This window comes from Chromobacterium haemolyticum DSM 19808 (assembly GCF_000711885.1).
GTDB classification, from domain to species: Bacteria; Pseudomonadota; Gammaproteobacteria; order Burkholderiales; family Chromobacteriaceae; genus Chromobacterium; species Chromobacterium haemolyticum.
Genome location: NZ_JONK01000001.1, coordinates 113,167 through 170,837, shown reverse-complemented (window position 1 = coordinate 170,837; position 57,671 = coordinate 113,167). Strand labels below are relative to the sequence as shown.

At 60.8% G+C, this 57,671-nt stretch carries 48 protein-coding genes, 1 other RNA gene and 1 pseudogene (2 of these 50 only partly in view); 23 read left to right on the top strand and 27 right to left on the bottom strand.

Annotated elements, in window-relative coordinates; translation table 11 throughout:
• On the top strand, nt 1-1,519 hold the 3' portion of the coding sequence (locus BR71_RS00775) for an MHYT domain-containing protein (RefSeq protein WP_052370228.1). The gene continues 1,202 nt to the left of window position 1, outside the view; the window shows 1,519 of its 2,721 coding nt (coding positions 1,203-2,721); the start codon falls outside the window, past its left edge; its stop codon occupies nt 1,517-1,519.
• Nucleotides 1,520-1,567: 48 nt separating this feature from the next.
• Here BR71_RS00775 and BR71_RS00770 read toward each other — a convergent pair whose 3' ends face one another.
• Nucleotides 1,568-2,476 (bottom strand): LysR family transcriptional regulator, encoded by a 909-nt coding sequence (locus BR71_RS00770; RefSeq protein ID WP_043631279.1) that lies wholly within the window; start codon nt 2,474-2,476, stop codon nt 1,568-1,570.
• Nucleotides 2,477-2,590: 114 nt separating this feature from the next.
• On the opposite strand from BR71_RS00770, the gene BR71_RS00765 reads away from it, so the two are divergent.
• The 3 genes from BR71_RS00765 (at nt 2,591) to BR71_RS00755 (ending at nt 5,672) form a co-directional block, all read left to right on the top strand.
• Nucleotides 2,591-3,532 (top strand): DMT family transporter, encoded by a 942-nt coding sequence (locus tag BR71_RS00765; RefSeq protein WP_043631276.1) that lies wholly within the window; start codon nt 2,591-2,593, stop codon nt 3,530-3,532.
• Nucleotides 3,533-3,692: 160 nt separating this feature from the next.
• Nucleotides 3,693-4,169, top strand: a complete 477-nt coding sequence (locus tag BR71_RS22635; protein ID WP_052370227.1) for a hypothetical protein — start codon at nt 3,693-3,695, stop codon at nt 4,167-4,169.
• Between the two features lie 81 nt (nt 4,170-4,250).
• Nucleotides 4,251-5,672, top strand: coding sequence for a Dyp-type peroxidase (locus tag BR71_RS00755; protein WP_043631273.1), 1,422 nt, complete (start codon nt 4,251-4,253; stop codon nt 5,670-5,672).
• Here BR71_RS00755 and BR71_RS00750 read toward each other — a convergent pair.
• The 4 genes from BR71_RS00750 to BR71_RS00730 form a co-directional block, all read right to left on the bottom strand.
• Complete coding sequence (locus tag BR71_RS00750; RefSeq protein ID WP_081862498.1) at nt 5,645-6,778, bottom strand: SGNH/GDSL hydrolase family protein; 1,134 nt, start codon at nt 6,776-6,778, stop codon at nt 5,645-5,647. The genes BR71_RS00755 and BR71_RS00750 overlap by 28 nt on opposite strands.
• Before the next feature lie 112 nt (nt 6,779-6,890).
• Complete coding sequence (locus BR71_RS00745; RefSeq protein WP_156038756.1) at nt 6,891-7,382, bottom strand: surface-adhesin E family protein; 492 nt, start codon at nt 7,380-7,382, stop codon at nt 6,891-6,893.
• A gap of 623 nt (nt 7,383-8,005) precedes the next feature.
• Nucleotides 8,006-8,524: a hypothetical protein gene (locus BR71_RS00735; RefSeq protein ID WP_043631264.1), complete on the bottom strand. Its 519-nt coding sequence runs from the start codon at nt 8,522-8,524 to the stop codon at nt 8,006-8,008.
• 149 nt (nt 8,525-8,673) lie between these two features.
• Nucleotides 8,674-9,018, bottom strand: coding sequence for a hypothetical protein (locus BR71_RS00730; RefSeq protein WP_043631256.1), 345 nt, complete (start codon nt 9,016-9,018; stop codon nt 8,674-8,676).
• Nucleotides 9,019-9,179: 161 nt separating this feature from the next.
• Here BR71_RS00730 and BR71_RS00725 point away from each other — a divergent pair, with 161 nt between their 5' ends.
• Entirely contained in the window at nt 9,180-9,509 is a 330-nt protein-coding gene (locus BR71_RS00725) for a hypothetical protein (RefSeq protein ID WP_043631254.1), read from the top strand.
• A gap of 338 nt (nt 9,510-9,847) precedes the next feature.
• Here the strand turns inward: BR71_RS00725 and BR71_RS00720 are convergent, their stop codons facing one another.
• Nucleotides 9,848-11,437 (bottom strand): mechanosensitive ion channel family protein, encoded by a 1,590-nt coding sequence (locus tag BR71_RS00720; protein WP_043631251.1) that lies wholly within the window; start codon nt 11,435-11,437, stop codon nt 9,848-9,850.
• A 431-nt stretch (nt 11,438-11,868) separates the two neighbouring features.
• Here BR71_RS00720 and BR71_RS00715 point away from each other — a divergent pair, with 431 nt between their 5' ends.
• From BR71_RS00715 to BR71_RS00705, 3 genes are all read left to right on the top strand, one after another.
• On the top strand, nt 11,869-13,272 hold the full coding sequence (locus tag BR71_RS00715; RefSeq protein ID WP_052370225.1) for a metal-dependent hydrolase family protein: 1,404 nt from the start codon (nt 11,869-11,871) through the stop codon (nt 13,270-13,272).
• A gap of 213 nt (nt 13,273-13,485) precedes the next feature.
• Complete coding sequence (locus tag BR71_RS00710; RefSeq protein ID WP_043631245.1) at nt 13,486-14,370, top strand: AraC family transcriptional regulator; 885 nt, start codon at nt 13,486-13,488, stop codon at nt 14,368-14,370.
• Nucleotides 14,371-14,478: 108 nt separating this feature from the next.
• Nucleotides 14,479-16,239, top strand: coding sequence for an amidohydrolase (locus tag BR71_RS00705; protein ID WP_043631243.1), 1,761 nt, complete (start codon nt 14,479-14,481; stop codon nt 16,237-16,239).
• A gap of 314 nt (nt 16,240-16,553) precedes the next feature.
• On the opposite strand, the gene BR71_RS22630 is transcribed toward BR71_RS00705, so the two are convergent.
• Complete coding sequence (locus BR71_RS22630) at nt 16,554-16,910, bottom strand: DUF4180 domain-containing protein (RefSeq protein WP_156038754.1); 357 nt, start codon at nt 16,908-16,910, stop codon at nt 16,554-16,556.
• Between the two features lie 228 nt (nt 16,911-17,138).
• On the opposite strand from BR71_RS22630, the gene BR71_RS00695 reads away from it, so the two are divergent.
• From BR71_RS00695 to BR71_RS00680, 4 genes are read left to right on the top strand one after another with little or no spacing between them, the layout of a single operon-like run.
• On the top strand, nt 17,139-17,954 hold the full coding sequence (locus BR71_RS00695; RefSeq protein WP_043631240.1) for a hypothetical protein: 816 nt from the start codon (nt 17,139-17,141) through the stop codon (nt 17,952-17,954).
• Nucleotides 17,951-19,135 (top strand): hypothetical protein, encoded by a 1,185-nt coding sequence (locus BR71_RS00690; protein ID WP_043631236.1) that lies wholly within the window; start codon nt 17,951-17,953, stop codon nt 19,133-19,135. The genes BR71_RS00695 and BR71_RS00690 overlap by 4 nt, the downstream gene beginning before the upstream one ends.
• 22 nt (nt 19,136-19,157) lie before the next feature.
• Nucleotides 19,158-20,084 (top strand): glycosyltransferase family 2 protein, encoded by a 927-nt coding sequence (locus BR71_RS22625; protein WP_052370223.1) that lies wholly within the window; start codon nt 19,158-19,160, stop codon nt 20,082-20,084.
• On the top strand, nt 20,081-21,271 hold the full coding sequence (locus BR71_RS00680) for an AMP-binding protein (protein ID WP_043631227.1): 1,191 nt from the start codon (nt 20,081-20,083) through the stop codon (nt 21,269-21,271). The genes BR71_RS22625 and BR71_RS00680 overlap by 4 nt, the downstream gene beginning before the upstream one ends.
• Nucleotides 21,272-21,355: 84 nt before the next feature.
• On the opposite strand, the gene BR71_RS00675 is transcribed toward BR71_RS00680, so the two are convergent.
• Nucleotides 21,356-22,057, bottom strand: coding sequence for a hypothetical protein (locus BR71_RS00675; protein ID WP_043631225.1), 702 nt, complete (start codon nt 22,055-22,057; stop codon nt 21,356-21,358).
• Between the two features lie 496 nt (nt 22,058-22,553).
• Between BR71_RS00675 and ampH the strand changes: the two genes are divergently transcribed.
• Both ampH and blaCHC read left to right on the top strand, forming a co-directional pair.
• Entirely contained in the window at nt 22,554-23,666 is a 1,113-nt protein-coding gene (gene ampH, locus BR71_RS00670) for a D-alanyl-D-alanine-carboxypeptidase/endopeptidase AmpH (RefSeq protein ID WP_043631220.1), read from the top strand.
• A 190-nt stretch (nt 23,667-23,856) separates the two neighbouring features.
• Nucleotides 23,857-25,023, top strand: a complete 1,167-nt coding sequence (blaCHC, locus tag BR71_RS00665; RefSeq protein ID WP_052370222.1) for a CHC family extended-spectrum class C beta-lactamase — start codon at nt 23,857-23,859, stop codon at nt 25,021-25,023.
• 55 nt (nt 25,024-25,078) lie between these two features.
• On the opposite strand, the pseudogene BR71_RS25085 reads toward blaCHC, so the two are convergent.
• Nucleotides 25,079-25,198 (bottom strand): annotated as a pseudogene (locus tag BR71_RS25085) (SMR family transporter); the annotation flags it as partial.
• A 667-nt stretch (nt 25,199-25,865) separates the two neighbouring features.
• Between BR71_RS25085 and BR71_RS00660 the strand changes: the two are divergent.
• Together BR71_RS00660 and BR71_RS00655 are read left to right on the top strand one after the other, a co-directional pair.
• Complete coding sequence (locus tag BR71_RS00660; RefSeq protein ID WP_052370221.1) at nt 25,866-28,964, top strand: response regulator; 3,099 nt, start codon at nt 25,866-25,868, stop codon at nt 28,962-28,964.
• The gene (locus BR71_RS00655) at nt 28,961-30,061 is read left to right on the top strand and encodes an HD-GYP domain-containing protein (protein WP_043631218.1); all 1,101 of its coding nucleotides are present in this window, start codon (nt 28,961-28,963) and stop codon (nt 30,059-30,061) included. Before BR71_RS00660 ends, BR71_RS00655 begins: the two co-directional genes overlap by 4 nt.
• A gap of 146 nt (nt 30,062-30,207) precedes the next feature.
• Here BR71_RS00655 and BR71_RS00650 read toward each other — a convergent pair whose 3' ends face one another.
• Entirely contained in the window at nt 30,208-30,651 is a 444-nt protein-coding gene (locus tag BR71_RS00650) for a hypothetical protein (protein WP_146176120.1), read from the bottom strand.
• Between the two features lie 468 nt (nt 30,652-31,119).
• On the opposite strand from BR71_RS00650, the gene ssrA reads away from it, so the two are divergent.
• Nucleotides 31,120-31,484, top strand: a transfer-messenger RNA (tmRNA) gene (ssrA, locus tag BR71_RS23230).
• A 405-nt stretch (nt 31,485-31,889) separates the two neighbouring features.
• On the opposite strand, the gene BR71_RS00645 is transcribed toward ssrA, so the two are convergent.
• Nucleotides 31,890-32,201 (bottom strand): hypothetical protein, encoded by a 312-nt coding sequence (locus BR71_RS00645; protein ID WP_156038750.1) that lies wholly within the window; start codon nt 32,199-32,201, stop codon nt 31,890-31,892.
• A 415-nt stretch (nt 32,202-32,616) separates the two neighbouring features.
• Between BR71_RS00645 and BR71_RS00640 the strand changes: the two genes are divergently transcribed.
• The 3 genes from BR71_RS00640 (at nt 32,617) to BR71_RS00630 (ending at nt 33,914) form a co-directional block, all read left to right on the top strand.
• Entirely contained in the window at nt 32,617-33,177 is a 561-nt protein-coding gene (locus BR71_RS00640) for a recombinase family protein (RefSeq protein WP_043631212.1), read from the top strand.
• A 77-nt stretch (nt 33,178-33,254) separates the two neighbouring features.
• The gene (locus tag BR71_RS24435; RefSeq protein ID WP_162179178.1) at nt 33,255-33,629 is read left to right on the top strand and encodes a hypothetical protein; all 375 of its coding nucleotides are present in this window, start codon (nt 33,255-33,257) and stop codon (nt 33,627-33,629) included.
• 78 nt (nt 33,630-33,707) lie between these two features.
• Nucleotides 33,708-33,914 carry a hypothetical protein gene (locus BR71_RS00630; RefSeq protein WP_043631206.1) on the top strand — a complete coding sequence of 69 codons (207 nt, stop codon included), beginning with the start codon at nt 33,708-33,710 and terminating at the stop codon, nt 33,912-33,914.
• Between the two features lie 81 nt (nt 33,915-33,995).
• On the opposite strand, the gene argS is transcribed toward BR71_RS00630, so the two are convergent.
• The 13 genes from argS to BR71_RS00565 form a co-directional block, all read right to left on the bottom strand.
• Nucleotides 33,996-35,714, bottom strand: coding sequence for an arginine--tRNA ligase (argS, locus tag BR71_RS00625; protein WP_043631202.1), 1,719 nt, complete (start codon nt 35,712-35,714; stop codon nt 33,996-33,998).
• Nucleotides 35,715-35,881: 167 nt separating this feature from the next.
• On the bottom strand, nt 35,882-36,916 hold the full coding sequence (locus BR71_RS00620) for an MBL fold metallo-hydrolase (RefSeq protein WP_081862495.1): 1,035 nt from the start codon (nt 36,914-36,916) through the stop codon (nt 35,882-35,884).
• 94 nt (nt 36,917-37,010) lie between these two features.
• Nucleotides 37,011-38,507 (bottom strand): DUF3138 family protein, encoded by a 1,497-nt coding sequence (locus BR71_RS00615; protein ID WP_043631198.1) that lies wholly within the window; start codon nt 38,505-38,507, stop codon nt 37,011-37,013.
• A gap of 126 nt (nt 38,508-38,633) precedes the next feature.
• Nucleotides 38,634-39,473 carry an ABC transporter permease subunit gene (locus tag BR71_RS00610; RefSeq protein ID WP_043631195.1) on the bottom strand — a complete coding sequence of 280 codons (840 nt, stop codon included), beginning with the start codon at nt 39,471-39,473 and terminating at the stop codon, nt 38,634-38,636.
• Nucleotides 39,470-40,378, bottom strand: coding sequence for an ABC transporter permease subunit (locus tag BR71_RS00605; RefSeq protein WP_043631192.1), 909 nt, complete (start codon nt 40,376-40,378; stop codon nt 39,470-39,472). The genes BR71_RS00610 and BR71_RS00605 overlap by 4 nt, the downstream gene beginning before the upstream one ends.
• 436 nt (nt 40,379-40,814) lie before the next feature.
• Nucleotides 40,815-41,915: a polyamine ABC transporter substrate-binding protein gene (locus tag BR71_RS00600; RefSeq protein ID WP_043631189.1), complete on the bottom strand. Its 1,101-nt coding sequence runs from the start codon at nt 41,913-41,915 to the stop codon at nt 40,815-40,817.
• 736 nt (nt 41,916-42,651) lie between these two features.
• Nucleotides 42,652-43,995 (bottom strand): prephenate-dependent tRNA uridine(34) hydroxylase TrhP, encoded by a 1,344-nt coding sequence (gene trhP / locus BR71_RS00595; protein WP_019101452.1) that lies wholly within the window; start codon nt 43,993-43,995, stop codon nt 42,652-42,654.
• A gap of 33 nt (nt 43,996-44,028) precedes the next feature.
• Nucleotides 44,029-44,448 carry a hypothetical protein gene (locus BR71_RS00590; RefSeq protein ID WP_043631185.1) on the bottom strand — a complete coding sequence of 140 codons (420 nt, stop codon included), beginning with the start codon at nt 44,446-44,448 and terminating at the stop codon, nt 44,029-44,031.
• Nucleotides 44,449-44,614: 166 nt separating this feature from the next.
• The gene (locus BR71_RS00585) at nt 44,615-44,830 is read right to left on the bottom strand and encodes a hypothetical protein (protein WP_019101450.1); all 216 of its coding nucleotides are present in this window, start codon (nt 44,828-44,830) and stop codon (nt 44,615-44,617) included.
• 32 nt (nt 44,831-44,862) lie between these two features.
• A complete protein-coding gene (locus tag BR71_RS00580) occupies nt 44,863-45,696 on the bottom strand; it encodes a ferritin-like domain-containing protein (protein ID WP_043631182.1) in 834 nt (277 codons plus the stop codon).
• Nucleotides 45,697-45,930: 234 nt separating this feature from the next.
• Nucleotides 45,931-49,785 (bottom strand): ATP-binding protein, encoded by a 3,855-nt coding sequence (locus BR71_RS00575; RefSeq protein WP_052370220.1) that lies wholly within the window; start codon nt 49,783-49,785, stop codon nt 45,931-45,933.
• A gap of 9 nt (nt 49,786-49,794) precedes the next feature.
• Complete coding sequence (locus BR71_RS00570; protein WP_052370219.1) at nt 49,795-50,526, bottom strand: response regulator; 732 nt, start codon at nt 50,524-50,526, stop codon at nt 49,795-49,797.
• A complete protein-coding gene (locus BR71_RS00565) occupies nt 50,523-51,737 on the bottom strand; it encodes an EAL domain-containing response regulator (RefSeq protein ID WP_043631179.1) in 1,215 nt (404 codons plus the stop codon). The genes BR71_RS00570 and BR71_RS00565 overlap by 4 nt, the downstream gene beginning before the upstream one ends.
• 207 nt (nt 51,738-51,944) lie before the next feature.
• On the opposite strand from BR71_RS00565, the gene fliW reads away from it, so the two are divergent.
• Entirely contained in the window at nt 51,945-52,379 is a 435-nt protein-coding gene (gene fliW / locus BR71_RS00560) for a flagellar assembly protein FliW (RefSeq protein WP_043631175.1), read from the top strand.
• Nucleotides 52,379-52,945 carry a DNA-3-methyladenine glycosylase I gene (locus tag BR71_RS00555; RefSeq protein ID WP_043631171.1) on the top strand — a complete coding sequence of 189 codons (567 nt, stop codon included), beginning with the start codon at nt 52,379-52,381 and terminating at the stop codon, nt 52,943-52,945. Before fliW ends, BR71_RS00555 begins: the two co-directional genes overlap by 1 nt.
• 58 nt (nt 52,946-53,003) lie before the next feature.
• Here BR71_RS00555 and clpB read toward each other — a convergent pair whose 3' ends face one another.
• From clpB to selD, 3 genes are all read right to left on the bottom strand, one after another.
• Nucleotides 53,004-55,583, bottom strand: a complete 2,580-nt coding sequence (clpB, locus tag BR71_RS00550) for an ATP-dependent chaperone ClpB (protein WP_043631168.1) — start codon at nt 55,581-55,583, stop codon at nt 53,004-53,006.
• Between the two features lie 301 nt (nt 55,584-55,884).
• Entirely contained in the window at nt 55,885-56,382 is a 498-nt protein-coding gene (locus BR71_RS00545) for a LexA family protein (RefSeq protein WP_081554943.1), read from the bottom strand.
• Nucleotides 56,383-56,392: 10 nt separating this feature from the next.
• Nucleotides 56,393-57,433 carry a selenide, water dikinase SelD gene (selD, locus tag BR71_RS00540; protein ID WP_052370218.1) on the bottom strand — a complete coding sequence of 347 codons (1,041 nt, stop codon included), beginning with the start codon at nt 57,431-57,433 and terminating at the stop codon, nt 56,393-56,395.
• A 20-nt stretch (nt 57,434-57,453) separates the two neighbouring features.
• Between selD and mnmH the strand changes: the two genes are divergently transcribed.
• Nucleotides 57,454-57,671, top strand: the start of a protein-coding gene (gene mnmH / locus BR71_RS00535) for a tRNA 2-selenouridine(34) synthase MnmH (protein ID WP_043631162.1). Its footprint extends 820 nt past the window's final position; 218 of the gene's 1,038 nt are visible here — the first part of the coding sequence; it begins with the start codon at nt 57,454-57,456; its stop codon lies beyond the right edge, outside the window.

The following is a 57,671-nucleotide window of genomic DNA, read 5'->3' as shown; positions in this document are numbered from 1 at the left end:
CGACAACATCCCCGGCGTCGCCTTTCGCAGCCACTTCCAGGAGCCGTGGAAAACCATATTCATCAACGAGAACATAGAAAAACTATGCGGCTGGCCAGCAAAATCCTTCTTGGACGGCCGCATTCAGTTACTGGACATCGTTCACCCGGATGACAAGGAAAGGGTGCGTGAAACCATTCGCTACGCTTTGGAGCAGCATCAGCTTTATGTCGTCGAATACCGCCTGCTCGGCCTGAATCAAGAAGAATGCTGGGTATTGGAAAGCGCCCGCGGCGTATACGACGACGACGGCGCGCTGCTGTTGATTGACGGGGTGATACTGGATATTTCGGAGAAAAAAGCGGCGGAGTTCGCTTTGATTGAAGCCAAAAACCGCGCGCTTTCGGCCGTTAAATCCAAAAGCGCCTTCCTGGCCAATATGAGCCATGAAATCAGGACGCCGATGAACGCCATCATCGGTTACACCGATTTATTGCAAGACACGGAGTTGGACGACAAGCAGAAAGGCATGCTCAAAACCGTCAACCACTCCGCCAAAAGCTTGCTGGGCCTGCTCAACGATGTTCTCGACACGGCAAAGCTGGAGCAAAACGCGCTGGAGTTGGAAGAAGCGCCCTTCTCTTTGCGCGAAGTGGCGGAACAGGTGATCGATATTCTGCAACTAAGCGCCAGCAAAAAGGGTATCTCCCTGCAGCTGAAATACCCGGACATTATCCAGCAGACCTTTATCGGCGACGCTTTCCGGGTGCGGCAGATCTTGATGAACCTGGTGGGCAACGCCATCAAGTTCACCGTTCAGGGCGGGGTCTGGCTGACGGTGTTGTCCACGGAAGAGAACGTGGTGGTCATTATCCGGGACAGCGGGATTGGCATGAGCCAGGACACCCTTGCCAAGTTGTTCGAACCCTTTTCCCAAGCGGACGCCTCAACCACCCGCCGCTTTGGCGGCACCGGCCTGGGCACCACCATCATCGCCTTGCAGTTGACCCAGAAAATGGGCGGCCGGATAGAGGTGCAAAGCGCCCTCAACAAAGGCTCGGTCTTTCAGGTTTACCTTCCCCTGCGCCCGGCGCCGCTTGACGCCTTGCCCTGCCTGGAGCCGCAGGATGCGAAGCTCATGCCTGTCCCTCCGTCTCCCTTGAACATCCTGGTGGCCGATGACGATTTAATCAATTTGGACATCGTCACCCTCCTGCTCAAAAAACACGGGCACCGGATTTACACCGCATCCAATGGGAAAGAAGTGATCAACGCGTGGCAGCACCATGATATAGACCTCATTCTGATGGACGTTCAAATGCCGGTGATGGACGGCATCACCGCCTGCAAGTTCATCCGTCAGGTGCACGCGGACAGCGACAAGCGCGCCACACCCATCATCGCGTTGACGGCCGGGGCGTTTCAGGAGGACCGCGAAGCGGCCATGGCCGCCGGCATGGACGGGTTCATGACCAAGCCTATAGACGTTGTCCGGCTGCAGGATGAAATCGAACGCGTGATGAAGCGCATGGCGGGCTAGCCGCCGGCATTCCGCCGCCACTGCGCGGTCTTCCCGCCTGGCACCAGCTCACAAACCGCCCAGCGAGCCGTCGCGCAGGCTCTTGGCCATGGTTTTGGAAGTATGCAGAAAAGCCGCCACCGCCGGGCTGACGTGCTTACGGCTGGGCACCGCCAGACCCACCGCGCGCTTGACCTTCGGCGCCAGCGGCTTTTTCACCACTCCGGGACACAACGCCAGCAAGGGCGCTGGCACCGCGAGATCGGCGACGATGGACACACCCGCCCCGTTTTCCACCATTTTGACGATGGTGATGATCTGGGCGTAGCGATGCTTGACCATGGGCCGCAAGCCGGCGTTTTCAAACAGTCTCTCAATCAGCGTGGTATTGCCCGCCAAGGTCATGATGAAAGGCATGTCGCACAAATCCGCCAGCTCCACCGCCGGCTGGCCGGCCAGCGGATGGTCTGCCGGAATCAGGGCCACGAACTGGTCCTCCACCAGCGGCAAGGTGTCAAAGCGCTCGTCCGGCAGCACCACGAAGCCCACGTCCACCCGGCGCTCGCTAACCCACTGCGCCACTTCGTCGTCCTCGCCCTCTTCCACGAACACGTCGATTTCCGGATAGGCGGCGCGGAACTGTTCGAGAATGCGCGGCAACAACAACAGCGACGATGTCGTGCCGAAGGAGCCGATGCGCAGCACGCCGCGGTTCAAGCCACGCGCCGCCGACGCTTCCTGGCGGATCGCCTCGGCCACGCCCAGCAGCTCGCGCACGCGCAACAACAGGCTGTTTCCGGCCTCGGTGGCTTCTATGCCGGCCTGGCCGCGCGTCAGCAGCGTCAACCCCCATTCCTTCTCCAACTGCTTGATCGCGTGCGATACCGCCGATTGGCTAATGCCCAATTTGTCCGCCGCCGCGGTAAAGCCGCCCAGCTCCGCCACCAGCGCAAAAATTTCCAACTGCGTAAAGGTCATGACCGTCTCGCCCACCCATGAGCAAAAGCTCATTTTTCCATGAATTGAAACAATCAATAGTATATACGCACCCAAATAGCATCAGGAGGCCGGACGTCTTGCCCGGCGCCCACCATGACCCACCCAAGCTCCATCGCCATCGCCGCGCAGCCGGCGCGCGGGCACGCCGCTCTCAGACCGGCCCTGACTTTCAAACTGGCGCTGACCGCGCTGTTCTGGGGCGGCACCTTCATCGCCGGCAGAGTGCTGGCGCAGTCCATGCCCTTGATGACCGCCGCCTTCGGCCGCTTCCTGGTGGCCGCTCTGCTGCTGGTACTGGTGGCTTACAGGCTGGAGGGCGGGCTGCCGCGGCTCAATCGCTCTCAGATCGCCGTCACCGCGTTTCTGGGCTTCACCGGCATTTTTCTCTACAACGCCTGTTTCTTCGGCGCGCTGGCGCGCATACCCGCCGGCCGCACCGCCTTGTTCGTCAGCCTCAATCCCATCATGACCGCGCTGGCCGCCAGCCTGATTTTCCGGGAGCGTCTGGGTCTGCGCCGCTGGGCCGGCATCGGCGTGGCCTTGCTCGGCGCCATGGTGGTCATCACCCGCGGCGATCTTGCCGGCACAGTCCACGATTTCAGCCAGTCCTTCGGCGCCGGGGAGGCCCTGATGAGCCTGGCGGTGCTGAGCTGGGCGGCCTACACGCTGGGTTCGCGCAAAGCGATGGAAACCCTGAGCCCGATAGCGGCCACCACCTACGCCACCCTGTGGGGGCTGGCCTTCCTGTCCCTGGGCGCGGCCGGCGAAATCGGCTCCGTTCCGTGGGCTTCCTTTGGATGGCGGATCTGGCTGTCCATGCTCTACTTGGGCGCCATAGGCACCGTGGTGGGTTTCATCTGGTATTACCAGGGCATCCGGGAAATCGGCCCGTCGCGCGCCGCCGTGTTCACTAATCTGGTACCCGCCTTCGGCGTGATCTTGTCCGCGGGGCTGCTGGGGGAACCCATCTTGGCGTCCATGCTGGCGGGCGGCGCGCTGGCGGCGGCGGGCGTGTCCTTGACCAATCGAAAATGAGCGCCCGGCCGCCTCCGTTCGCGTCGGGCGCGGCCACCGGGCAAATCCTTAGTACGAATACCTAAGCCAAGGCATTTGACTTGCAAAACGAATAAAATCACATTGACAGTCAAAGTCGCGCTGCTAGGCTTCAATTCCCAAACCCCTTAGGGAGAAGCCCATGGCCAGCCCGCTCACTCTGTTGATGCCGGTCGTCCCCGGCACCAGCTTGCAAGCCATCGCCGCCACCTTGGCGGAATACCAGCCTAAATTGCATGAGGCGCTGACCTCCATCGGCACAGTCCATTACGCGCGCACCCTGCTGCTGGACCGCTCCGCCGCCAATTTGCAGCCCACCGGCCAAGCCGGCGACAACTACGTCATCGCGGTGATCACCGAATACGACGGCAACTTCGACGCCTACATCAACGACTTCGTCGCTCAGGTGGGCACCGTCTTCGACGCCTTGCTGCAATTCGTGGTGGGCGGCAAAGCGCTGACTCCGGTGGCCAATAATGTGGCGGCCTTCCAGGCCTTCGTCACCAAGAACGACGCCTCCCAGCAACCGCCCAACAACGGCGACGGCACGCAGAACGACAACGGTTTGTACCAGGCCTACCCGTACACCGTGCAGACCATACTCGCCGCGCTCGGATAACCCACCTTCGCCAGGCGCAGGCGGCCCCCGCTTGCGCCGCGCGCGGCCCGGTCCACGCCCGCCCTTGCTGAAAGGCCCGCCATGAACAGCCCCGTTCTCCAATACGACGATATCCAAGGCACGATTTTGCGCGGCTACCGCGTGGACCTGGCACGGCACTTCGTCCTGAGCATTCGCGATCCGGCCGCCGCCGGCCGCTTCATCCGCAAACTCGTGACCGGACAGGACGGCCTGCCGCGCGTCACCACCGCGGAATGCTGGCTGAAAAAACCCGGCTGCTTTCTGAACATCGGCTTCACCTGTCCCGGGCTGGCCGCGCTGGGCGTCGACGCGGAACAGTTGGCCAGCTTCGATCCGGCCTTCCAGTTGGGCGCCACCAGCGCGGCCTCCGCCAGCGCCGTCGGCGATGTGGGCGACAGCGCGCCGGCACAGTGGATAGGAGGCCTGGCCGATGGCGGCCGGGTGCATGTTTTGCTAAGCCTGTGGGTGGCCAAGGACCCGGCGCTGCTGGAAAGCCTCAGCGCGCGCCTGCGCCAGAGCTTCGCCGACGGTTTCAGCGAGCTGTCCGCTCACGACGCGCAAGCGCTGCCGGACAACCAGGTGCACTTCGGCTATCGCGACAGCATTGCCCAGCCCACCATCGCCGGCGCGCCGGCGCGCAAACGCCAAGCGCCGGATGATCAGGAGGTCGTCGCCACCGGGGAGTTTCTGCTGGGCTACCTCAACCAAAGCGGCGGCGTGTACTCGGTCAAGCCCGAACAGCTCAGCCGCAACGGCAGCTACGCCGCCTTCCGCATCCTGGAACAGGACGTGGCCGGCTTCGACGCGTTTCTGAACGAGTACGCGGCCAAGGCAGGCATAGACCCCGAGCTGCTGGCGGCCAAGGTCTGTGGACGCTGGCGCAACGGCAACCCGCTGACGCTGCGGCCGGACGAGGCCGGCGCCACCTTGCCCGCCGACCAATTAAACGACTTCAACTACGTCAACAGCCAACCGTCCCAGGACGACACCCTGGGCCTTAAATGCCCGATAGGCTCGCATATCCGCCGCAACAACCCTCGCAACGGCGCGGTGGTGGGCACAGACAGCGCGCATCACCGCATCGTGCGTAGGGCCATGCCTTACGGCCCGGCTTACGACCCGCTCCGCCCCACCCAGGCGGCGCGCGGGCTGATCGGCTACTTAATCAACGCCAGCCTGAGGAATCAGTTCGAATTTCTCAGCAGCCAGTGGAATCTGCTCAGCGACTTCGTCAAGTCCGCAACCGAACCGGGCAACCCTGACGCCGGCAACGCGGTGTTCAATATCAGCGGGGAAGATGTGTTCCTAGGCGTCAACAACACTGCGGACAGCAGCTTCACGCTGGCCGCGCCCGGCCGCATGGGCAAGAACAACACCGTGCTGAAGGGCTTCTCGCGGATGGTCACCACTCGCGGCGGCGCATATTGCTTCTTCCCCGGCATCGGCGGCCTGCGCTATTTAGCGGACCTGGCCGCGTCCTGAAGCTTGGCCGGCCTGCCGTATTGCTCGCGGATAAAGTCCGTCATTTGCGCGGCCAGGATCTGGTGCACCTCCTGACTGGGGTGCACCTCGTCGTGGAACAGGTGGCGGTGCGAGCTGTCCAGCGGCCGTGTGTCCCCGGCGAAACCGAACACGCGCGGCAGGTCGATATAGCCCTCGTGCTTATTATGCATTGTGTCGTACTCCACCTGTTCCGCCAGCTCCATCAGGTCATTCAGTTTGGCGCTGATGTCGAAGAAACGGATGGTCACCCCGTCACTTTTGCTGCTTGCCTGTAGCGTGTCCACCGCCTTGCCCAGCAGCCGGTTGTGCTCCTGCGACAATAACTTCAACTTGGCGGCCTCCTCTGACGGCTGCTTGCGTGCGTTCACGGTTTTCGACAAGTCCGGCGCGCCCACCACCAGAATGTCCTTCACCCCCTTGGCCAGCAGCTTGTCCACTTGCTGCTTATACGTCCGGATCACCTTGCCCACATCGGTCTTGCCGAAGGTCATATAGTCGTTGGAGCCCAACGCCAGCACCGCCATATCGCCCTGCTGGAAGTCATGCTTGTTGATCTGGCGCTCCATATGGGAAATGAACATGAAAACCGGGTTCCACTTGGAGTATTTGCCGGCTACCGCGCCGCCTTCGGCGTAGTTCACCAGCGGTTTGCCCAGGTAGGCCTTGGAGGCCAGGAAGTCCGGCCAGGCGAAGCCATTGGTGAAACGCCCTTCGTAATACTGACGCGATGAGGGCATCACCCCCAGGCTCTTGCTGAGCATGCGGCCTTCGGAATCAGACAGGCTGTCGCCTATCACCACCAGCCGCTGGATATGATCCAGGTGCTTGCCTTCTCCGGCTGCGCTCACCGGCGTCTTGCCCGACACCGCCTTGTTCTGTTCCAGCTGACTCTTCAGCGCCAACGCGAACAAGGCCTTCTTGTCGACACCGCCCGAATCCACCGAATCCACCCGTGACAGCGGGGCGGCATCATGCCGCCATTGCCGCAGCTGCTTGATCAAGTTGGAGGCCTCGGCAAGCCTTAGCTCTTCACGCTGGGCGCAGTTTCTGGGCACTAGCAATTTACCGGGGGGAGCGACTCTCATGGCGTGTGATTTCCTGTGCGTGATTCAGTGACGCACAGAGTGCCAAACATCAATGGCATGATCTTGCGCAAAACGATCATGCCAAAGGCTTTAGCGCCATGAAACACGCCGTTCAACGGCCCTTGCCATGCTGAAACGCCAGTAGCTCGCGGACATAGCGCCGCTGTTCCAGCAGAAAAATCTGTATTCCCTGCCGCATCGCCACCGCCATCTCCGGGCGCTGCTGCGGCTTGCAGATATAGGTCCACAGGAAATCTTCCTGCGTATCGGGCTGGATATCCTCCATCTGCGCCTCCTCGAACACCTGCTCGCTTGAGGCGCCGTCCACGTCGAACCGCACCGTCAGCGGCATCGCCAGCAAGCGCTGCTTGCAATGCACCTCGTACAGCGACTGCCGATAAGCGTAAGCCTCCACCGGCTTGCCGCGCTCGAAACGAGGCGCGCACAAAGCCCAGAACTTGACCGTGCCTTCGGGCGTTTCGGCAATGCTGTCGCTGTCGATGAACAAAGCGCCCTGATCGGGATTGAAATAAGTGAAATCCCAGCTTGAGGCATGGGCAGAGGAAACGAACAAGGCCAAAACAAACGCAATAACTCTCAACATTTTGATTCCCAATATTTTTCCAGCCGGCACGACTAAAGCCCCAGCGGCCCGGATCATACCAGTTCCTGTTTTTTCTTGGGAAATGCCGGACGCGGCCGCCCCTGCCGCTGGCGGGGCGGAGGGGAAAGCCTTCACACCTGTTCACGATCTGCTGCGCGTCGGCGATGCCGCGTTGAAAATGGCTTCGAAATGCTCATGTACCACACGGACATTCCGCTGACGCGGACGCTGCGCGTCGCCGACCTATAGCTGCAATCCTTCAATGTCCGTTGGAAAAACCTGGGCAGGCTGGGCGCATATTACAGCTGGGGATTCACCCTGAAGACGGGCCGACAGGCCACAATGGACAAGCTGCTGGTCCTGCTCGAAAGCGCGGCCCACAGCACAACGCCGGCTCCGGCCACGACATCCACAGCGAAAGCCTGGCCCTGGATGGGCAAGGGCGGCCGGCCGCGCCGGTGTTCGGAAGCGTCATCGGCGCCACCCGCACCATGCGGGAACTGCAAATCAAACTGGACCCGGAACTGAAACGCGCCGTCGTCTCCTGCTCGCTGCAAGGCAAGGCCTCGCCGGCCTTGATCAGCGCCTCTCCCTCTCTGCGCGAGCGGATGGAGAACAGGCTCTCAACGCCAATACACCCGCTTGGGCTTTTCCCACGCGCTCTTGGTCCACACCTTGACGCCGAAGCGGCGGGCCAGTTCCAACGCATGTTGCTTGTCCGCCGCAGCCAGCCGGTGGTAGCGCACCGGGATATCCTTGGAGCCGCAGCGCAATAACGTCATCCAGTGCGCTTTCCACAAATGACGCACCACCACCGCGCTGGGCGCCTGCCGGGTCAATACCCACTCGTCGCCCAATAGCATCACCCCGTCCACCTGCTCCACCGGCATCGAATGCCAGGCCTCGGCCACCGCCCGCCAGCCCACCAACAACAAGATGCCGGCGGCCATCACATAACCGGGAGTCTCCCTGCCGTCGCTTTCGCCACTGGCGATGAACAACAGAAAAAAACCCATCAATAACAGCGGGCTGTTCTTCAGCAACAAACCCGGCAGCAAGGTGCTCACATCCACCGCCGGGCGCACCAGCAAACGCGCGCCGGCGGCCTCCCGGCCTTGGTCCCGCTCATTAGCGTCTTGCAAACCATCCCCCCTGTTCTGAAGCGCGCACCAGACCGAGCCCCGATGCGGAAAGCCCGCACTCTACGATCAGCCCGTGCTCAGCAAGGCAAACAGCGACAGCGCCGCCTGGCCTTTGCTCAACATCACCGCGGCTCCGCCTCTGGCGCGGCTTACTGGTCCAACCAATCGTCCAGATGGCAGGACTCGCCAGAACGGATCGCCTCGATTTCCTCCACCCTCAAGGCCGGCTTGCCGTCCCGTTCCTCAAACTCGCCCAAGATCCGGGCCGAGGTTCTGGCCCTGTCGTCCAGCGCCTGCGGCGACACGCCCGGCCATTCCGTCAACGGCCGGCCTTCCCGGCTCAGCAGCAGATAGACAGGCTTGCCGATGCTGCAGCGAGTCAAGCGCATGGCCCCCTCGTTCATGCTCAACATGCCGATATAAATATCCGCCGCCATTGCGGCAAACGGCGTCAGCGCGCCCAAAACCGCCAGCATCACCTTTCGCGAAAACATGCTTGTCTCCTTGCGGCCGCCATTGGAGCGACGGCCAAAAAATCGATCGGCATGTTAACCGTTCCCTCGCGAATAGACCAGTCTCGCCGGGAGCGCGGCTAGCCGTCGCCGGCCGCTCTTGCTATATTGGCGGCCTTCCGTCCTAAGCCCACTCGCCGCCCATGACCCTCCCCGCCCGTTTCCTCTTCGCCAGCTTGGCTCTGGCTCTGACGGCCGGCTGCAAGCCGCAGGCGATGCAGGCCAGCTACCACTGCGCAGATGCCACCCGCTTTCACTTCAGCCGCCAGAGCCAGACGGTGGAGTTGATTCGCGGCGAACAGCGCTTTCAGGGTTATATGGATGAGCGCGGGCTCCTGACCTGGCCGCGCGGCAACACCGGTTTGCCACTGCCGGACAGTTTCTTCATCACCCGCAAGCAGCCGGACCAAATGAAGTTGTACGGCGGTTTCGCCGGCACCGGCCTCGCCTGCGAACTGGATAAAGGCCGCTGACGCCCTGCGCCCTCTCTCAAAGTTCCCTCTCCAGCGGAGCCGAAAGACTCGTGACCTGCTCTCCACGAGGCGGGCCAATTAACATCAGCAGACCATTGAGGCATATCTACACACGGCATGTAGATACGCACATTAACCTTGGTCAGCCATCGTTTGATTGGTCGGCTTCCGTCCTCATGACCTATGCACTCAGGTGCCCTCGACATTTTTCACTGTATAGAAGAAACACGGTCGGTCTATCGATCCCACATACCCGCGAGGCAAGTCGCCCAACCCTTGCCCCCCAAGACCACTCTCCCCGAGGTTGGCCGCTACAACTCGCTTGGTGAGCATGGCGGCTATTGTCCCGCGGGCGGTTCGTTCCAGCGCTCCGCCGGCACCAGCACAGGAACGTCAGGCTGTTCGGCGAAATGCGGCGACATGATTTGCACGCCGAACTCGTTGAACGCATCCAGGATCAGGCCGTGCAGCATGTCGCGCGCGGTTGGCGGCTGGGCATCCGCCATCAACTTTGCCTGTAGCTCATATTCGACATAAAAATCCTGCAACGCCAGCTTGCGCACGCGAGGCTTCCAGGCTGGGTCAATATAGGGGCAGCGCCGCGCAGCCAGCTCCAGCAACGCCTCCACCTGCCGCCAAGGCGTGTAGTAGCCTATGGTGATGCGGGTGGAGAGCAGGGTCCCCGCGGCGTTGGCGTGGCGGCTGTAGTTGTTCACCAGGCCGCCCACCGCCACCGCGTTGGGAATGGTGATCTCGAAACCCTGACCAGTAGTGAGCTTGGTCGACAGTGCCGATAATTCGCTGACCCGTCCTTCCACTTCCCCTATCTTCACGTAATCGCCGGTGCGCAGCGCGCGGGAATAAATCAGCACCAGACCGCTCATCGCGTGATTCATCAACCCGGCCGAGCCCAAGGTAACCATCAAGCCGAAAAACACGCTGACGCCCTTGAAAGCGTCGCTGTTGGCGCCAGGGAGGTAGGGATAGGCAACGATCAACGCGAACAGCCAAAGGGTCACCGAGGCCAGCCGACGGGTGGCTCCAGCGGTTTCGGCATGCAAACCAGGTAATTCCAACTGACCCCGTTCCACTGAGCCGAACAACAATGCGAGGCCGCGGCCAAGCAGCCGGGTCAGGAGAAAGATCACGGCGACGATGGCCAAGCCAGGCAATGCGGATAGCGTGTCGTCGGTGATGGTTGCCAGGAGCTGATAAAAGGCGCCAGCCAATTTCCGTCCCAGCGGGCGAGTGTAGGAGAACAAGCTCAGCGAGTAGCTTAGCCAGACATAAGCGGCGAACAGCGCGCACAGCAACGCGGTGATATCCACCAGATGGTGTTCCGCGGCCAGCAGGAATCGATACAGGTTGAAATGGCTGGCTGATCGCGATGGAAGTGACTGCCGTGCCAGCCGGTGCCGCGAGGCGGAGCGCCCCTTGATGATTAAGAACAGCACAGCGGCGAACACGAGAGCGGCGAAAATCGTCAGTAGTACGGACTGGGCGATGTGTTGAGGCGAGCGCTGTTCCAGAACCGCCAGCCGCAGTTCGTTCAGACGGTTCTGCACTCGGGTACCAGCCTGCTCCAACGTCAATTGATCGCCTGGATCAAGGTCGCTCTCCAAGATGGTGAAGAGCGGCTTGCCACGCACGCTCAGCGCCAGGCCGCGCAACCGGCCGGCGGTGAAAGGTGTGGTTTCTACTGGTTGGCGCAGGTCCTCTGGCTCCAGCGCATTGATCCGCTCCAGAGTGCGCTGCAGTCGTTGTTCTGGCGTCAGGACGCCCTGTCCGGCTAGAAACAGGAAGATGGGCCGATTGTCCAGAATCAGTGTGCGGGCGTTGTCGGCTGAAGAAGGCGATGGGTGTGGTTCGGCGGCTAGAGTCGGCAGCGACAGCAACAGGAACAGCAGGCAGCAGCGGATCAGGGGCATGACGGCTCCAGGCAGTGTCGTTCGTTTCTAAATCATGGCACAGCTAGCGCTGCTCGCCATGCTTTTAGTCTATTCAAACAGCCCGAAAACAATCATTTGGTATAAAAATTAATAGCATTGGAAACGCCAACGGGGTGTGGCGTACCCGCTGTTGACGGGTCATGCCCCTGCGAAATGCTCATATACCACTCGACCATTCCGCTTTCTGAGCCGTTTTCGCCTTATCTCGCTCTTGCTCGCGAGACTTTTGAACAGGCTCTGACAAGCCTTGACCCAAACCTTGCAGGGGTATGCAACATATTTAATTTTGTTATTAATCATTCTTGCCACTGGCAAGTAAAATGACAATGTCGTGCTAATCTACAGGTCATACGGCTTCTGCGTCTCTTCGCGGTTGTGGTTCATGAGGCCCCACTCCTCTGGAGAACTCCATGCAAAAACTTGCCCTTGTCTTACTCATGCTGACAACTTCCATGGTGCACGCTCACGGACAGGAGGCCGCGGAGCCGCCTTTGCCTGTATCGAAGCCTGTTCCAGAATTGCAGACCCTGATCACCGGCGCACGAATTTTCGATGGCAAGTCAAAGCAACTCAGCGCGCCGGCGAATGTGCTTGTGCGTGGCAACAAGATTGTGAAGATCTCTGCCTTGCCCATCTCAATCGAGCGAAGTGCCAATGTAGTGTTGATTGATGCGGAAGGACGCACTCTAATGCCTGGACTCATTGATGCCCATACCCATATGGCGCAGTCGGTGGTTCCATTGCCGGTGCTGATGACCGCGGACCCAAACTATACCCAGATCGTGCAGGCCAAGGCGGCCGGCGACATGTTGATGCGTGGATTTACCAGCGCAAGAGATCTATCCGGTCCAACCTTTGGCATGAAGCGAGCGATTGATGAGGGTCACATTCCAGGGCCTCGCATCTGGCCGTCCGGCGCGGCAATTTCACAGACCTCAGGTCACGCGGATTTTCGCAGCCATTTTGACCTGCCGCGCAAGGATGGCTCTCCTGCTCATTTCAGCGAGCGGCTGGGGTACGCGGTGATAGCGGATAGTCCGGATGAAGTAAGGCGCGGCGCGCGCGAGCAATTGTTACAAGGCGCCAGCCTTTTGAAAGTGATGGCGGGTGGTGGCGTAGCCTCTAATTACGATCCTTTGGACGTCGCGCAATATAGCGAGGCCGAGATTCATGCCGCGGTCGAGGCCGCGGATAACTGGGGCACTTATGTCGCAGTGCATGCTTACACGCCCAAAGCGATTCAGACAGCGATTCGCGCAGGCGTCAAATGCATTGATCACGGCCAGCTTGCTGACGAAGCCAGCGCTAAATTGATGGCCGAAAAAGGCATCTGGTGGAGCTTGCAGCCTTTTCTTGAGGACGAGGACATGATCCCTTTCCCCGAAGGTTCTGTTAATCGGGCCAAGCAATTACAGATGCTCAAGGGCACCGACAATGCTTATCAATTGGCGAAGAAGTACAAGATTAAGACGGCATTCGGCACAGACACTTTGTTCGACGCCAAGCTGGCTAGCCGCCAAGGCGCGCAGTTGGCCAAGCTCGTGCGTTGGTATACGCCGGCTCAAGTGCTAAAAATGGCCACCGCTGACAATGGAGAATTGCTTGCGCTATCCGGTCTGCGCTCACCCTATCCCGGGAAGATCGGCGTGGTTGAGGAAGGAGCGCTGGCTGACTTATTGTTGGTTGACGGCAACCCTATAGCGGACATCAAATTGATTGAGAACCCCGCGAAAAACTTTACCGTGATCATGAAGGATGGGGTGATCTACAAAAATACGATGCGCAAGGCGCCGCTGCCAAACTCGCAAAACTGAAGAAGAAATTGCAAACAGAAGAACTCTTATTGCAATGGACCATAGGGAAGCCGTCGCTCGCGAGACAAGGCGAAAACAAACGAAAAAGCGGAGTGCACAGATGGTACATTCGCATTTCGAAGAGGGCTCACGCTCTTGTCTCACCATCTCATCAACGCGCGGCAGATCGTAAACAGATTCTAAACGCAGAAGATTCATCTATGACATTCCACCATGCGCCGCGCTAAAGCGCTTGCCCACAACAAGCTCAAAGTGATGAAAGCCTTGAACCTGATCAGCAGCAGCCTGGAACAGGAGCACTCGCTTGCCGTGGTATCTCGCCAGTGCGCCTCTTCACGTTTCCACTTCCACCGCGTGTTCAAGCAGGAAACCGGCGAAACATTAAGCGAAGCGATCAGAAGACTAAGACTGGAGCGTGTCGCCAAATACCTATGCTCGTCCCAAATCTACAATATGAGCCGCTTAGCCGCTTTTTGCGGATTTTCCAGCTCGCAAAACATGGCAAAAAGCTTTCGGCGGCACTTTGGCCTAAGCCCGTCGGACTATCGGCTGCACATGCAAAATAGCAAGCATGGAAACGACATCCCGGCAGCAATTCAATACCTTGACGACCTTGATGCGGACAATGAAGCAACGGCTTTCGCCAGTATCCGGGAGCTTGCCGCCCGGGAGGTGGTGTATGCCCGCCAAACCGGAAATTATGGTCAAGCGTCCTGCGCCCATGCCTTCTTGGCTCTAAGTGAATTGCTAGGCTATACACCGGACTTTCAGACTACGCCGGTGCTGGCGGTGTATTGGGACTACCCGCTGGTCACCCCGCCGAACAAGTGCCGCACCGATATGTGCGCGCAACTGCCGGATTTGGTTGACCAGCGCGTGACGCAACAGGTGCCTGGCGGGCGCTACGCTGTATTTTCTTGCGCGGGAGACGAAGCTCTGCTGGCGCAAGCCTGGCACGCCGCGGCCGCCTGGATGGATAGACACGGCTACGAGTTGGGCGACAGCCCTTGCTACGAGCTGTACTTGCCTGGAACCCAACCGGAGCTTGGCTGGTACGCGGTGGAGATCCATATGCCTATTGGCGAGCCGCCTGGCTGAACTCGGCACACTGTCGTTTCCTGTCCGCATCGTTGTTGTCCATGTCGGCGCTTCGTCGCATGGTTCTTCTACATGCCGCCATTGGCGGTCCGATGCCAGGAAACCACCATGTTATTGAAACACTCCTTGTTCACTCTGGGCGTTCTTTTCTTATCGCTTGCCGCATCGGCGGCGCCGCGCAGCGGCATGATTCTACACGGCGGCAACATCTATAGCGCCGACGCCACGCAACCACACCCTGAAGCCGTTGGCGTAGCAAATGGCAAAATCGTCATCGTTGGCGATTATGCAGTTGTAGCCAAGGCAATGGGGCCAAGCGCCACTCGATTGGATCTACAAGGCAAATTCTTGATGCCCGGCCTGATCGATACGCATGTGCATACCGGATTCGCCGGTTTCCAGAGCATGACCGAAGCCTTTCCCGACACGCTGGGCACCGCCGAGCAAATCCGCGATTTTGTGCGGCAGAAACAGAACAGCCCCAAGCTGCGCCTTGGCAACATCCTCTACTTCTCCAATGTTTCTTTGAGCTACTGGGAAAACCTGGAGCCCATCCGCCAAGTGTTCAACAGCCCCGAGTTCGCCACGGTCCCGGTAGTGCTGGCAGGCGCAGATGCTCACACAGGCTGGGTTAATCAAGCGATGCTGAAGCAGGCCGGCATAGATCAAAAAAGGCTAGCCAAGCTGGGGCCGAGCGTTGCCAGCCACTTTGGCCAGACGCCGCAAGGGGAGTTGAACGGTTTTGTTTCAGAGGCCGGCTGGGACCAAATCCTGCAAGCCATGCCCCCGCTAGACACCAAGACCATGGCGCGCGCCATCGCCTCCGGCGCCCGCGAGCTCAATCGGTACGGTATTACCGCCTGGATGGACCCCATCACCAATATCCGGCCGGCCTCCGCCGTCTTCAGCGCCGAACCCACCGCACGCGATCAAGGCCAGTTGCCCGCTTACGCTTATCTGGCCCAACAAGGGCGTCTCAATGGCCATGTGACCGCGCTGGCGCTGGTGGGCATCCATTCGGGTCCTGAAATCATCCAAGACGTAATGAAGCTGAAACGGCGGTTCTCAGGCGGCCGGCTGAATCTGGGGGGCATCAAGATTCTGCAAGACGGCGTGATCGAGGCGCCGTCTCAATCCGCCAAGCTCAGCCAGCCTTACCTGAACCGGCCGGACTACAGCGGCAGCCAAGATCTGAACCAGCAACGCTTTAACGAGTTGATTGCGGCGGCCGACCGCCAGCACTTGATCGCACACTTTCACACCATTGGCGATCGTGCGGCCGATGAGGCTCTCACGGCACTTGCCTATGCCCGCGCCCGCAATCCTGAAGGCCGGACCCTGCACAGCCTGACGCATTTGGAAGTGGTTGCCGATCGGCACATCCAGCAGTTCAAACCGCTCAATGTCGCCGCATCGATGCAGTTTCTGTGGTCAGGGAAAGACGCGGCCAGTACCAGCTTGTTGGCCGACGTTAACCCTGCACTCCGTCAGAAGCTCTATCCTGCGGGGAGTTTGATTCGCAGTGGCGCCATCGTTGCAGGCGCCAGCGACTGGCCAGTCTCCACGCCCAATCCCTTCCATGCCATGTACACAGGGATCACTCGGCAGGGGGAGCTGGGGGAACTCCCGCCGGCGGAGGAAAAAATCTCGCGTCAGGATGCCTTGCAGGCCTACACCCTCAATGCGGCTAAAGTGATAGGGCTGGATCAGCAAATTGGCAGTATCACGGCGGGGAAAAGCGCAGACTTCGCCCTGATTGACCGTAATCTCGAAAAGGTACCAGTGGCACAGCTCAAAGATGCCAAGGTGTTGTGGACTATGCTAGCCGGCAAAGTGATTTATCAGCAGATTTCGGACCAGCCCAAATAAAACCGAGCTATTGGCTTATAGATCGGGCGGGGGAGTTGGTGCCCCCGCAAGCGCTTTGCGAAACATAGCTGCAATCAGCCTCACACAAAGCACCGCACCCGGCCAGCTTCTGGTTCCGATCACGCCTATCCACATGGTTCTCAAGAACAGTTTCCATGCAACGACAGGTCATGCTGACGGCCCCTCCGCAGCGCAGCGGATCGTTAACAGGTTGAAAGCCGGCAGCCCCGCTCAGGGGCCGCTTCCCTCATCCGCGCCCCTTCCCCAACGCCAGCCTCCCCCCCGGAACCGCCGCTTTTCCTACAGCTTCGCCCTCAATGCTGCGCCGCCAACCAGGCCAGAGCAGCCTCCCTACCGTCAAACACGCGAAACTGCCGGCCCTGGCGCGCTTCGTTCAGGTACTCGCCAAATCTCTCCCCATAAGCGGCGCCGTTTGCGAACACGCCGGCCACGGCGAGGCGGTAGTTGACCAGCTTCTGGATGAACTCCCCGGCAAAACGGCTGCTCAAGTCAAAAAAGACCGGCGGCAAGGCTTCTTCCGCCAGCAGCAAGCACGGCGCGTCGTGCTCCGCGCATAGCGCCACCAGTTCCAGCGCCTGATCCAGGCTTTCCACGCCGGCACGGCATTCAATCCACCTTGCCTGTTTGACGGTCATCACTTGAGCTTGCATTTCCGCTGCCTCGCTTGCCGGAAAAGACAAATAATGCCAAATCAATACACGGTGCGGCAAGCGCCATTAGATCATTCATGCGGATTTTCAATATCGTGGTAGTACCTATATCGGCAGTCTGATCCTTAAACCATATTGATGTCTGTCCGACCGAAAAAGGAACGGGCCAGCGGCCTTCCCGTCCGGCCTGCCGCGGCGCGCACTCAATGCCAGCAAGGGGTCCTGCTCATGAATCATCTCAGCCATATCATCATGCCAGTCCTGCGGGATTTGCCCGCCTCCCACCTCAAACGCGAGCTGCTGGAAGCCTTTGAACGGCACGGCCGCCACTTTGAAGCAATCGAGGCCGGCTTTGCGCGCCTAACCGCTCAGCGGCAAAGTCCTGAGACCTTGCGCCGCTTTTTTCAAAGCTGGAGCCAGACCAACAATAGCGCGATGACGGTGGCCGGCATCAGCAACCGCATGACCTTGCTGATTCACACCGGCCGGCCGGTGGCGGACCGCGAAGCTTTATTGGCCGCCATGGTCTGCTTGAACCGCATCGTGGACGAGGATCTGGCGGTCACGCACAAGATTCTGCACGCCCAGATGTACTACAACATGGCCACGGGCATTGTCGGAGATGACCAGTGGCTGTCCCATGCCTACCTCCACCCCAGCGCCAAGGCCTTCAAGAGCTGGAAGGACCATCAGTCGCTGCGCGAGCCGGACCTGGCCATTGCGCTGCTGACCACGCTGACGCACGAGATCTACACTCACGGCGAAGTGGAGTTCATCCTGCCTTTGTTCCGCCGCTGGCTGACTCAAACCCTGGGCTTCGCCGAGCGCGACGCCACTCGTACGCTGGGCTGGATCAGCGTGCACTGCGGCCCCACCGAGAAAAACCACTTCTTTCACGCCATGAACGCCATCCGCCACTACGCGCGGGCCATGGCGCTGGATTTGGAACGCTATAGTCTGGACGGCATCGTCGGCGCTTACCTGGAGCAAAAGGCGGCGGTGCTGGAAGCGGTGGCGCTGGACGTCGCGGCGGAAGCGCTGTGAGCGGAACCGAACCGCCGCTCTTGCGGCTGGCGGATCAGGCCGCCGCCGCGCCGCCCGCCTGGCCGCCGGGCACGCCGCCGCTGTTCGCCCCGGAGCAGCTGGCGCGCGCCCGCGTGGAAGTGTCCGCCGGCTATCTGAGCAGCCTGCATCGTCTGAGCGCGCTGCTGGACGCCGCGTTCCGGGCCATCGTCGGCCGCTATTTCCTGGACCCTCGCATCCGGGCGCTTTATCAGTTGCCCAAAGCGATGGAGGCGCTGCTGCTGCACGCTCACGGCCGGCCTTACCGCGTGGGATTTTACCGTCCGGACTTCATTTACGACCGCGAGGGCCTGCCGCGCATCTGCGAGGTGGGCGCGCGCTATCCAATGAACGGATGGATGATCAGCCACTGGCTGGGCCAGGCTGAGGGAGACGACGCCTTCTTGAAAACGCTGCGTCAATGGCACCCGCCCGGCTGCGTGGTGGCGCTTGTGCACGCCCGCGAGCCCGGCACCGAGATTTTTCTGCTGGCGGAAACGCTGCGGCGCGACGGCGCTCACTTTCTGTCCGCCCGGCCGGAAGCGCTCAGCGTCCGCAACGGCAAACTGTGGCTGAACGGCCGCGCAGTGGATCGCTGCATTCTGGAAATGGACCGTAGCGAACTGCCGCTACTGCCGGACAAAGCGCTGGATCAGTTGCTGGATAGCGGCGCTTATTTCAACGACATCCGCACGCTGATCCTGGTGCACGACAAGCGTTCTCTGGCGGTCCTGAATCGGGAGGACATCATGCGGGACTGCCTGGACACCGATGATTACGCCGCCCTCCGGCCCTTTCTGATCCCCTCCTTCGCGCCGGCTTCGCAGGAGGAAGCCGAAGCCCTGTTGGCGCTTCCCGGCGATTTCATCGCCAAGCCCAGCAGCGGCGGACGCGGCCTGGGCTCGCTGGTGCGCTCCGCCTGCGGCGAAGCCGCCTGGCGCAAGCTGGTGCGGGAGCAATGGCCGCGGTACATGTTTCAAAACTATATTGAACAAAGCGAATTCGAGGACCCGGAAAGCCGACAGCTCATCCGGCTGGTGGGCATGCAGCTATGCCGCGACGCGGAAAGTTACGGCCCCGGCGTGTTTCGCGGTTCGGACGAGTTGATCATCAATCTGCACCAACGCCGCGGCAAGCTGTACTCCGCCGCCGCCGCGGCCTGAATCGGTTTGCACAGGGGGCTTCATGCGGCATTCCGTCATTATTCCGCTGTACAACAAACGCGCCTACATCGGTGAAACCATCGCCTCGCTGGCGGCGCAGGAGAAAGCGCCGCACGAGATCATCATCGTCGACGACGCCAGCACCGACGACAGCGCCGAGGCGGCGGAACACGCCTTGCGCCACCACGCTCAGGATTTAAGCCATACCCGCAGCGTGCTGCTGCGGCTGCCGCGCAACAGCGGCCCCGGCGCGGCGCGAAACGCAGGGCTGGCGCTGGCGGGCGGCGAACTAGTGAGCTTTCTGGACGCGGACGACTGCTACCGCCCGGACTGCCTGCGCTTGCTGGAGCAAAAAATGAACGAGCACCGGCTGGACCTGGCGGTGCTGGGCTATGACAGCGCGCCGCAGGAGGAGCGCTTCCCGCAACTGGACGCGCTGCGCGCGGAGTGGGAGCCCCTGGAGGACGAAGTTTTCCTGCTTCCGCGCCCGCTGCGCACCGCCGGCCATCCTGATTTTTTCATGGGCCGGGCCAGCAATGTGGCCGCGCGGCGGCAATGGCTGCTGACGCAGCGCTACGTGGCCGGCGCGCGCTTGAACGAGGGCATCGATTTCTGGTATCGGGTGCTGAAGGAGATTGTCGCGCACGGCGGGCGCGCCGGAGTGCTGTCCGCTCCGCTGATTCGCTTCCGCATTCTGGCGGACAGCCTGTCACACCGGCCGTGCCGGGATTGGCGGCTGCTGGCCACCCCGCCCACCGTGCTGCGCTATGCCGGCAGCCAGGACGCGGACGAGCTGCGCCTGGCTCGCATGCTGGCGCAGCGCTGGCTGGATTACGCGCAGGAGTCGCTGCCGGACGCGGCGCAGCGGCGCGCCTTCCTGGCCCGCCATCGCCCGCTGCTGATCCAGCTGGGGCTGCCGCAAACAGACGCGGCGAGGCTGCCGGCATGAACGCGCCGCTGACCCAGCCTTCCGCGCCGGCCCGTCAGCAAGCCTTGTTGCGAGAGTGTTTCGAGCTTGCCCGCGCCCATCCCTTCTATCAGACGCTCTACCGCGGCGTAGACTGCGCCGACGCCGCGCAGCCGCTGGAAAAAGCGGTTCTGCAAGCCGCGCTGGCGTCGTTTGCGCCGGAACGGGAGGCTTCCGGCCTCTATCTGGTGCGCTCCGGCGGCAGCACCCAGGCGGCGCTGATTTTCCCGGTGGATATCGCGGAAAACCTGGCCCAACGACAGGCGCTGGCGGACCGGCTGCGCGCCGACGGGGTGTTCGGCCCCGCCAGCATCGCCCTGAATCTGTTTGGCTACGCCAACCTCTACCGCACCGCCGCCATCGTCGACGATGTGCTGGAGCGCTGCCAGGCCACCACCCTGCCGATGAGCGCCCACGCCGCCGACGCCGACATCCTGGCCGCGGCGCGGCAGTTCCGCCCCAGCCATATATTGGGCACCCCGTCGCGGCTGGCGCTGTTCGCCGCCCACCTGGAGGCCGCGGATGAGCGTTTGGAGATTCCGCAACTGCTCTACGCCGGTGAAACCCTGCACGCATCCACTCTCGCGCGGCTGCGCGCCGCTTTGGGCGCGGGTCAGGTCTGGTCACTATACGGCGGCGCGGAAACCGGCATCTGGGCCTGGAGCGACGCCAGCCGCCGCCCCGGCCTGTTTCGGGTGCTGCCGCGGGTGGCGGTGGAGATCCTGCAGCCGGACGCCGCCGGTTACGGCCGCATTGCAGTCAGCAACGCCTGGCGGCGGCGCTTTCCGGTGTTTCGCTACTGCGTGGGCGACATCGGCCGCTGGGTGGAGCGCGACGGTGAACGCTGGCTGGAATTGCGCGGTCGCGACGGCCGCTCCTTCCGTCTCAATGAAACCACTTACGAACTGGACGACTTCGCGAAGCTGGCCGGCGCGGAAGACGGCTTCCAGATCCAACTGGACCGCGACCCAAGCGGCCGCGAGCGGCTGACCCTGCTGCTGGCCGGCCCGCTGCCCGCCCCCGCGGAGGCGGCCTTGCGCTCGCGCCTGACGGCCTTGCTCGGCCAGGCGGACACCTGCGCCGTCGCGCTCATACCGGCGGCGCGAGCACAATGGCGGCTGGACCCCATCACCAGCAAAACGCCGCCCATCGTGGACCTGCGGGCCTGAACGCCTGTTCAACATCCACTGACTTCGAACAAGCTGCCCCCGGCGGACCGCCATCCCGGCCGTCCGCCGTTCTCGCCCGCCCGCTCACAAGGTCTGGAAATAGAAGCGGTAATCGCCCTGCCCGAACAGCATCGACATACTGGTCAGATTGCTGTTGGCCGGCGTGCCCACCAGGGTCAGGATGGGAATGGAGTCGTGACCATATTGATACGCCTGGGTCTGCGGGTTGTAGCCGAACTGGTAGAAGGTGTCCACGCTGCCCACCTTGAAGGCGTACAAGCGATAGGTGCTGCCGTCGAACAACATCGACCAACGGTGGAAATCCGTATCTCCCGGCGCGCCGGTGACGTTCAAAGTGGGAATGGAGTTATAGCCGTACTCATAGTGGTTGGTGGAACGGTTGAAGCCAAACTGGTACAGCACCGTGGGCGCGCCCAAACGCCGCAAATACAGCCGATACGTGCTGGTGCTGCCATCGTAGAGCATGGACACGCTGCTGGCGTCCGCGTCCGGCGGCGCGCCGGTGATCTTCAACTCCGGGATGGAGTGGAAGCCGAACTCGTACTTGGACGTGGCCGGATTGAACGCGGCCTGATACAGGGTATCCGCGCTGCTGCCCTTGAAGAAATACATCCGGTAGTACTCACCGTCGTTGAGCATGGTCCAACGCGCCCAATTGGTATCGTTGGGCATATTGGCAATCGCCATATTGGGAATGGACCCGCCATAGGCGAATTTGTAGGTGCTGGTATTGGGCACATAAGCAAACTGATTGACTGATGGCATGACACTTTCCTCCATAAAGGTAAGTCAGCTGCCCCAACGCCGGCGCAAAGCCGGCGTCCTCCATACGGCAACAGCAGCTGGCAAAACCTGCGCAAACGACAACGCGCCGCACCGCCTCAGGGCGCGGGCTTGCAGGTTCAAGCGGGTTTTGCCAGCGGTTCTACCTCTTGCTCTGCATGTGATAGAGCATGAGTCTCTCCTCCTCTCCGTGCAGCGGCACGGGCGAAGCGGACGAACAAACAGCCACTAAGTCGTCAATCAGGGGCGGGCGCCTTGGCGCAGACGAGGCGGGGCCGATAATGGCGGCGATAGGGACTTCAACTAGCCAGTAATAGCACCTCAAAAACCGGGCACGCCTGTACTTTTGGACTAGACCGTCTCAATCGGTTACAGCCGTTACAGATTGCGCGCTATGCCGCCGGCTTCCGCCGCCCATAAAATGCATGCCATCGACAGCGCCGATGATGCGCAGCCTCACCCAAGGAAAGCACGATCAATGAGAACAAAGGGATTCATCAGCCTGGCCCTGGCCGCCCTGCCGGCCGCGAGCCTGGCCGCCATGCCCATCGCCCAACTAAACCAGCACGCCGAGCGCATCTTCAAAGACAGCCAGGCGGTGGGCATGGTGATGGTGGTGATAGACAAACAAGGCAGCCTGCAACGTTTTTACGGAGAAACCCGCCCCGGCAGCCGCCAGACGCCGGACGCCAACTCACTGCTCCGCATCGCCAGCCTGAGCAAACTGATGACCAGCGAAGTACTGGCGGCCATGGTGCTGGATCAGCGGCTCAAACTGGACGACCCGTTGCAAAAGTTCGCGCCGGCCGGCGCCCGGCCAGCCAAGGCCTTGGGCGGCCAGCCCATCACCTTGCTGCACCTGGCCACCCACACCAGCGGCTTGCCCCGCGAGTTGCCGGGCGTCAAACCGCGCGACACGCCCGTATTCGTCTGGCCCAATCAGCAACAGCGCTGGCGCTGGCTGGTCAAGACCAAGACCCGATTCGCGCCAGGACAGAGCGCCCAATACTCCAACCTGGCTTACGATTATCTAGCCGACGCGCTGGCAGTCGCCGCCGGCAAGCCCTATCCGACCTTGCTGCGCGACACCGTCACCGGGCCGCTGGCCATGCGCGACACCACCTTCAGCCCCAGCCCCGCCCAGTGCGCGCGCCTGCTGCGCGGCGTGGAAACCAGCCCCTGCGTCAATACCAGCGCCGCCATAGGCAGCGGCGGCGTCTATTCCACCGCCGCCGACATGCAACGCTGGCTGCAAGACTTGGTGCGGCCGCAGAACGAGCAACGCAAACGCCTGTATCAGCAAACCTTCCAGATGCGCTATCAGCGCGCCGAGCTGCGCAGCCTTACCGGCATGGACGTGCCCGGCAAGGCCGATGCGTTGGGTCTGGGCTGGGTGGCTCTGCGCGAACAGCCGAACGCCCAACCTTTCCTGCAAAAAACCGCCGGCGGCGGCGGCTTCTTCAGTTATGTCGCCATCGACCCCCAACGGCAGACGGCGGTATGGGTGGCGCTGACCCGCGGCAAACAGACGCGCTACCAGGCCATGAGCGACGGCGTCAATCAATTGCTGCTGGCGCTGAACCGCTCCTGACCACCTGTTTACGATCTCTGCTGCGCGTCGGCGATACCGCGTTGAAAACGCCTTGTCTCGCTAGATCGTAAACAGACTCCAAGCCCTGGCCCAGACAAGCCGGAACGGCAGAGGCGGCGACCGCGGCCCGGCCTCCGTCGCGTCCGACGCGCCGTTCTTTCTCTTCCCATATCTTGATGGAGGCATCGTCATGCCCTTAATCAATCGCCGCATCCTGCCGCTGTTCTGCGCCGCACTATCCGCTCACGCTCTGGCAGCCGCGCCTTCGCCCCAGGCCGCCGTGGACGCGGAGATCCCGGCGCTGATGCGCAAAAACGGCATACCCGGCATGGCGGTGGGCCTCGCCGTCGACGGCGGCGTCCAGGTCTACAACTACGGCGTCGCTTCTAAAACCGACCAAAGGCCGGTGACGAGCGCCACGCTGTTCGAGATCGGCTCGCTCAGCAAAACCTTCACCGCCGCGCTGGCCAGCTACGCCCAGACCGAGGGCCGGCTCTCGCTGGCCGATCCCGTGACCCAGCACCTCCCGGCACAGAGCGGCGGCGGCCTGGAGCGGGTCACGCTGCTGAACCTGGGCACTCAGACCTCCGGCCTTCCCTTGTTCGTGCCGGACAACGTCGACAACGCCGGCCAGTTGCGGCGATTCATGCGGCGCTGGCGTCCCAGACAGCCAGTGGGCAGCCAACGGATCTATTCCAATATCGGCATCGGGGTCCTGGGCCAGATCGCCGCCGCCAGCATGCGCATGCCCTATGCGGCGGCGGTGGAAGGCAGACTCTTCGCCAAGCTGGGCATGGACAACAGCTTCGTCAACGTCCCTTTCCAGAGAATGCGCGACTACGCCCAGGGCTACGACAAGAACGACCGGCCCGCGCGGCTGACCCCGGCCGTGTTGGCGGATGAGGCCTACGGCGTCAAGTCCAGCGCGGCAGACTTGGCCCGCTTCCTCAACGCCAATATGGGCCTGTTGCCCATGGCGCCCAAGCTGCAAGCCGCGCTCGAGGACACTCATATCGGCTACTACCGCGCCGGAGAATTGACCCAAAGCCTGATCTGGGAACAATATCCGTATCCAGTGGCCTTGCCCCGGCTGCTAAGCAGTAACTCTCCCGCCTACATCTATCAGGGCATGCCGGCACAGCGCCTGGATCCGCCGCTGCCGCCGCAACCGCGGGACTTCATCAACAAGACGGGTTCCACCAACGGCTTTTCGGCTTACGCCGCCTATATCCCGGAAAAGCGGCTGGGCATCGTGCTATTGGCCAACAAGTCCTATCCGCTGGCCGAACGAGTGAGCGCAGCCTACCGCATCCTGGCTCGGCTGGACCGCGGGCTGGCGCCGGGCGCCCAACCATGAGCGTGCGATAGCCGGCGGTCTTGAGCGCGACGATGGATGCGACCAGCAGCGACAGAGAGGCAAACTCCTTGTGGCTCTTTTTATCGCCCCAAAACAAGATGCCGGTCACCACCGTGCCCACCACGCCAATCCTGGTATACGCGGTATAGACAGTCGACATTTGTATGGTTTTCATCGCCAGATAGAGTTAGGAATAAGGAGCTGCTCAGGCCCAGCGCATACAATGCGCAGCCTCTGGCATGGCGTTTCAACGCAATGTCCCGGACACCCACCACTGCCAGGATTTCAAGCACGCCCGCCGCCAACAGATAAAACTAATCCATATCAATCTTTCACTTGCTTGAGTTGCACCACTGAAAACAAGATCGCCGCGATCGCCAGCATCGCGGCCAGACTAACCGGCTTGCCGAACAGGGCGACAGCGGCGTGATGGCGGCGACCGGCCGCGCCGATTGCACCGCTCTGACCGTGGACGGATCGCCCAAGAGGCTCTGCGCGCAAACACCAAAGACGTCCACAAGAGCGAGCAAAGGTTGGACGACATTCGCGCCGCGCTTCACAAGCGCATACGCCGGCGTGGCGCCACCAGCGACATGAGCCACCTCCCCACCTCTCCATCTCCCCCCTCATCCGCCGTTCAAGCCCTCCTCGCTTCGCTGCAAAGCCGGCTCGGAGATGCGTCCACGTCCCTCTTTGCAACTTCCTTCGATTTATCCGGCGCTTGAAAGCCCAGAGCCAGGCAATGGACATTCCATCCCTTCTTGCGAGTCCATATGCTATAAAACAGCAAAATATGATTGCTTCATAAACACGAAATCCGTTGATGGATGGAGCTTCGACATATGCAGCAAACGCCCGCCTCCGGCAACGACGCATTCGAATTTCTATCCACTCTGCCGCCCAGCCCGGCGCAGCGCCGGATGGCGCTGGCCGCCATTCTGGTATCCATGCTGGTGTTTCTCTGCGTGCTGCCTTTCACCAAATTGCCCCTGCCCAAAGTGCCCGCCTTCATTCCCGCGTATCAGGCTGCGATGGCGGTGTGCGATCTGGTCACCGCGGCGCTATTGTTCGGCCAATACGCGATCTTGCGCGCCCGCGCCTTATTGGCCCTGGCCACGGCCTATCTATTCACCGCGCTGATGGCGGTGGCGCACGCGCTGACCTTTCCCGGCGTGTTCGCGCCGGGCGGCCTGCTGGGGGCCGGCCCGCAAACCACGGCCTGGATGTATATGTTCTGGCACGGCGGCTTTCCGCTGATGGTGCTGGCTTACGCGCTGCTAGCCCAACGCGACGACGGCCCAAAACGCTTTGTCAGCCCGCTGCCGGCGGTACTGGGCTGCGTCGCCGGCTCGCTGGCGCTGATGGTGGCGCTGACGGCGCTGGCTACGCTGGGCCATCCCTGGTTCCCCCCCATCATGCAGGGCAGCCGTTACACGCCCATCATGTTTGGCGTGGTGTCCGCCGTTTGGGGCTTCAGCGCGCTGGCCTTGCTGCTGTTGTTGCAGCGCTGGAAGCGCACCTTGCTTGATGTCTGGCTGGCGGTAGTCATGACGGCCTGGCTGTGCGATATCGCCTTGTCCGCCATGCTAAACGCCAGCCGCTTCGACCTGGGCTTTTACGCCGGCCGCGGCTACGGCCTGCTGTCCGCCAGCTTTGTGCTGATCATTCTGCTGCTGGAAAACGGCCTGCTCTACGCGCGCCTGGCGGACACCGCAGGGCAATTGCGCGTGGCCAAGCAGCAGGCGGAGCACGCCACCCAGGCCAAGTCGATGTTCCTGGCCAATATGAGCCACGAAATCCGCACGCCGATGAACGCCATCATCGGGATGTCCTATCTGGCCCTGAAAACCAAGCTCACCGGGCAGCAGCGCGACTACGTCAGCAAAATCCACAACGCCGGCACCTCTCTGCTGGGCATCGTCAACGACATTCTGGACTTTTCCAAAGTAGAAGCCGGCAAGCTGGAAATGGAAGCCGAACCGTTCTGGCTGGACGATATATTGGAGGCGGTGTCCCCGCTGGTGGCGCAAAAAGCAACCGACAAATCTCTGGAATTGCTGTTCGAAGTGGGCTCTGACGTGCCCAAAGGCCTGGTGGGCGACGCCTTGCGGCTCAGCCAAGTGCTGATCAATTTGAGCAATAACGCGATCAAGTTCACGGACAAGGGCCAAGTGGCCATCATCATCCGCCGGCTGGAACAAGTGGGCGACAAGGTCCATCTGCGTTTTTGCGTGCACGACACCGGCATCGGCATGAGCGAGGAACAAGCTGCGCGGCTTTTTCAGCCGTTCAGCCAGGCAGACGGCTCCACCACGCGCCGCTTTGGCGGCACCGGTCTGGGGCTGACCATCGCCAAGCGGCTGGTGGAGCTGATGGGGGGCTCGATCCGGGTGGAATCCGCGCCCGGCTGGGGCAGCCTGTTCATGTTCAACGTCTGGCTGGGCGTGTCCTCCGCCGTGGACACCCGCCGCCAGGGCCTACCTCGAGAGATCAAGGGCTTGCGCGTGCTGGTGGTGGACGACAACGCGTCGGCGCGAGACATCTTGTCCGACCAACTGCGGTCTTTGGGCTTTTTCGCTCAAACCTGCGCCTCCGGGCCGGAGGCCGTGGCCGCGGTCGCTCAGGCCAATCTGGATCGGCCGTTCGACGCGGTTTTCGTGGACTGGATGATGCCGGGCATGAACGGGGTGGAAACCATCTCCCAGATTCGCAGCATCAGCCGCAGCATCAAGATCGTCTTGGCCACCGCCTTTGGCCGCGACGACGTTCGCGCCCAAGGCGAGCTGAGCGGCTGCGACGCGGTCCTGATCAAACCCGTCAGCCTGTCTTCGCTCTACGACGTGGTGCTGGCGATGTTCGGGCCCCATCACAACAAAGGCATAGTGACGCTCACCGAGGAATTGCCGCGCTTGGACGGCGTGCGCCTGCTATTGGTGGAAGACAACCTGGTGAATCAACAAATCGCCGTAGAGCTGCTGGGCGACGCGGGCGCGCTGGTGACCTTGGCCAATCACGGCGGCGAAGCGCTGGCCCGCCTGGCCGCAATGGGCCCGCAGGGCTTCGACGCGGTGCTGATGGATGTGCAAATGCCAGTGCTGGACGGCATATCGGCCACCCGGCAAATCAAGGCCGACCCGCGTTTTTCCTCCTTGCCGGTGCTGGCGATGACGGCAGACACGCTGTCGGAGGAGCGGGAAGAGTGCATGAACGCCGGCATGGACGACTACATCGCCAAGCCGATTGACCCGCATGCGATGTTCCAGACCTTGCTGCGCTGGGTCAAACCGATACCGCCGGGCGCGGAGCTCCGTCACGCCGTCTCGTCCGCGCTGGCGCTGCCGGACATCCCCGGCCTGGATCAACAAGCCGGCTTGAAACGCGTAGCCGGAAAACGCGAACTCTACCTGCATCTGCTGCGCCAATTCGTCGCGGAAGAGGCGGACGCAGCCGCCCGCCTGTCCGCAGCGCTGGCAATTGGAGACTACGTCCAGGCCGAACGCACTGTGCATACGCTAAAAGGCGTCAGCGGCAATGTGGGATGCGTGCAACTTCAGGATGCCGCCACCGCGGTGGAACGCGATTTGCGCTCGCGCGGCGCCGTTCGGCTGGCCCCGCTGGAAGACGCCCTTGAACAGGTGATGACGGCGCTTCGCGCCTGTCTGGAGGCGGAAGACCGTTTATCCGGCGCCATCGCGCCGAATGCGGACGCGCCGGCCGGTCCGGCGCTGCTGCGGCGGCTGGCGGCCCTGCTGGCCGCGAGCGACGGCGACGCCCTGGAACTCTTCCTGCAACAGGCGCCGGTCCTGCGCACTCTACTCGCCCCGAATGAATTCGCCGATTTCGAAAAAGCGCTGAATCAGTTCGACTTCGTCAGCGCTCTGACCTTGCTTCGCCACGCCGCGGCTGCCCAGCGCATCCCTTTGCCGGAGGACATAAGATGACGGACTCCGCACCGGCTGCGCCGCGCCAGACTGTTCTGATCGTGGACGACATGCCGGAAAACCTCACTTTGCTTTACGGTTTGCTCAAAGACCAGTACCGAATCCAAATCGCCAACAGCGGCGAACGCGCGCTGGAACTGTTGGAGGCCGAAACACTGCCGGACCTGCTGCTGCTGGACATCATGATGCCCGGCATCGGCGGTTTTGAAACCTGCCGCCAGGTCAAGGCCAACCCACGCACCGCGCGGATACCGGTGATCTTTCTGACCTCAATGGGCGAAAATGAAAATGAACAAGCCGGCTTCGACGCCGGCGCGGTGGATTACATCATCAAACCCATCTCTCCTCCCATCGTGCTGGCCCGGGTCAAAACCCATCTGCGGCTCAAAGCCGCCGCGGACTTTCTGGAAGACAAGTCCGCTTTCCTGCAAAGAGAGGTGGAGCGCCGTACCCACGAAGTGCAAGTCGTCCAGGACGTCACCATCCTTGCCCTGGCCTCGCTGGCGGAAACCCGCGACCATGAAACGGGCAACCATCTGCGCCGGACGCAAAACTATGTTCTCGCCTTGTGCACGCAATTGCGCAACCACCCGCGCTTCCAAGCCGCGCTGGATGAGGAAACCATTCAAGAACTGTTCAAATCCGCGCCCTTGCACGATATCGGCAAGGTGGGCATTCCGGACTATATCCTGCTCAAGCCCGGCAAGTTGACGCCGGAAGAGTTCGAAATCATGAAAACCCACACCACGCTGGGGCGCGATACCATCGCCTCCGCGGAGAGGCTGCTGAACTCTCCCAGCAGTTTTCTGCGCCACGCCAAGGAAATCGCGTACAGCCATCAGGAGAAATGGGACGGCAGCGGCTACCCTCAAGGCCTTGCCGGAGACGACATCCCCGTCTCCGCCCGGCTAATGGCGGTGGCGGATGTTTACGACGCCTTGATTTCCCGCCGCGTCTACAAGCCCCCCCTCCCCCATGAACAGGCAGTCTCCATCATCCGCGAAGGCTACGGCAGCCATTTCGACCCGGACATCGTCGCCGCCTTCCTGGCCCTGACGGAAACTTTCCGCGCTATTGCCGAGCGCTATACCGACTAAGCATGCCTAGCGAGCAGGTAAAAACGCGTCGACATTCACCCGACAATAAGAAAACAGTCCGCGTCGAATAAACGACAAGGACTGTTTTACATTCAAATCAAAGCGCCATGGCCGCCATCAGCGCTTTTCATTCACGGGAGCGCCGCTCAGGAAAGCAGGGATTTAACGGTGCTGCTGGTTTTATGCTCCACCAGCAAAGGCTCCATGCTGTCTCTTTTAGTCACGTCCAGATCATGCTTGGAAATAATTTCCTTCAACTGACAAGCCAATTCCGACATGCTGTACGAGCCTGCCTCAATATCAATCAGCAGGCCATCCACCCGGCTGCGGCTCAAGCGGTTGCTTTTCCACTTGCGCTCAAACCCCCCCGCGGCGGCCAAGCTGGACAAAGCCGCGGCGATTGAAGTCAACACGGTGGAATAACCTTTGAGATCATGCCCTTGCACCTGCAGCAAGCCCCCCACCACCACGCTGCAAAGAATCGATCCGAAGATGGCCGTATGATGGGCGAAGCTCCAAAGCCGCTGACCTTTGCTAAACCAGTTTCGCCATCTCATGGCTTCCTGCCTGAGCGCCTCTTTATCCATCATATTTCCTCCTCGCTGAGAAGTACGCATTTGCGGCCAGTCATGAAGTCAACATAGTCAATCCAACTGAAGTTGCAAATGTTCACGCGTAAAAAGGCCATTAATTTGAAATTGGCCTCTCCACATTCAGCCCTGATGGAAAAACCCTTAAACACTAAAGTTTTTTGGAAAGCGCATCCCGCTCATGAAAACAGGATAAACCAAACCCGGAGCGTTTCAGTCCATTGCTCATCAATAAAACTATCAATCTAGACTACCGTCTTGGTTTCCGACAGCCTGACTTCGCCTTTTCTTTAAGACATCGGCTTGCGCAAGAGAAACGCTAACTCTGTTTCAAGCAGAGCCATATGACAGGCATCATCCCTAGCCGACCTGGCCTTCCTCCCCGCCCGACAGCGGTTGAATTCGTACAAAAAAGGCCGCGGAACTAGCCTTGTGCGCCCATTGTCTATATAATCTAGATTCTTATCTGGGGGCGACCTGGTTTCGACGAGGGTTGCGAAGCAGATGAGGGCATACCGGGATTTCAGTCACCCCGTAAAACACTGAGTTTATTTAGTCGCAAACGACGAAACTTACGCTCTGGCAGCCTAAGGGCTAGCTAGACACTACAACGGTTCGCAGATGGGCCGGGGGCGTCAAAACCCTGTAGTGTCACTTTACATCTGCTAGTGCTATGTCGGGTTACTTGGCATAGTGCGAAACAATAGGTAACTCGCCAAAGTCCAGCCTGTCCGTCGGCGTGGCAGCGGTTAAATCCAAATGACACGACTAAGTATGTAGAACTCACTGTAGAGGACTTTCGGACGCGGGTTCGATTCCCGCCGCCTCCACCAACATGTCATAACTCATTGAGTGACAGCATTTCCTCAGTGAATCAAGCCCTTACATGTCCAAAGTGTACCAAAGTACACCAAAGACCTGTAGGGGCTTTTTCTATTATAAATTCAGAATTCATTGGTTCTAGCTATCGATATGGGCCTGATGAGTTCTCCTCTCACATCTACCTTCGACGCTCTACCTACTATTTCCGACAAGTTGTTTCTATTGCCATTCTGATACAACTATCTTCCTGGATTTGATGGCCTTGGATCATGTTTTTTCTTAAAGAGGTTAGCCAAGTTCATTGAAGTTAGCCTAGCTTTGATACGCTACCGGATAAGAACCATCTTCAAAGTGGGCTAGAGTTGTACTGTAGTTGATGCAGCGCGGGACCTTTGTAAGCGGCGAAGGGAAGGAAGTCAGACAACAGTAAGGCTGTAGGTATGCCTCAGCGAGCCATCTAAATTAAAGATTTCAATAATAGGACCTTCTTTAATTGTTCCCATAATGTCCTTTACTCCAAACTGCGCTGTGTATCTTGCATGCGCGCCACCAGCGTGAAGACTGCCCCACGGCCCCTTGTAGGCGATGATAGGATAGCCTTCGATGGCTGTGTTCCAAGCGCCCACAGTGCCTACTATGTTTCCATCCCCATCAAAAAGGAAAGTGCCGTTTAGAACTGTCAGCGTGTCACCTATGGCGTAATACGCGCCTTCTTTCAGCTGGAACACAGGCATCCTCCTAGTTACAGTCTATATGAGCATGCAAAAGGCATTTCTTATTGAGTATGGGACATGGCTCTGAGGCGTGCAAGGTGGCTAAAAGTGCCGGAAAAATTTAAATGGGTATCTGAGATAAGAAGGGTGCGGACTACCCCCCAGGGGGTGTCTCGAAGGGGCTATATACTGACCAAGCTCATGTAAGCACTCTTGAAAACATGTGGGCTGTCTTTGTACCCAAAGGCTTACCAGATACTCTTCCCGGTCTTCCATGGCCGGCAGGGTACCTTTTGAAGGTGGCTCTTTGAGTACACCCTGTGAGCCATAGTCTAGAACCCATCACCATGATGGATCAAAAGTGTTGATTTAAATCTGAGCCATGCCTAGAATGTGAGCCATAGTTTATGAGCCACTTGGAGCAGCAACCATGAGCCAGACCATCGCCTACCTTCGCGTCAGCACGGATGAACAAGACACATCAGCCCAACGCAAGACCATCGAGGACCGCTACAAGATTGAGCGCTTCTATTCCGATGATGGCGTTTCTGGCGCAGTAAAGGCCATGCAGCGGCCTGAGTTCAAGGCTTGCTTCGACTATGTGCGGGAAGGCGATACGCTTGTAGTGGCCGCTATAGACCGCTTGGGACGCGATACCATTGATGTTCTGTCCACGGTGGAAGCCCTGCAAGCCAAAGGCGTAACCGTGGTATCCATGCGGGAAGGCTTCGACCTATCTACACCCATCGGCAAGGCCATGCTAGCGATGCTTGCGGCGGTTGCTGAGCTTGAACGGGGCAACATCAAGGCTAGACAGATGGCAGGCATAGAGCGCGCCAAGGCCGAAGGAAAGGCTCTAGGCCGGGTAAAGACCATCAAGGATGCTGAAGTAAAGGCATGGCGCATGGAGAACGGAGCCAGCATCAAGGCCACTGCTGATCGCTTTGGCATCTCTACGGCTAGTGTAAAGCGGGCTTGCGCCTCTGATTAAATAATAGGCAGCTTATGATCTGTATGTGATTGCGTGTTTGGGAATCGCATTCAGGCATGGAGAGGGGACCTTGCGGGGTGTTCCAATCGGATACAACCTGCTACAGTATTTCGGTAAAATCCAATATATTCATCGATATGAGCAGATTCCCGCCGCCTCCACCACAACACCATTTCATGACGCGTCATGAAAACTCGAAAACCCCGATAGCTCACGGCTTTCGGGGTTTTTTGTCGGTTTGCGCCACCCTTTTCGCAATGCGCCCCAATACGCAGCCAATCTATAACCCTATCGTCCCTCCCCCCGCCTACGTCCAGCGCGTCAACGACAATTTCGGCCCCTCCGGCGCGCAACCCGAAGCGGTGGTGGAACGCGCCGACCAGGCGCTTTACCGCGCCAAGGCCAATGGCCGGAACCAAGTTGCGCTGGACACAAAGAGCGGAGCACCTTGAAGCCCCCCAGCCAATACCATGACAAAGACATCACAATCGGCGTAGACTGCCCTCCGCCCCCATTCCAAGGATGTGAACATGAAAGAGCAAACGCTATCCGCGAAATACCGTGTTGAGGTGGGACGCAGCGACACGGCCATGCCGGCCGGCATGGCCAAGGTGCTGGACATGCTGGGCGCCTCCATCCAGCCGCCGGCGAACAAAGCAATGGGCGTCGAAGAGGCCGATCCGGCGGCGGACGCAAACGGAGAAACCAAGGTCGGCAAAGCACCCGCCGCGCCTTGAACGCCCCCGCCATCCCCGGCCCCCATGAAAAATGCCGCCGGCGCGAAGCGCGGGCGGCATGCTTGAGCCGGAAAGACCGGTTTACATCGAATCCAGCACCTTGATGCCCAACAGATCCAGACCGGTTTTCAGCGTCTTGGCGGTCAGCGCCGACAACTGCAGACGGCTGGCGCGGACGTCGCCCTCGCTCTTCAGGATGGGACAAGCCTCGTAGAAACGCGAGAACAGCGTGGCGATGTTGTACAGATACTGGGACAAGTAGTGCGGATAGCAACCGTCCACCACCGCCTGCAAGGTATCTTCAAACTGAGCCAACGCGGCGGCCAGGTGTTTCTCCGCCGGCTCGGTAATGACGATGGCGGCATTGGCGTCGTAGTCGCCGGCCTTGCGGAATACGCTTTGCACTCGGGTGTAAGCGTATTGCAGATAGGGCGCGGTATTGCCCTCGAAGGCCAACATGGTGTCCCAGTTGAAGATGTAATCGCTCATCCGGTTCTTGGACAAGTCAGCGTACTTGACCGCGCCGATGCCCACGGCCGCGGCGATCTCGCGGCGCTCGGCTTCCGGCAGGTCCGGATTCTTCTCCGACACCAGCGCGAACGCGCGCTCTTCGGCCTCCTGCAACAGCTCAATCAGCTTGACCGTACCGCCGGAGCGGGTCTTGAACGGCTTGCCGTCGTCGCCCATCATCACGCCGAAACCGACATGTTCCAGCTTCATGCTGTCCGGCGCGAAACCGGCCTTGCGGCAGATGGAGAACATCTGGGCGAAGTGCTGGCTCTGGCGCGCGTCCACCACGTAGATCACGCGGTCAAGGTTCAGGGTTTTATGGCGATAGCGCACCGCGCCCAGGTCGGTGGTGGTGTACAGATAGCCGCCATCCTTTTTCTGGATGATCACGCCCATGGGCTTGTCTTCCTGGGTGCGGAACTCTTCCAGGAACACAACTTGGGCGCCGTCGTCCTCGGTCAGCAGGCCGGCCGCGCGCAACTCCTCGACGATGACCGGCAGATCGTCGTTGTACGAGGATTCGCCGCGCACATGCTCGCGCTTGAGGCCGACGTTGAGCTTCTGGTACACCGCTTCGCAATGCTTCAGCGATACGTCGACGAACTGCTCCCACAGCTTGAGCACTTCCTGGTCGCCGCCTTGCAGCTTGACCACGTAGTCGCGGGCGCGGTTGGCGAAATCTTCGCTTTCGTCAAAACGCACTTTGGCGTTGCGATAGAAGGTTTCCAGGTCGGACAGCTGCAGCTCGGCGTCGCCGGCGTGGCTGGTTTCCACCAGGTAGGCGGTCAGCATGCCAAACTGGGTGCCCCAGTCGCCCACGTGATTGGCGCGCACCACGTCGTGGCCGACAAATTCCATCACACGGGCCAGCGCGTCGCCGATGATGCTGGAACGCAGGTGGCCGACGTGCATTTCCTTGGCCAGGTTGGGCGAGGAGTACTCCACCATCACGCGCTGCGGCGCAACGCGATGGATGCCTAGCTTGTCGTCTTTCAGGGCGGCTTCGCTTCGTCGGGCAAGATATTCAGGGGCTAAATGAATATTGATGAAACCCGGACCGGCGATTTCCACCTTGTCGGCGATGCCGGCAAGATCCAGCGCGGCAACCACTTTCTGGGCCAGTTCGCGCGGGTTGGTCTTAAGCTGCTTGGCAGCGCCCATCACGCCGTTGGCTTGATAGTCGCCGAATTCCGGCTTGGACGCCGGCTGCACCACGGCGGGCGCGTCCGGCGCGCCGGCTGCCGCAAGGGCGGCCTGCACCCGTTGATTGATCAGTTGAAGAATAGTCATTAGAGCCCCAAGAATTGCCGCGAAAACGAAAATTAGTCTTCGCTTCTGAAAAAAACTACCTGTTGATTGTATTCCCGCTTGCCATCAGGGGCAATGCTTGCAGCCAAGCCGCATCGGTAAAATAAGCCTCAAACGACGACGTTTGGGATTTACTGCCAAGATCGGACTCAAAACCAGCGTGTTTCGCCCATGGCCGGCCGTTGAAAGACCTCCGGCGAGATATTCCATAGCGCTAGCGCGGCGGCAAGATCGTCCTGCGGGCGATCCAGCGGCTCGTCGGTAAGGATGAAGCTGCCCCAATGCACTGCCCAGGCGGCTCGCGCCCCGGTGTCCAGCAAAATTCGCACAGCCTCCTCCGGATTGACGTGCTGCGGGCTGAGAAACCAGCGCGGCTCGTAAGCGCCTATCGGCAACAAGGCCAGATCCACCAAGCCGATGCGTTCGCCTATCAGCCGGAACAGCTGGTCCTGATAACCGGTGTCGCCTGGATACCAGAACTGCAGCCCATCGCCGCGCACGGCGAAGCCGCCCCACAGCGCGCGGTTTTCGTCGCCGAACATCCAGCGCTTGCTCCAATGATGGGCCGGCGTCAATTCCGCCTCCACGCCGTCCAGACGGTAACACTGCCACCAGTCCAGCTCATGGATGTGCGACACAGGCACGCCAGCGCGCCGCAAGGTCGCTCCCACTCCCAGCGGCGCGGCGAAATGCGGGCAGCTTGCCGGCTGGCGCGCCAGCCGGCTGACGGTGTTGAAGTCGAGATGGTCGTAATGATTGTGGGTAATCAGCACCAGATCGATCGCCGGCAGTTCCTGCAAAGCCATCGGCGGCGGCAACTGCCGTTCCGGTCCCGCCCACTGGAGCGGCGAGGCCCGCTGCGACCAGATCGGATCGATCAATATGTTCTTGCCGCACAATTGGATGAAGCTGGTGGCATGGGCCACCCAGGTCAGCGACGGCCGGCCCCGGTTGGCGTTCAGCGCGGCCAAGTCCGGTTCTTGGCGCGGAATGCGTTCCAGCCGGTGACGCACCACCGGCATGCGGCGGCGCTGCCATTCCCAACGCAGCACGTCCAGCAGCCGCGGTTGCTGGAAAGGAAATAGATTGTGGTAGCCATCGGCCCCATGATGGGCTTGCCGCGGATCGGGCCGATAACGCGGTAGCGGCCAGCGGTCTTGCAGCCAGGGTTTCAATCGCGACATGACATGGCGGTAACGAGGAAGGGATGGGCATTGTCGCCCATGGCCGGGCAAAACAAAAGGCGGCCCGCGCCGGGCCGCCCGTCCTCGCTCCTAATCAGAAGCTGTACACCGCCTGCGCGCCCAACATATCGTTGCTGCGACGGAAGCGACCGTCGTTGCGCAGGAACACGTCCTGGCTGGCCCAGTCGTGCCGGTACTCGAACTTCAGCGTCAGTTGGTCCGTCGGATAGAACAACAAGTCCGCGGTCAAGGCCTGGCGATTGGCGCCCTTGCAGTCGGCCGCGCCGCTGGCCACGCAAGCCTGCGACACGCCAAAGCCGTTGACGCCGTCGTAGCCGTTGGCATTGAGCGCGACGCCGGCGCCGCCGCCTCCGTTCTTGCTGTTGTTCAGGTAGTCGTAACGCAAGGTGGCGCCCATCTTGCCCAGGAGATCTGTCACCCATTTGCGGTGCCCAAGCAACGAGACCCCATACCATTGCGCCGCGCTGCCGTTCCAGGCGGCGTTCTGCTGCCGTCCGTAATCGAACTCGGCGTTGTACTGGATATCGTTCAAGGTGTAGCTGGCGTCGACTTCGGTATAGAAGTAATTGCTGTATGGGTCCTTGCTGACGCACTGGTAGCCAAAGCCGCTGTTGCCGGCCAGACAACCGTTGCTCACCGGAGCGGGATTGCTGGCGGACTGGGCGGCGCTGGTCAGCAGCGTCTGGCGGCCGGCGTTGAAGGACCAGCCCAGGTCCAGCGCACTGCTCCAGGTGTAGTCAACCCGGCCGGTGAGCGTGGGCGTGTTGTTGCTTTTGACGATGGGGTTGCCGGTATCGCCATTGCTGCCGGTGGAGGCCAGATTGGCATGAGTGCGGTATTGCTCATTGCCCAGCATGAACTTCCACGCCCAGTCGCCGTGCGCCCAGTTGAAGCCGGCGCCGACATAGGAGCCCGGCACGCTGAAGTCGTACAGCAGGCCGTGGGTCAGCGTGGTCATCTGGTTGGATTGCTGCATTTCATAACCACCGAAGCTGTTGACCAGGCCGGCGGTCAACGACCAGGTGTCCGACAGCGGATAGGTGAACTGCGCGGTGTTGATAATGTTGTTGCCGCTGCCGCCATCCAGCAGGGTGTTGCCGGAACCACGGTTGGGCATGATGCTGATTTCCGCGCTGGGGGCGGTGGGGCCCACGCCAAAGGTCTTCTTGATGTCGAGGTAGACGTCGCCAAAGGTGCTGTTGCTGTAGGCATAGGTATTCTGATGATTCAGAAACTGGAAGCCGGAGCTATTGTTGGCGCGGTTGTAGATATAGGTTGGGTCCAGGTAGCCGGTGACGCTAAGTCCGGCCAGCGGGCCGTCGGTGGCGGCGTTGTTGAGCTTGTCCACCTTCAGCTCCATGCCGGCCACCCTCTCCTTGAGGTCTGCGTTGGCCTCGTCCGCTGGCGCCTTGGCCTCGGTCGCCGCGGCCACCGCTTGCTGCAAAGCCTGCATCTGGCTCTGCAGTGCTTGTAGTTGCGCCTTGAGCTTGGCGAGCTCGTCCGCCTTGGCATCGGCCAATGCCATGCCAGGCAGGCCGGCTATCAGCGCGCTGATCAGTATTCTCTTCATTTCCCACTCCCTTGTTGCATGACTTTGGATACAACATTCGAGAACCGCCTGCGCTCATCCACGGACGCTCCGGCGCGGCAACGCCGCGCCGGCATGCGTGTTTTATATTTTTATGCAACGCCAGGCTCAGGCCTGGGCAAAGGCCAGTTTCATCTCGCGCTCACGCTTGCGCTCCGCCATGCGCATATAGATGTTGGCCACCACCACCCCGGCCGACACCAGCACGATGAACAGCGTTGCCAGCGCGTTCATCTCCGGATTCAGCCCCAGGCGCACCCGCGAGAAGATCACCATGGGCAAGGTGGTGGAACCAGGGCCGGACAGGAAGGCGGTCAGCACCAGGTCGTCAAGCGACAGCGTGAACGACAGCAGCCAGCCCGACACCAGCGCCTGCGAGATCAGCGGCAGCGTGATCACAAAGAACACCTTCAAGGGACGCGCGCCCAGATCCATCGCCGCCTCTTCCAGCGACAGATTCAATTCGCGCACCCGCGACTGCACCACGATGGCGACATAGGACACGCACAGCATCACGTGGCCTATCCAGATGGTGAACACGCCACGTCCTTCCGGCCAGCCGAAGGCCTGTTCCATCGCCACGAACAACAGCAGCAGCGAGATGCCCTGAATCACCTCGGGAATCACCAGCGGCGCGTTGATCATGCCGGCGAACAGGGTGAACATCCGGAAGCGCCCGAAGCGGGCCAGCACGAAGCCGGCCCAGGTACCTATTACCACCGAGGCGGTGGCGGTCATCAGCGCGATCTTGACGCTGAGCCAGGCGGCGTTGATCAGCTCGTCGTCCTGAAGCAGCGCGGCATACCACTTGGTGGAAAAACCGGACCATACCGTCACCAGTTTGGACTCGTTGAAGGAGTACAACACCAGCAGCGCGATCGGCAGGTAGAGAAAGCCGTACCCCAGTCCCAGCACCAGGAAGGACAGCGTCTTGTTGGGCTTGATCATCTCGCGGCCTCCATATTCTTGACCTGGTAGTGCTGGAACAGCGCCATCGGCACCAGCAAGAGCAGCACCATCGCGCAGGTCACCGTCGCCGCCATCGGCCAATCCATATTGTTGAAGAACTCATCCCACATCACGCGGCCTATCATCAGCGTGTCGGAGCCGCCCAGCAGTTCCGGAATCACGTACTCCCCCACCGCCGGAATGAACACAAGCAGGCTGCCGGCGATGATGCCGTTCTTGGACAACGGCAAGGTCACTTGGACAAAGGCCTTCCACGGTCTGGCGCCCAGGTCGTAGGCCGCCTCCAGCAGCCGCAGGTCCATTTTCACCAGATGGGCGTACAAGGGCATGATCATGAACGGCAGGTAGGAGAACACCATGCCGATATAGACCGCCCAGTTGGTGTGATAGAGCCGCAGCGGCGTATCGACCACGCCCAGCCACAGCAGGAACTGATTGAGGAAGCCGTCATTTTTCAGGATGCCGATCCAGGCGTAGACGCGGATCAGGTAGGACGTCCAGAACGGCAGCATCACCATCATCATCAGTGTGTTGCGCGCGCTATCCGAAGCCCGGGCGATGTAATAAGCCATCGGATAGCCGATCAACAGACACAGCACGGTGGAGACGAAGGCCATCTTCACCGAACTGATATAGGTGGCGAAGTACAAATCGTCACCCAGCATGAACTTGTAATGGCCAATGTTCAGCGCAATGGTGAAAACATCGTTTTCCAGCTTGGTGAGCGGGGTGTAAGGCGGAATGCCCAGTTGTTGCTGCGAGAAGCTGATGCCCACCACCAGCAGGAAGGGCAGCAGGAAGAACACCAGCAAAAACAGGAACGGCATGCCGATGACGGTGGTTCTGCCCGACGGCAGCCAACGGCTTAGCTTAAGACTTTTCATGTCAGCACCACATGGCCGGTTTGATCCGGCTCGCTTGCATTGCTTTTGCGCCGTCCCCCAGGCCCGTCTTGGAAGCGGTTCAAAGTCCAGCCAGCTGGAGCGAGGCATGGCGCAAACAGCGGAGAAAACGAATGGGCATGGAGTGCATGGACATTTCGAATTCGGCGCTCGCCAAGTCGCACCTCACTACGCGCAGCAGAATTTGAACAACTTATAACGCGGGCTGCCGGTTGAACGGCCTCCTCTTGAACTCTTCTCCCGGATACCCACGGCCGCGGCGGCCGGACATCGCGCCTTCCCTCCTCCTGTCACATACGAACCGGCCGCGCGCGTGCCCGCCGGCCTGACTGGCCAGCGGCGCGCTTGCGCTCGGATAGACTCAGGACAGCCGCCGGCCCGGTTCAGGCTGGCGCGGCGGCGTTGTTGGATACCTGACTCAGCGACCTGTTTTCAACTGCGTCCACAAGCGGTTTTGCAGACGCATGATGTCGGATGGCAGGGGCTTGAGCAGGAACAGCGTTTTAACGACGGACTCCGGCGGATACACGCCCGGGTCGTTAGCGATTTCCGGCTTCACGTATTTGCGCGCGGCGGCGTTGGCGGTCGGGTAGAACACCTCATTGGTGATCGCGGCGTTGACTTCCGGCGACTGGATGTAGTTGATCCACTTAAGCGCGGCCTCGGGATGCGGCGCGTCCTTCGGCACCACCATCACGTCGAACCAGAGCGGCGCGCCGCTCTTGGGAATCACATAGGCCAGTTGGTACGGCCGCTTGGATTCCTGAGCGCGGTGCTTGGCGATGTTGACGTCGCCGGAAAAGCCCAGCGCCATACAGATGTCGCCGTTGGCGAGGTCGTTGATATAACCGGAGGAATTGAACTGGGTGATGTAGGGGCGGATTTTCTTCAGCGCTTCGAAAGCGGCCTGGTAGTCGGCGGGGTTCTTGCTGTTAGGGTCTTTGCCCGAGTGGTGCAAGGCGACGGCGAACACGTCGTTGGCCTGGTCCAGCACCGATACGCCGCAGCCCTTGAGCTTGGACACATATTTGGGATCAAACAGGATGTCCCAGCTGTCCAGCGGCGCGTCCTTGCCCAGCACCGCCTTGACCTTGGTCAGATTGTAGCCGAGACCGTCGGTACCGTAGGCCCAGGGCACGCCGTGGGCGTTGGCCGGGTCGGCGTCCACGATCTTGGCCATCAGCGCCTTGTCCAGATTGGCCAGATTGGGCAGCTTGGACTTATCCAGCTTCTGGTAGATGCCAGCCTCGATCTGCTTGGCCATGAAGTTGGAGGTGGGCACCACGATGTCGTAACCGGCGCGGCCGGTCAGCATCTTGGCCTGCAAGGTGTCGTCGCTGTCATAGACGTCGTACTTAACCTTGATGCCGCTCTGTTTTTCAAATCCGGGAATGGTGGACTTGGCGATATAGTCCGACCAGTTGTAGACATTGAGCACCTTGTCTTCAGCTTGCGCCGCCGCGACCGGCAGCAACATCAGCAACGAACACAGCGCTTTGCGAACCAGCTTATTCTGCATGACAGGCTTCCTAATGGAACGGGCCGCGCTGTCCGATGCCGGGCCTGCGGCCAGCGAACATCGGGCGGCCCGATAACGGCAACCTCAGCGCCACGCTTCCCGCCCGTTGCCGGGCCATGGCGCTGCTCCATTTCCCCCGGCCGCCTGGGCGGACCTGGGTCGAATGCGGCACGAGCTTGCGGCTGGCGGACCGGTTCCGGCGCCGCCCATCGCGTGCTGCTCATGCCAACTTACACCCCGCAGCGCGTCATGCCATCTGTCCGCGCGTAACGGTTTGCAACTTTCGAGGTGCTAAGGGTCGTGATTCAGGCCGTTGCGCCCCGCGTTCTAAGTGGCGGGTGTCGATAAACGGCCAGGGAAACCTGCATGCGAAGCCTGAGCCTCCATGCCGATGCGCAACCGCAAGGCGGCCATTGCTGCTCACATCGTCTCCTCTTGTCTCCACGCTCAGCGAATGTTTAATAAAATTTACATTTCTCTCTGATACGTCACTACTTTTTAACCATATTTTTTTATGCACGCAACTTTTATTGATCTTGCAGTGCAAAAAAATAAACACTTACGCCACACACCAATTCCAAACGTTCACTATTATCAACAATCCGAGGTGAAGTTCACCCAATTCACAGCACTCAAAACGCACGATCACGGCATAGAGTTGACTGAAAACGTCGCAATCACGAAAAAAAACAGGCGGCCATTAGCCGCCTGTCTTGCTCCATTGCTCCCCTCTGGGTCAGAACAGCCGCGCCAGCAGCGCTTTCTCCTTGCCCTGCATGCCGGGGATCTTGACCTGCATGCCGTTGCCGGCCGCCACGCTCACCGGCTGATCGTTGCGGGTCATCTGGGCCAGTTCGATGATCTGGTTGCCGCTGGGATGAATCACTTCGATGCGGTCGCCCACCGCGAAGCGGTTTTTCACCTCGATCAGCGCCCAGCCTTCGGCATCCACGGACAGCACGTCGCCCACGTATTGGCTCTGCTTGGCCTTGGAATGGCCGGTGATGTAATTCTGATATTCCTGCGTCTGGTGGCGCTCCAGGAAGCCCGGGGTGTAGCCGCGGTTGGCGAGGCCGTCCAGCTCAGCCAGCAAGCCGAGGTCGAACGGGCGGCCGGCCACGGCGTCGTCGATGGCCTTGCGGTACACCTGAGCGGCGCGCGCCACGTAGTACAAGCTCTTGGTGCGGCCCTCGATCTTCAGCGAATCCACGCCGATCTTGGCCAGCTTCTCCACCTGCTCCACCGCGCGCAGGTCCTTGGAGTTCATGATGTAGGTGCCGTGCTCGTCTTCAATGATGGGCATCAGCTCGCCGGGGCGGCTGCCCTCTTCAATCAGATAGGTCTTGTCCGCCAACGGATGACGCTCGGCGCCGCCGCAGGAGGCGAAGCTCTGGTTGGCCTCTTCCAGGGCCTTGTTGAAGTCGAACTTGATGGTCTGCACATCGCCGGCATCATCGCCCTGGGTATCATGCACCTTGTAATCCCAGCGACAGGCGTTGGTGCAGGTGCCCTGGTTCGGGTCGCGATGGTTGAAATAGCCGGACAGCAGGCAGCGGCCGGAATAAGCGATGCACAGCGCGCCGTGCACAAACACTTCCAGTTCAATGTCAGGGCATTGCTGGCGAATCTCGGCGATTTCGTCCAGGCTCAGTTCGCGCGACAAAATGATGCGCGACACGCCCAGCTTCTGCCAGAACTTGACGCCCATGTAGTTGACGGTATTGGCCTGCACCGACAAATGGATGGGCACTTCCGGCCACTTCTCGCGCACCATCATGATCAGGCCTGGATCGGCCATGATCAGCGCGTCCGGCTTCATCGCGATCACCGGCTCCATATCGGCCATATAGGTCTTGATCTTGCTGTTGTGCGGCAGGATGTTGCTGGCGACAAAAAACAGTTTGCCGCGCGCGTGGGCTTCGTCTATGCCCTGCTTCAGCTCTTCCAGCTTGAAATCGTTATTGCGGGCGCGCAGGCTGTAGCGCGGCTGGCCGGCGTAGACGGCGTCGGCGCCAAAGTCGTAGGCGGCGCGCATCTTGTCCAGCGTGCCGGCCGGCAGCAGAAGTTCCGGTGCTTTCATTGTTTATTCTGGTGGGGTTCGTTGAGCGTGGGCTCAGTGCAGCAAACAGGACATCGGCAACGGCTCGCGGTCCGGCTCGACAAAGCCTTTGCGCGCCGAATCGTCGTCCAGGCGCTCTGAAGAATAGTGTTGCAGGATCACCGCGCGGGGGTCGGCCAGCATGTCCGGGCAGTGGCTGGCGAACGCTTCCCAGTCTTCCAGCAACTGCGGCTGGCTGGCCATCCGGCTGTACAGAATCACCAGGATGGCCATGGTCAGGGTGTGGTGGTACTTCATCGCCGCGCCGTTCACCATGGCGAAACGGGACAGCGCGCGCGCGCAACGGGCGGCAGCCTCCGGCGCCGGGTATTGGCGACGATAGGCCCATGCGGCGTACAGATGCGCGCGATGGTTGAAGTCGGATGCAGGCAGCGCGTTGGTTTCCAATTGGCGCAGGAATGCCTGATGGTCCATGACTCGGTTTCTCCGAAAATTCCAAAAAGCAAAGGCTCCACCCAATGTGGAGCCCTGACCCTTATCGATACGGGGGCGATTATGCGCGGCCTGCCGATGCCAGTCAAGTCCGTGCGCGGTCCGCAATCAACACTTTAAGCCGCTGTTTTAAAAATCCTTTTTTGGTTTAAGGTCTTTTCGCCAATGCCAGCAAAGCGCTGAACTGGCAGATCAAGGCCAGCAGCATCGCCAACGGACACAAAATGGCCAGCAACGGGCCGGGGCCGCCGTCAAAGCCGCGCCACAGGGCCGAGCTGAGCGCGAAGATCAAGGTGCTGAGCAGCAGCACCGTCATGGCGAAGCGCCGCTGCTTTTGCATCTTCTTAAACAAATTCAATAGCATGTTTCGTCGTTCCAGGTAAGGCCGCCGGCAGTCTAGCCGGCTGAAGCGGTGTCGTCTTCGCACAAGGCGCGCAGCGATTCCAGCTCCCTGGCTGAAAACCCCGCCCGCTCGCGAGCGGCCAGATTATAAGCCCCGCGGTAAAGCTGGACATCGTGGCGTCGCAGCAGTTCCTGAAAACAGGTCTCCGGCTCCAGGCCGCGCTGTCGGCACAGCCGCCCAAACCAAGCGTTGCCGATGCGCACATGCCCCACTTCCTCGCGCAAGATGATGTCCAGCACCGCTACGCTCGCGTGATCGCCGATGCCGGCCAGCCGACGCTGTATGCCCGGCGTCACGTCCAGGCCGCGGGCTTCCAACACTCTGGGCACCAGAGCCATGCGCGCCAGCGGATCGTAATCGGTCTTGCAGCTCATCGCCCACAAACCGTTGTGGGCCGGGAAATCCCCGTAGTCGTGCCCCAGTTCCCGCAGACGCCGCAGCAACAGGGAAAAGTGGCGCGCCTCTTCCGCTGCAACCTGCAGCCAATCGCTGACGAAAGCATCCGGCATCGCGCGGAACCGCCAAGCGGCGTCCAGCGCCAGGTTGACGGCGTTGAATTCGATGTGGGCGATGGCGTGGAGCAAGGCGGCATGCCCCTGGCGCGTGGACAGGCTGCGCTTGGGCACCTTGGACGGATGCACTAGCTCCGGCAGCGGAGGACGCCCAGCCTCGGGCAACGGGTATGGCGGCGGCGCATCCGTGTTGCGCGGCAGCGCGTCGACGCGCCAGCCGTGCAAGGCCTCAACCGCCAGCGCCATCTTGCGCTCAACGTCGCGGCACAGCAGCGCCGCTTCCAACTGTGGGTAAAGTGATGTCGGCTCGCTCATGGCTGGACATTTTAGCCGACCTTGGCGCGCCTCTGTACTTGTTCAAAGTCTAGCGAGCAAAGGCGAAGAACAACGGACAGAGCGGAGCGGGTAAAGCAGCTGTTCTCGATCTCGCGAGCTAAAGCGAGACAAGGCGAAAGCGAGTGAAAAAGCGGAATGTACGAGTGATTGATGAGCATTTCGACACGCTACTCATCGCGCCATATCTGACGAAGCGCAACAAACGACAGGGCCTCATGCCAAATTGGTTTCATTCTGCCGGGCCATCCAGGCGTCAAACTCGGCCAGCGCCGCGTCGAAGGCCGGCATCAGGGCCGTCACCTGCTCCAGCGACTGGGCCTTGCCCGCCTTTTCCACCGCCTCGGCGGCAGCGCCCAAGGCATTGACGCCCACCATGCGGCTGGCGCCCTTGACTCGGTGGGCGGCAAAGCTGACGCGGTCGCTCGAGCCTTCTGCGATGGCGCTGCGCAACTCGCCCACGTCCTCGGCGTTGCCTTGCTGGAAGTCTCGCAGGATCTCCAGCTCAACTTGCAGGTCGCCGTTGCTGTACACCTGCAGAACGGAGCGGTCCACCGGCCCGTCCTCAGGCCCTGCCGCGGCAGGCGGCGGAGGCGCGGCTTCCGGAACGCTTCCCGTCGTCGTCCATTTTTGCAGGGCAGCGGACAGCTCCGCGATCGACAGCGGCTTGGTCAGAAAATCATCCATGCCCGCGTCACGGGTCTTGTCCAGCTCCTCCTTGGCGGCGTTCGCGGTGCAGGCGACGATGGGAATATGACCCCGCGCCGGCTCTTCTTGCTCCTGTGCGCGCACCAGCCGCGCCAGTTGATAACCGTCGATGCCCGGCATGTGGCAATCGGTCAGAATCATCGAGTAGCGGCCGGTTTGCCATTTGGCGAAGGCCTGCTCGCCGTCCTCGGCCCACTCCGCCGAATAGCCCAGCTTTTCCAGTTGCTTGAGCGTGAGCTTGCGGTTGGTCGGGTTGTCCTCGGCAAACAGAATGGGCAGCACGCTTTGCTCCGGAGAAGGCGCCGCGGTTTCGATCTCCTCTTCGCGCGGCGTCTCCGCCGGCACGTGAACCTGGGGCAGGCTGACCGGCGCCACCACCTGTTCCGACCACTCCGCTTCCAGCAACAAGCGCGCGCAACTGCCCTTGCCCAATTGGCTTTCCAGTTCCACGTGACCGCCCATCAGTCCGGCCAGCCGTCGGCAGATGGCAAGCCCCAGACCGGTGCCGCCAAAGCGCCGGGTGGTGTCGGAGTCCGCCTGGGTGAAAGGCTGGAACAACCGGGACAAACTCTCCTCGGTCATACCGATGCCGCTGTCCTCCACCTCAAAACTGAGCGACTGATAATTGGCCATGGTGCTAAGCACCTTGACGCGGATGATCACGCCGCCCTGAGCGGTGAACTTGATCGCGTTGCTGATGAAGTTCTGCAGAATTTGCCGTAAGCGCAAGGGATCCAGCACCAGCGTCGGCGCCAGTTGATCATCCACTTCCAGCTGAAAATCCAAGCCCTTCTTATAAGCGTTTTCCTGATACAGGCTGCGAACGCTCTCCAAAAACGGCCGCATCGCCGTGGGCGCGGTGACAATCTCCAGTTTGTCTGCCTCGATCTTGGAGAAATCCAGAATATCGTCGATCAAACGCAATAGCGTATGCGCGGAGTCGTGTATCGTGGCCACCGCGTCCCGCTGCTCGCCGTCCAGCCGGGTCATGTTCAACAACTCCAACATGCCCAGCACTCCGTTCATCGGCGTGCGGATCTCGTGGCTCATGGTGGCCAGGAATGCGCTCTTGGCGCGGTTGGCGGCATTGGCCTGGTCTCGCGCCATGCGAAGCTCGAACTCGGCCATCTTGCGTTCGGTGATGTCCAGGCAGGCCAGGATCATCACCCCCTCCACCGTTTCCGTCGCCACCATCTGGCCTTCGAACAAGACCCAGATCGGGAGACCGGCGCCGGTAAAACACTCCAGCTCACAATGAACGCGCGTGCCTTGCCGCATTTGCTGCAAATGCTCGGTCAGCTCGATCCAGCCCTGATCCGAAGCCATCAACTCCATCAAGTGCATGCCAACCAGGCCGTAAACCCCAACATCGAAAATCATTTCCGCCGTTTGATTGGAGCGGGAAATCTGCAATTGCTCGTTCAGGCGCAGCAAGCCCACCGGAGACGAGGCGAACACCGCCTCCTCTTCCTGAAGCACGGTGCGCAACTGCGCTTCCGACACCTTGCGCCGCGCCTCCTCATCGTAAAATCCCAGAATATTGGCGTAAGCGCCGATCAGAGGCTGCATGCCTACGCCCAGCCGGTACACGTCCGGCTGTTGCATGCACACCGCGGCGGCGACATCGCCGCCCAGCATCACCGGCAGGGAAATCCAAGTGGATCGCTCGCTGAGCAGTTGGAACAATTGACTGAGCGGGGCGGCCGCATACGCCACTTCCGACAACGGCTGCAACTCCGGCGGCCATTGGCCGGCTTGCAAGCACAGGGACTGCCCGCCCTCGTCCAACGGCGACCAAGCCACCAGCAGACATTCTCGAGCACCGGTATGGTGACAGAACACGCGATGCAGTTCTTCAAACACCTTGTCCCGCGGCTCTCGCGCCAACAGCATGCCTTCCACCACCGAAATCGCGGACAACAATTCGACGCTGCGCTCCAGCGTGGTTTCCGCCTGCCGTCTTTGCTGTTCGTTGCGCACCGTGAGCATGCGCCAGCCGTGGTCCCGGCTGTTGCTGAACTGGCTGAGGGAAATCGTCACATAGAAACGCTCGCCGTTGGCGGACAAGCCTTCCCCGGCCAACGCTACCGTTTCCTGATCGTTCAAGGCCTGGGTCAGATGCGCGGCCCCGCCCGGCACCTCCAGCAAGCTGTAGACCGACATGCCATGCAGCGCCGCCTGAGGATAAACGAACATTTTGCCGGCCCCGGCGTTGGCGATCTCGATCCGCCCGTTGCTATTGACGATCAGCACCGCGTCGCCGGAGGCGTCCAACATATGTTTCAAGGCGGACAGCGGCCGCAGCACCCGGCGCACCATGTAGTACAGCAACACCACCATCAGGCCAAGCGCCAACAAACCGAACAAGCCGTCGCGCACCATGCGGAACAAATTGACTCGCCGGCTCTCGTCAATACGATCGGCCGTCATCTGTTCCACCATGTCGAAGACGCGCTTCAACTCCCCGTCCAGTTCCGCCAAGCTGGCGCGAAAATTCGTGGCCTGATTGAAGGACTGGGCGCCGTCGATCTGCTCAAGCTGCAGCTTGACCACTAACTGCAGCTTCAGCGTCAACGTGGCCAGATTGGTGAACTCGGCTTTCAATGCGTCGTCGCGCACCCCCAAAATCACTGGCCGCAGCTGCTCCACCATCAACATCGCGGAGCTTAGCCGGAAGGCCAGGTCATCCTCGATGTCGCGGTTCATTCGATGTCCCAACTGCTCCCGCATGATCAACGCCACCACGTTGCCGCGCAATTGGCCGCCCAACTGCCACAAGCTTTGCTTGATCATCATCAGGCTGTTGAGGGTGGGGTCGCCCTGGCTTGCCAACTGCGCCGTGTCCGCGGCCAGAATGCCGCCGGCCTCGTTGCGCATCCGCGCCGTGACCAAATACAGCAAGTTGCTCAAAGACTCATTCTGAAAATCCGGACGGCGTAATTCCGCGTAAGACTCCTCTCGCAGCACTTTGAAATCGTGGGCCAGATTGCGCATGCGTGTCTGGCTGGAGGCATCCATCCCGGTCATGACGGGAATGGAGGCCAGCGCCACACTGAACTTGGCGTCCGTATTGCGGGCCAGCCAGCTTAGCTCTTCTCGCTGTTGCGGCGTAGGCGGGGATTTCGCCGTCAACAACAAGCGCAGCTTGCTGCTTTCCAGGTTTTCCGAGCTAACCGCCTGATACAAGGCGGAAATATCGCGGTTGAGTTCGGCCACGTGCCTGGCCGTGCGATAGGAGTCCCAGGACTCGTTCAACAAACGCAGAATGGCCATCGCCTGCAGCACGCCCAGCAACAGCACGATCAGGATGACCGCTCGGCGGATGGATTTGATATGGTCCTGGCGCGGCCTGGCGAACTTCATCGACGGCACTCAATGTTCTCGGGACGACTCGGCTTCGGTCTCGGAAATCTCCTCGACGAAAAGCCGCAACACGCCGTAGCGATCGCTGAAATCACGCAATACCGTGATCTGGTTGGCGGAAATGGCGGCGCCGCGCGGCAGCAACAAATGGCCGTGCTTGCTGAACAGATCCTGGGCCAGCACCGCCCCGGCCTTGACCGTCAGCAAGCTCACCGCCGTGCCCGACGGCGCCTCCGGCAACGCCGGAGCGTCGAACAGCCGGCCAAAGACCTTGCGGTCGTATTCGGTGCCGGTGGCCACGCCGTAGTAGCTGAACGGGTCGATTTCCGGCCGCTTGCGCTGCATCGCCGCCACAATCGCTTTCTCGACATCGGCAGGCTTAGGCGGTTTGACCACAAAGCCGTCGGCGTGGAGCTGACTGGCCAGCACCACATTGCTGCGGTCCGCATGGCCGGACAAAAACACGAAAGGCAGGTTGGAAGGATTCATGGTATGCCCGCAGCGCAATTCCTTGAGCAAGTCCATGCCGTTCATCGGCGCCATCTGCACATCGCACAGCACCAGGTCCACCATGCGGATGTCCAACAACCGCATCGACGCGGTGCCGTCCGCGGTTTGAAAAATGGCGTCCGAACGCATGCCCATGGTCTGCAAGGCCTGGCTGATCAATGAACGCACCAGGGTTTGATCGTCCACGACCAATATCCGCATCCGCGAAAAATCCACTGCCGCAACGCTCATCCCGCGCCTCCTTCCGCCGCCGCGGTTTCTTGGCTCCGCCGCAAATAGTCACTTAACTCGTTTTCGCGTACCGGCAAGGCCATACAAGCGCCCTGCACGCGAGGACATCCCATCTCCTGAGCCAGCGCGACGTCCTCCTCCTCATCGACACCGCTTACGGTAATCGCCCCCGGCGGCAAGCCGTAAATACGCAAAAAGCGCAACGCCTGAGGATCCGCCCCCAGCATGGTTCTTATCCATCGCAGGGATTCGATGGGGATGTTCACATGGTCGAACGGCAGCTTGAGCATATTGCTCTGGGTCAACGAGCCGGTGCCGAAGTGATCGGCGATCAGGCGAAACCCCAGATACTTGATCTTGGCGACGTTCTCGAAAGCCTGAGCCGGCGATTGCGGTCCCAGGCCTTCGGCCAACTCGAAGCCCAGCAAACGCGGCGGCACGCCTCGCTGCTGCAACAGGGAATGACAGTGATCAAACAGGTTTTCACTCTCCAGGCAGGCTTTGTCGATGCGGACGTTGAAATCGCATTCCTCACCCAGCCCTTGCTGGCGCAAACCGGTCAGCAAATTGGCGATGCGCGCCACCAACTCCTCCAGCACCAGGGCGGAGATTCCCTTACGCCGCGCCAGCACATTGAACAGCACCGCGCTCCACTCCACCCGCCCTTGCGGGCGGATCAGCGCCGTCACGTCGAAGCCTGCAAGCCGGTGGCCGGGCAGGCTCAAGACCGGCTCAAGCTCCAGCTTGAACTCCCCGGAACACACGTCGGCGAAAAAGCTCTCCACTTCCAGTTGCTGTACCTGATAGGCGCGCTCCAGATCGTTGAAGATGCTGTTGAGCGCGGTGAGAAAGGATTCCGCCGAATACGGCTTGGATAGGAAACGGGTGCTGCCTATGCCCAGGCTGCAGGCCATCTCGCTGATGGTGTTCAGCGTCTTGCCGTCATAGCCGGAGATGATCAGCAGCGCCGCCCGGTAACCAAGCAAGGCCACATGTTTGATGAAGTCGATGCCGTTCATGCCCGGCATGCCGATATCGGTGACAATCAGGTCGTAGCTGTTCTCGCCGATGCTGCGCAACGCCTCAGCCGGGTCGCTGAACTCATCGATGGCCACTTCGTAACGGCTAAAGAAGCTGGCCTGACGAGAAATCAATTTCCGCAATACCAACTGATCTTCAAGAATCAGAAACCGCTTTGCTGGCAAGCCCATGGGATCTCCCCCTTAGCATCGCGCGCGGGCACTCTGCCGGCCGGCCGCAACCCAATTCAAATACGACATTCGAGTAATATTGATATAGGTTGTTAAACCCGCGGCCACAACCACAGCTTGCAATCTTCTCCACCGGCGGGGTTCCGCTTGTGCAATTGCCGCCGCCGCCATGCATAATGAGAACATTGTCACGCCAGGAGGCACGCCATGCGGTTCCAGTCCAGCCAGCTCGGCCAAGTCGATATCGACGAGAGCACCGTCATCACTTTCCCGCGCGGCATTCCCGCGTTGGAAAACTGCACCCGTTTCAAGCTCTTTCACAACGCCACTCAGGCGCAGCCCCAGGTGTTCTGGCTGCAATCGCTGGACGACCCTGGCGTCATCTTCAGCATCACCACGCCGGAAGCGCTGGACATCCGCTACGAGATCGAACTGGACGACGCCGAGGTGTCCGAACTGAAATTGCAACAGCCGCAGGATGTGGCCATCCTGCTTATGCTGAGCAATCAGGCCGACGAACAACATCCCGCCTTATCCACGATGAAGGCGAACATCCGCAATCCTCTGGTGATCAACCTGCAAAGCCGCACCGGCTTGCAAAAAATGGGGCTGCAGTGCGACATCCTGCTGCATAACCGCTGATGCCCGTCCCAACCCGCTGCGCCTGGTGCGGCGACGATCCCCTCTACGTCGCTTATCACGACGAGGAATGGGGATGTCCTGAACACGACGACCGCAAGCTGTTCGAGATGCTGATTCTGGAGGGCGCTCAGGCCGGCCTGTCCTGGATTACCATCCTGCGCAAGCGCGACGGCTACCGCCGCGCCTTTCACGGCTTTGACCCGGTGAAGGTGGCGGCGATGGACGACGGCGACGTTGAGCGCCTGATGCAGGACACCGGCATTGTGCGCAACAGGTTGAAGATCCAGAGCGCCATCCGCAACGCCAAGGTGTTTCTGCAGATGCAACAGCAACACGGCAGCTTCGCCGATTGGCTGTGGGGGCATGTGGACGGCCGGCCCATATTGCGCCGTCGCGACGACGAGCGGGTGCTCGCCAGCACCGAACTGTCCGACCGCATCAGCAAGGCGCTGAAGAAAGCCGGCATGAATTTCGTCGGCAGTACGGTGATCTACGCCTATCTGCAAGCCTGCGGCGTGGTCAATGACCATATGTCCGCCTGCTTCCGCCACCCTGATCGCGGCTGACGTCGTCGCGCAAAGAAAAAGCCCGGATAGCCGGGCTTTTTTCATGAGCGGGACATGCTCAGGCGAAGCTCAGACGACCGTCGCGCGCCTCCACCATAATGGTGGATTTCGGCGGGTACTCTCCTGCCAGGATGGCTTTGGCCAGCGGATTCTCCAACTCGGACTGGATAGCCCGCTTCAAGGGCCGCGCGCCGTAAACCGGATCGAAGCCGGCTTCGGACAACAGCGCCAACGCCTCCTCGCTGATCTGCAAGTCCAGATCCAGCTTCGCCAGCCGGCCTTCCAGGCTCTTAAGCTGGATGCGGGCGATGGACTTGATATGCTGCTCGCCCAGGCCGTGGAACACCACCACCTCGTCGATGCGGTTGATGAACTCCGGCCGGAACTGGGTTTTCACCTCCGCCATCACCGCCAGCTTGATCACCTGGTAATCATCGGTGTCCATTGCCTGTATCTGCTGGCTGCCGATATTGGACGTCATCACCACCACCGTGTTCTTGAAATCCACAGTGCGGCCCTGTCCATCGGTCAAGCGGCCGTCGTCCAGCACTTGCAACAGGATGTTGAACACGTCCGGGTGCGCTTTTTCCACCTCGTCCAGCAGGATCACGCTATACGGCTTGCGTCGCACCTGCTCGGTCAGATAGCCGCCCTCCTCGTAGCCGACATAACCCGGCGGCGCGCCGATCAGCCGCGCCACCGAATGCTTCTCCATGTACTCGGACATGTCGATGCGGATCAGGTGGTCTTCGCTGTCGAACATGAATCCGGCCAATGCCTTGCACAGTTCGGTCTTGCCCACGCCGGTCGGCCCCAGGAACAGGAAGGAGCCGTAAGGCTTGTTGGGGTCGGCCAGGCCGGAACGGGAGCGGCGGATGGCGTCGGCCACCGCGCTGACCGCTTCGTCCTGCCCCACCACGCGCTGATGCAACACGTCCTCCATGCGCAGCAGCTTGTCGCGCTCGCCTTCCAGCATCTTGGACACGGGAATGCCGGTGGCTCGGCTGACCACTTCCGCGATCTCCTCCGCCCCCACCTGGGTGCGCAGCAAGCGATTGGGCTTGGACTGCTCGCCGGCGCCGGCGGCCTCCGCGTCCTTCAGCCGCGCCTCCAGCTGCGGCAGCTTGCCGTACTGCAGCTCCGCCAGCTTCTGCCAATCGCCCTTGCGCTTCAGGTCCTCCATTTCCACCTTGAGGCGCTCGATTTCCTCCTTGATGCTCTGCGAGCCCTGTTGCGCGGCTTTTTCCGCCTTCCAGATTTCGTCCAGATCCGCATAAGCGCGCGACAACTCGGCGATCTCGTCCTCGATCAACTTCAGCCGCTTTTGCGAGGCTTCGTCGCTTTCCTTGTTCACCGCCTCCCGCTCGATCTTCAGTTGAATCAGCCGGCGGTCCAGCCGGTCCATTTCCTCCGGCTTGGAATCCAGTTCCATCTTGATGCGGCTGGCGGCCTCGTCGATCAGGTCGATGGCCTTGTCAGGCAGGAAGCGATCGGTGATGTAGCGCTGCGACAGTTCGGCGGCGGCGACAATGGCCGGGTCGGTGATGTCCACGCCGTGATGAATCTCATACTTTTCCTGCAAGCCGCGGAGGATGGCGATGGTGTCCTCCACCGACGGCTCGCCAACCAGTACTTTCTGGAAGCGGCGCTCCAGCGCCGCATCCTTTTCAATGTAACGACGATACTCGTCCAGCGTGGTCGCGCCGATGCAGTGAAGTTCGCCGCGCGCCAGCGCCGGCTTCAGCATATTGCCCGCGTCCATCGCGCCGTCGGCCTTGCCCGCGCCCACCAGAGTGTGGATTTCGTCGATGAAGATCAGGGTCTGGCCATCGTCCTTGGACAGATCATTCAATACCGCTTTCAGCCGCTCCTCAAACTCGCCACGGAACTTGGCGCCGGCGATCAGCGCGGCCAGATCCAGCACCAGCAGGCGTTTGTTTTTCAGGCTTTCCGGCACTTCGCCGTTAACGATGCGCTGAGCCAGACCTTCGACGATGGCGGTCTTGCCGACGCCGGGCTCCCCGATCAATACCGGGTTGTTCTTGGTGCGCCGCTGCAAAACCTGGATCGCGCGGCGGATTTCGTCGTCACGGCCGATCACCGGGTCCAGCTTGCCCTGACGCGCGCGTTCGGTCAGATCCTGAGTGTACTTTTTCAAGGCTTCGCGCTGGCTCTCCGCATCCTGACTGGAGACGTTCTCGCCGCCGCGCACCGCGTCAATCGCAGCCTGAATCGCCGCTGGCTGGCCGCCATGCTCTTTCAACAGCCGAGCGGCCTCGCCCTTGTCCTGGCTCAACGCGGACAGGAACAGCTCGCTGGCGATGAACTCGTCGCCCAGTTTCATCGCGGCCTTATCGCTCAGGTTCAACAGATTAGCCAAATCCCGCGACACGGTGATCTCGCCACCGTTGCCCTGCACCCGCGGCAAACGCTGTAAAGATTGGTTTAGCGCGCCCTTCAGGCCGGGCACATTGACCCCGGCGCGCGCCAGCAGGCCGGCAATGCCGCCGTCGGCGTCGTCTAGCATGGCCAGCAGCAAATGCTGCGGCTCGATATAAGCATGGTCTTGAGACAGGGCCAGGCTCTGGGCATCCCCCAGCGCCTGCTGGAACTTGGTGGTCAGCTTGTCGAATCGCATGGAGTGGCTCCTTCGGAACGTTGATATGCACTATTTGGGCATGGCCAGTTGCTTTTCAAGCCTCTCTATTGTCGATCTTGAACCCAATTTTCAACTTGGCGTCACTGCCCCATGGCATTACCGAAAAACTTAACTCATGCATTAAGAGCGGTATCCAGCCAGGCTATGACAAAAGGCCTCGAGTCTTGAGCCCGCCCGATGACATCGCCTAACAAATTCTAAAACAGCCAATGCAGCGGGAAATATGGTGAATTCAACGGAGAAAACCCTGGCCTGGGACGGGAATGGTCGCCCGGCAAGGCTAGCGCAGCGAGCGCACCACCGCGCTGACCACGCCCCAGATCTCCACACCGGTCTCCACCGGCAAATCGGCGCAGCCTGCTTGCGCGGCGCGCAAGCAGGCATGAGCTGGACTCAGATGCAGCCGGCGCACCAGAAACTCGTCGCCCACCACAGCCACAACCACATCGTTGTGGCGCGGCGGCGGCAGGCGATCGACGATCAACAGATCTCCGTCGAAAATGCCGGCCCCGGCCATGGCGTCGCCGGAAACGCGCACAAAGAAACTGGTGTCCGGATGCTGGATCAGAAAGTCGTTGAGATTGAGCGAACGCTCAAGATAGTCGTCGGCCGGCGACGGAAAGCCCGCCGCCACGCTGCCGTCGAACCACGAAACATGAGTGTCGCCGGCGGCGGGGCCGCGCGCGGCGCTTACCCGGCCCGGCGCAAGCCGGGCCAGTTCCGTCAAAGGCCGGTCGCGGGCAACCAGCGACGGGCTCTTCGGCTTTTCGTCGTTCATCTCGCGCCGCTCAGCGGACGATGACGCGAGCCTCGCCCGCGGCCAGCCTGCCGATCTTGGCGGCATAGCCGAAGCCGGCGCGTTGGAAACGCGCCAAAACCTCGTCCGCCTGCTCCGGCGCCACCGCGGCCAGCAAGCCGCCGCTGGTCTGCGGATCGGCCAGCAGGCGCAGTTGCCACTCCGGCAGATCCGCGCCGAAGTCAACGTGCTCGCCGAAACTGGCCAGGTTGCGCTCAATCGCGCCAGGACCGCAGCCTTGCTCCGCAAAAACGCGGGCTTCCTCGATCACCGGCACGTCGGTCATATCGATGTGCGCCGCCAACCTCGCGCCCTTGCATACTTCCAAGGCGTGGCCGAGCAGGCCGAAGCCGGTCACGTCGGTCAGCGCGTGCACCCCGTCCATGGCCGCCAACTCCGCTCCCACGGTGTTCAACTTAGTGGTGGAGGCGATCAAGGCCTGGTAGCCCTTGTCGTCCAACTCCCCTTTTTTCATCGCCTGCGCCAGCACGCCAACGCCCAGGCCCTTGCCCAGAATCAGCACGTCGCCATCTTGCGCCTCGCTGTTGCGCTTGAGCTGGTCCGGATGCACCACGCCCAAAGCGACCAGCCCGTAAATAGGCTCGGGGGAATCGATGGAATGACCGCCGGCGAGCGGAATGCCCGCGGCATGGCACACCGATTCGCCGCCAGAAAGAATGTCGCGGATGGTCTCCACCGGCAACACCTTCACCGGCATGCCCACAATGGCCAGCGCCATGATGGGCGTCGCTCCCATCGCGTAGATGTCTGAAAGTGCGTTGGTGGCGGCGATGCGGCCAAAGTCATAAGCATCGTCTACGATGGGCATGAAAAAATCAGTGGTCGCCACGATCGCCTGCGAGGCGTTCAATTGATACACCGCGGCGTCGTCGCTGGTTTCCGCCCCCACCAAGAGATTGGGAAAGGCCATTTTTTCCTTGGCCGTCGACAAAATGGACTCCAGCACCGCCGGGGCAATTTTGCAGCCGCAGCCGCCGCCGTGAGACAATTGCGTCAATTTGATTTCAGCCATTTGCGGACTCCGCCATATTTATGCTTTTCAAGGTCGCGAACGTATCACAGCTAGGGCAGTTTGACGAGATCATCGACGTCCGTTCCCCGGCAGAATTTGCCGAGGATCATATTCCTGGCGCCATTAACTGCCCGGTTCTGGACAACGATGAGCGGATTCGCGTCGGTACGCTGTACAAACAGGTTTCTCCATTTGAAGCGCGCAAAGTGGGCGCGGCGCTGGCCGCCAAGAATATCGC

Excerpts from the sequence above, each read along its gene's own strand:
- BR71_RS00770 (WP_043631279.1), bottom strand. The coding sequence starts at position 2,476 with ATGACCTTTACGCAGTTGGAAATTTTTGCGCTGGTGGCGGAGCTGGGC.
- BR71_RS00765 (WP_043631276.1), top strand. The coding sequence starts at position 2,591 with ATGACCCACCCAAGCTCCATCGCCATCGCCGCGCAGCCGGCGCGCGGG.
- BR71_RS22635 (WP_052370227.1), top strand. The coding sequence starts at position 3,693 with ATGGCCAGCCCGCTCACTCTGTTGATGCCGGTCGTCCCCGGCACCAGC.
- BR71_RS00755 (WP_043631273.1), top strand. The coding sequence starts at position 4,251 with ATGAACAGCCCCGTTCTCCAATACGACGATATCCAAGGCACGATTTTG.
- BR71_RS00750 (WP_081862498.1), bottom strand. The coding sequence starts at position 6,778 with ATGAGAGTCGCTCCCCCCGGTAAATTGCTAGTGCCCAGAAACTGCGCC.
- BR71_RS00745 (WP_156038756.1), bottom strand. The coding sequence starts at position 7,382 with ATGTTGAGAGTTATTGCGTTTGTTTTGGCCTTGTTCGTTTCCTCTGCC.
- BR71_RS00730 (WP_043631256.1), bottom strand. The coding sequence starts at position 9,018 with ATGTTTTCGCGAAAGGTGATGCTGGCGGTTTTGGGCGCGCTGACGCCG.
- BR71_RS00725 (WP_043631254.1), top strand. The coding sequence starts at position 9,180 with ATGACCCTCCCCGCCCGTTTCCTCTTCGCCAGCTTGGCTCTGGCTCTG.
- BR71_RS00720 (WP_043631251.1), bottom strand. The coding sequence starts at position 11,437 with ATGCCCCTGATCCGCTGCTGCCTGCTGTTCCTGTTGCTGTCGCTGCCG.
- BR71_RS00715 (WP_052370225.1), top strand. The coding sequence starts at position 11,869 with ATGCAAAAACTTGCCCTTGTCTTACTCATGCTGACAACTTCCATGGTG.
- BR71_RS00710 (WP_043631245.1), top strand. The coding sequence starts at position 13,486 with ATGCGCCGCGCTAAAGCGCTTGCCCACAACAAGCTCAAAGTGATGAAA.
- BR71_RS00705 (WP_043631243.1), top strand. The coding sequence starts at position 14,479 with ATGTTATTGAAACACTCCTTGTTCACTCTGGGCGTTCTTTTCTTATCG.
- BR71_RS22630 (WP_156038754.1), bottom strand. The coding sequence starts at position 16,910 with ATGCAAGCTCAAGTGATGACCGTCAAACAGGCAAGGTGGATTGAATGC.
- BR71_RS00695 (WP_043631240.1), top strand. The coding sequence starts at position 17,139 with ATGAATCATCTCAGCCATATCATCATGCCAGTCCTGCGGGATTTGCCC.
- BR71_RS22625 (WP_052370223.1), top strand. The coding sequence starts at position 19,158 with ATGCGGCATTCCGTCATTATTCCGCTGTACAACAAACGCGCCTACATC.
- BR71_RS00680 (WP_043631227.1), top strand. The coding sequence starts at position 20,081 with ATGAACGCGCCGCTGACCCAGCCTTCCGCGCCGGCCCGTCAGCAAGCC.
- BR71_RS00675 (WP_043631225.1), bottom strand. The coding sequence starts at position 22,057 with ATGCCATCAGTCAATCAGTTTGCTTATGTGCCCAATACCAGCACCTAC.
- ampH (WP_043631220.1), top strand. The coding sequence starts at position 22,554 with ATGAGAACAAAGGGATTCATCAGCCTGGCCCTGGCCGCCCTGCCGGCC.
- blaCHC (WP_052370222.1), top strand. The coding sequence starts at position 23,857 with ATGCCCTTAATCAATCGCCGCATCCTGCCGCTGTTCTGCGCCGCACTA.
- BR71_RS00660 (WP_052370221.1), top strand. The coding sequence starts at position 25,866 with ATGCAGCAAACGCCCGCCTCCGGCAACGACGCATTCGAATTTCTATCC.
- BR71_RS00655 (WP_043631218.1), top strand. The coding sequence starts at position 28,961 with ATGACGGACTCCGCACCGGCTGCGCCGCGCCAGACTGTTCTGATCGTG.
- BR71_RS00650 (WP_146176120.1), bottom strand. The coding sequence starts at position 30,651 with ATGATGGATAAAGAGGCGCTCAGGCAGGAAGCCATGAGATGGCGAAAC.
- BR71_RS00640 (WP_043631212.1), top strand. The coding sequence starts at position 32,617 with ATGAGCCAGACCATCGCCTACCTTCGCGTCAGCACGGATGAACAAGAC.
- BR71_RS00630 (WP_043631206.1), top strand. The coding sequence starts at position 33,708 with ATGAAAGAGCAAACGCTATCCGCGAAATACCGTGTTGAGGTGGGACGC.
- argS (WP_043631202.1), bottom strand. The coding sequence starts at position 35,714 with ATGACTATTCTTCAACTGATCAATCAACGGGTGCAGGCCGCCCTTGCG.
- BR71_RS00620 (WP_081862495.1), bottom strand. The coding sequence starts at position 36,916 with ATGTCGCGATTGAAACCCTGGCTGCAAGACCGCTGGCCGCTACCGCGT.
- BR71_RS00615 (WP_043631198.1), bottom strand. The coding sequence starts at position 38,507 with ATGAAGAGAATACTGATCAGCGCGCTGATAGCCGGCCTGCCTGGCATG.
- BR71_RS00610 (WP_043631195.1), bottom strand. The coding sequence starts at position 39,473 with ATGATCAAGCCCAACAAGACGCTGTCCTTCCTGGTGCTGGGACTGGGG.
- BR71_RS00605 (WP_043631192.1), bottom strand. The coding sequence starts at position 40,378 with ATGAAAAGTCTTAAGCTAAGCCGTTGGCTGCCGTCGGGCAGAACCACC.
- BR71_RS00600 (WP_043631189.1), bottom strand. The coding sequence starts at position 41,915 with ATGCAGAATAAGCTGGTTCGCAAAGCGCTGTGTTCGTTGCTGATGTTG.
- trhP (WP_019101452.1), bottom strand. The coding sequence starts at position 43,995 with ATGAAAGCACCGGAACTTCTGCTGCCGGCCGGCACGCTGGACAAGATG.
- BR71_RS00590 (WP_043631185.1), bottom strand. The coding sequence starts at position 44,448 with ATGGACCATCAGGCATTCCTGCGCCAATTGGAAACCAACGCGCTGCCT.
- BR71_RS00585 (WP_019101450.1), bottom strand. The coding sequence starts at position 44,830 with ATGCTATTGAATTTGTTTAAGAAGATGCAAAAGCAGCGGCGCTTCGCC.
- BR71_RS00580 (WP_043631182.1), bottom strand. The coding sequence starts at position 45,696 with ATGAGCGAGCCGACATCACTTTACCCACAGTTGGAAGCGGCGCTGCTG.
- BR71_RS00575 (WP_052370220.1), bottom strand. The coding sequence starts at position 49,785 with ATGAAGTTCGCCAGGCCGCGCCAGGACCATATCAAATCCATCCGCCGA.
- BR71_RS00570 (WP_052370219.1), bottom strand. The coding sequence starts at position 50,526 with ATGAGCGTTGCGGCAGTGGATTTTTCGCGGATGCGGATATTGGTCGTG.
- BR71_RS00565 (WP_043631179.1), bottom strand. The coding sequence starts at position 51,737 with ATGGGCTTGCCAGCAAAGCGGTTTCTGATTCTTGAAGATCAGTTGGTA.
- fliW (WP_043631175.1), top strand. The coding sequence starts at position 51,945 with ATGCGGTTCCAGTCCAGCCAGCTCGGCCAAGTCGATATCGACGAGAGC.
- BR71_RS00555 (WP_043631171.1), top strand. The coding sequence starts at position 52,379 with ATGCCCGTCCCAACCCGCTGCGCCTGGTGCGGCGACGATCCCCTCTAC.
- clpB (WP_043631168.1), bottom strand. The coding sequence starts at position 55,583 with ATGCGATTCGACAAGCTGACCACCAAGTTCCAGCAGGCGCTGGGGGAT.
- BR71_RS00545 (WP_081554943.1), bottom strand. The coding sequence starts at position 56,382 with ATGAACGACGAAAAGCCGAAGAGCCCGTCGCTGGTTGCCCGCGACCGG.
- selD (WP_052370218.1), bottom strand. The coding sequence starts at position 57,433 with ATGGCTGAAATCAAATTGACGCAATTGTCTCACGGCGGCGGCTGCGGC.